The organism is Paenibacillus sp. 276b (assembly GCF_900107875.1).
GTDB classification, from domain to species: Bacteria; Bacillota; Bacilli; order Paenibacillales; family Paenibacillaceae; genus Paenibacillus; species Paenibacillus marchantiae.
This window is the reverse complement of record NZ_FNRR01000004.1, coordinates 519,044-576,714: the sequence shown is the minus strand read 5'-3', so window position 1 is coordinate 576,714 and position 57,671 is coordinate 519,044. Positions and strand designations below refer to the sequence as shown.

Below are 57,671 nucleotides of genomic sequence, written 5' to 3'. Positions count from 1 at the left end.
CTTAGAATTTCCAGCTGTCCAGATATTTTTCCTGCTCGGCGGACAAAGAGTCGATGGCAATATTCAAGCTTTCTAGTTTGTAACTGGCAACCTGTTGGTCAATGTCATAAGGTACATTAACAACGGTTTTACCCAGTTCCGCATAGTTCTCGCTCACATAACGCAGACCCAGCGCTTGCAATGCAAACGTTGTATCCATAATCTCAGCAGGGTGTCCATCGGCTGCACCCAGGTTTACGAGGCGTCCTTCAGCCAGCAAATACATCTTACGGCCATCTTTGAAGCGATATTCTTCAATGTTGCGGCGTACGGTACGAATCGAATCGGAACGTTTAGCAAGTTCAGGTTTGTTTACTTCCACGTCAAAGTGACCCGCATTGCTAAGAATTGCTCCATCCTTCATCACATCGTAATGCTCTCCAGTAATCACATCTTTATTGCCGGTAACAGCGATGAAGAAATCACCCAATTTTGCAGCTTCTACCATCGTCATGACACGGAATCCGTCCATATGTGCTTCTACGGCTTTAATAGGATCAATTTCAGTTACGATGACATTTGCTCCGAGCCCTTTGGCACGCATCGCTACACCTTTACCACACCATCCATAACCCACTACAACTACGTTCTTTCCTGCAACGACCAGATTAGTTGTACGGATGATACCATCGAATGCAGACTGACCTGTACCGTAACGGTTATCAAACAAGTATTTGCAATAAGCGTCATTGACTGCAACCATTGGGAAACGCAATTGTCCTTCTTTCGCCAAAGCTTTCAAACGAATGATGCCCGTTGTCGTTTCCTCTGCTCCACCACGAATGGTGGCAGCTAGGTCAGGACGTTCAGATGCAATGATAGTGGCAAAGTCTCCACCGTCATCAATGATCAGATCAGGTTTCACTTCAAGTGCACGAAGTTGCAGTTCTTTGAACTCAACAGGGTCCGGATTATGTTTGGCATACACAGTAACGCCGTCTTCCACCAGAGCAGCACAAACATCGTCCTGTGTTGACAATGGGTTGCTGTGTGTAATCGTCACTTCTGCACCACCAGCTTGAATGACTTTCGCCAGGTAAGCTGTTTTGGCCTCAAGGTGAAGGCAAATGGCTACTTTCAAACCTTTAAACGGAAGATCCTGTTCAAATTGGCGACGAATGCGGTTTAACACCGGCATATGTGCTTCTACCCAATCAATTTTCAGATGACCTTCCGAAGCGAGTCCCATATCCTTAACGATACTGTTTTGCAATGCAGGGGTAGTCATTCCTCATCCTCCTCGATTATCTATTCCTTCTATTATAAAACGGCACTACAATGTGATCACTTGGTGTTGTCCACGGAATTCGTTCTGACTTTCAATCAGTTGTCCGATCCACTCGGTTCCATAACGGTTCAGGTAAAAGAGTACGTTATGTACTCGTTCCTGTGGTTTGTTCATGGGAAAGAGTGAGTTTTGCATCCCGTTCCAGTGTCTTAGACTCACATTGTGTTTATCTTTGATGGCTTTGTGGGTCTGCTGTTGCAGATATTGCATCTGTTCGCTGATCTTACCTACATTGGTATCTCCAATTCGGTCCAGACCAGGATGGATCTCTGTGATCTGATCAAGTAATGGACGATATAGATCGGCAAATGCTTGCTGAACGCGCTCGAATTGTTCATCGACCTGGAAGGTCTCCTGCTGTGCCAGCCATTGTTCCTTCTTATCTTCCATATGATATTGAACGTCCTGGAAAGAAAGACCGTACTGCTTCATATGTTTGTGATGAACATCTTCCAAAATGGTAAAGGACAGACGTGGAAGCAAGATAGGCATCTGCAGCCCAAACCGGCCAAACGCTTCACGTGTCAATCCCCAGTACGCGATCTCACCTTGACCTAAGATAACAGCCGCTACAGGTAAAATGGAATCTTGCATCAATGGCCGGGTCAATACATTGTTGCTAAACCGCTCGGGATGTTCAGCCAGTTCCTGAAGCAGTCGCTCTTCTGTAAATGAAACCAGACCTTTACGGTCGCTGTACAAGCCGTCTTTCAACATCAGAAGCAACCGTGCCCCTTCATGTATGTAAAACAGATTGGCCCCATCTTCCGCGACTTCAGCTGGCATGGCATATCCGGCTTGTTCCAATGCGGAGGCACCTTGTGCATATGCTTGGCGTAATGTCCCATTTTCACGAATCAAACGCTCAAATACAGGCTGCTCAAGCCTGCGCAAGTCTGGATCTGCAGCATCCATCAGAATAAGTCCACTGCTGCCAAACAATGCTGAGATTAACCGAGCAAACGCATCACTCAGATTCGAACTCGACTGATGAATTTCCGTAACCAGCTTCATCAAACCAGGTTTGTGCACCGTATCCGGTAACAGATGCTCCACCTGCTTCAGCACGGTCATCCATTGTTCTGTTTCCACATGGACATAACTCACAGAATCCCTGCCTGCAAACCGCCCTTGTAACTTGATCTTCGTCATGTCACCGTTGGCGTCAGGCAAGTATGTGTGGTTCACTTCATCCCAGTCATGGTCTTCGCCTGCAATCCAAAAAACGGGAACGACCGGCCGTTGTAGCCTGTTCTCCGCTTCCCGCGCAGCTGCAACTACACTTGCTGCTTTATAAATTACAAACAACGGACCTGTAAGCAGGCCGCTTTGCTGTCCCCCCGTAACAACCAACGCTTCTTGTTCCGCGAGACGTGTGATGGATTCATGGACTGCACCATGATCGTTCACACGTTTATTATATATACGTAGATACTCTGCCAGATGTTGACGAGGAATACGTGTGTTCTCCGATTGGTCTAGCCACTCGGCACGCGTATGAAGCCCCGATTCCCAGCGAATGTCATATTGGTAAAGGCCACGCGCAGCATCCCTTGAACAGACATAGTCTTCTGCAAGTCGCGTTCCGCTGCGGAGTGCCTCGGTAATACCTTTCATGAGGTCTGCCTCCTATTCTGCTTCAAAGAGCCTTTCTTGATTGTACCGAATGAGAGCCCTCTTCGTCAAAAGAAAGTGCATCAAAAAATAAAAAACCGCCGAACAAAGTCGGCGGTTTGATATTCATGGATAAGTCCAAATGAAAATTGTACTTTTTATACGTAAGGTTCTGCAACCCAGTGACCTTTGGATATCTCAATCAATTGAGCGTTCTGCAGGTTGTATGGATCATTTGCAGGACCACCAGATCCATTCTTAAGTGCTTGTTCTTCCGGCAGCAAAATGCGACGTTTGCTCGCTTCTACTTCCGGATCAGGTACAGGAATCGCGGACAGCAATGTTTTGGTATAAGGGTGAATTGGATTAGCATAAAGTTCTTCACTTTCTGCCAACTCCACCACTTTACCCATGTACATTACAGCTACACGGTCACTGATATGTTTAACCATGGACAAGTCATGTGCAATAAACAGGTATGTCAAGCCGAGGCGTTGCTGAAGTTCTTCAAGCAAATTAACGACCTGAGCCTGAATGGACACGTCCAATGCAGACAATGGCTCATCACAGATGATGAATTTAGGGTCTACAGCCAATGCACGGGCAATCCCGATCCGTTGTCTTTGACCACCTGAGAATTCATGTGGATAACGGAGTGCATGGCTAGGATTCAGACCTACAAGATCAAGCAATTCTTCAACGCGTCTCTTCCGCTCTGCCCGACTTGACGCCAGACCATGAATATCAAGAGATTCACCGATGATATCCATAACGTTGAAACGTGGGTTCAAAGATGCATAAGGATCCTGGAAAATCATCTGCATATCTTTACGCATTTCTTTCATCTTGCGCGGAGACAGCTTGTAGATGTCCGTTCCATTAAAGTTAACATTTCCGCCTGTTGGCTCATAAAGGCGCAGAATTGTACGGCCAGTTGTGGACTTACCACAGCCCGACTCCCCTACAACTCCAAGTGTTTCGCCTTCAAAAATATCAAAGCTAACATCATTAACCGCTTTTAGAATGTTGCCTTTGCCCAAGTTGAAGTATTGTTTCAGGTTCTTCACTTGAACCAGCGGCTTGTTGGCACCTTTGATAATACCAACTGGAGTAGGCTTTTCTTTTTTAGGCTCGTCCAGACGAGGGAGAGCATTCAGCAATTTAATCGTGTATGGATGTTGAGGATTACTGAAGATTTCAGCAGTTGTTCCTGTTTCAACAACTTCGCCTTCCTTCATAACGACAACACGATCACACATTCCTGCCACTACTCCAAGGTCATGCGTGATAAGCATGATCGAAGTTCCAAGCTTTTGCTGCATGTCTTTCATAACATCCAAGATTTGTGCTTGAATCGTTACGTCGAGTGCAGTTGTTGGCTCATCCGCAATCAGAAGGGATGGACGACATGCCAAGGCAATCGCAATCATAGCACGCTGGCGCATACCACCGGAAAATTGGTGTGGATAATGGTTCATACGCGATTCCGCATTTTTGATGCCTACAAGTTCGAGCATTTCCAATGCGCTTTTTTCAGCTTCTTTTTTGGACATATTCTGATGCTTGCGCAGTACCTCGGTAATTTGCTTACCAATTTTGATGGTAGGATTCAAAGAAGTCATTGGATCCTGGAAGATCATGCCGATATCTTTACCACGGATGGCTTCCATCTGTTTATCTGTCTTATTCAGCAGGTCCTGCCCGTGAAAAGTAATTTCTCCGCTTTTGACCTTCGAAGGCGGGGAGGGAATCAATTTCATGATGGTTTGGGCAGTAACACTCTTACCACTACCGGATTCACCTACGATCCCCAGCGTCTCTCCTTTGCCAAGTTCAAAACTCACATTTTTAACGGCATCAAACTCACCAGAACGCGTCGTGAATGACACACTCAGGTCTTTGACTGTTAAAATCGGCTCCATAATCCCACCTCCTATTTCTATTTACGTAATTTTGGATCAAGCGCGTCGCGCAAGCCGTCACCAAGCAAGTTAAATGCGAGCATTGTCATAACCATCAAACCTGCAGGGAACCACATCCGCCAAGGATACAGCGTCCAGCCTGTAAGTGCATCATTGATCATAGATCCAAGAGAGGATTTAGGTGCAGATACACCCAATCCGAGGAAGCTCAAAAATGCTTCTGCGAAGATGGCATTTGGGATGGACAATGTCAATGTAACGAGAATTGGTCCGACAGCATTTGGCAACAAATGACGGAAGAGTTGACGTCCAGTGCTTGCGCCCATGGAACGAGCAGCAAGGATAAAGTCTCTGTTTTTGAGCTGCATAATCTCACCACGCACAATCCAGGACATACTGATCCATCCTGTAATGGTAAGTGCAATGATAATCGTTGTCAGACTTGGCTCCAATACAACCAGCAACAGGATAACAACGAGCATGTATGGCAGGGAGTACAAGATCTCGGAGAACTTGTTCATGATGCCGTCAACACGTCCACCGTAGAAGCCCATAATGGCTCCATAAATTACCCCGATGACAAGGTCAATCAAAGCAGCAGCCAAACCTACAGTAAGAGACACACGTGCACCTACCCAGGTTCTTACCCATACATCACGACCCAGTTCATCTGTTCCGAACCAGTGTTCAGCACTCGGTGCAGCATTGGCATTCAACAAATCATTGGAATAATAATTATAGCTTGAGAACAACGAAGTTGGACCAATCATAGAGAAAATGACAACAAGGACTAGAACAGCCAAACTAATCATAGCGGCCTTGTTGGTTGCAAGTCTGTACATAGCGTCTTTGAATAGCGATACACTCTCTTGCGATTTCAACGCTGCCTGACTATCCAGGCCTGTGTTCGCCGTTTCATTATTGTTGTTATTCTTGCCAGACAACGTTATGCCCCCTTCCGGCTTTCTAGCTTAATTCTAGGATCAATCAACACGTAAGCGATATCTGTCAGGAAACGTGCAAGCATCAAGAGAATACCATAGAAGATTGTAATCCCCATGATCATCGTGTAATCACGATTCGTAATACTCTCTACAAATACTTTACCAATTCCACCAATATTAAAGATTTGCTCAATAACAACGGAGCCTGTGATAATATTTGCTGTCATCGGACCAACGTAAGTAACGACTGGCAGAATACCGTTCCGTAAAACGTGTTTAAACATGATAGCAGGCCATTTCAAACCTTTGGCTTTGGCTGTCTTGATGTAGTCTGCATGCAACACTTCCAACATGCTTGAACGCGTCAAACGTGCGATAAAGGCAATTGGAGATGCTGACAATGCGGCAACCGGAAGCACATAGTCGAGTGGGCCATCGAAGCCCATAACATTAAACCAGCCGAGTTTGAATGCAAAAACATATTGCACCAGGGATGCGAGCAAGAAACTCGGTACAGCAATCCCGATAACAGCCAGAATCATCGTAATATCATCAATCAACTTGCGATGGTACACTGCGGCAATAAGCCCCAACAAGACACCCACAACAATTGAGATAATAATCGCAAAGATTCCTAGCTTCAGCGATGCTGTAAACGTTTGAGTGATCATACCCGTTACATCTTGATTCAGGTATTTCATAGAAACCCCGAAATCACCTTTGATGATTCCACCCATATACTTCAGGTATTGTTCATACATCGGTTTGTCCAAACCATACTTCACTTCCAAAAGTGCCCGGATTTCAGGAGATACTTTTTTCTCGGATGTAAAAGGGTCACCCGGAATGGCCTTCATCAGGAAGAAGGTTGCTGATGCGAGTATGAAAAGCGATAGCAGCATAAATAGCAGTTTTTTCAGCACGTACTTAACCAACCCTTGCACACCTCCACAAACAATATTTTGTATACAAATCGATTGTAGAATTAGACATGAATAATGTCCAATCCATTTATCGGAAATTTCAAGAATTATAAGGAAAATCGGTGCACATACAAAAAAATCGGGATATATATGGAATTCCACATATATATCCCGAAGTAATCATATAGACTTCAGAACAACTTATTTCTCTTCCAGATATGCACGAGTGAAGTCAATAGCTCCACTGAAATCAAGTTGTATGCCTTTCAGGTAAGGCTTAGTCAAAGATACGTTAGTGTAGTAATAGATCGGCAATACGCCCATTTCATCTTGAATCAGGATTTTCTCAGCGTCAGCAAAAGCAGCCATACGAGTAGCTGGATCTGCAGATTTTACAGTCTCTTTAACATCTTTATCATACTGTTCGTTGCTGAATTTGGAATCATTGTTTGTGTTTCCAGTAGTCCACATTTCCAAGAAGTTGTACGGATCGTTGTAGTCAGCAGACCAGCCCGCACGAGCGATTTGGAAGTTTTGGTTTTGACGGTTCTCAAGGAATACGCCCCACTCTTGGTTTTCCGTTTTCACGTCAACACCAAGGTTTTTCTTCCACATATCAGCAACAGCAAGCGCGATTTTCGCGTGACCATCACTAGTATTGTAGATCAAAGTTACTGCTGGCAATGTTGTGTAGCCTTCTTCTTTCATACCTTCAGCAAGCAATTTCTTAGCTTCTTCTACGTTCTCAGTGAAGTAGTCATCTTTGTGCTCATCACGGAATTCGCCGTTTTCACCGCGGATACCTGGAGGTACAAAGCCGAAAGCTGGAATTTGTCCACCTTGTGTTACTTTGTCAACGATCAATTGACGCTCGATTGACATTGCAAAAGCCTTACGGATTTTAACGTTGTTAAATGGAGCTTCATTAACGTTGAACTGGTAGTAGTAAGTACTTGCAATACCAGTAGCTTTAAACTCGTCCGGCAATTCCGCTTTTACAGAAGGAATTTGGTCGGAAGGAATTTCACCGTTAGGTGCGCCTGTGTAGTCCAATTGTCCAGACTTATAAGCTTGCAGTTCGGAAGCACTGCTGTTTGTCAGGGACATGTTAATTTCAGACAATTTGATATCAGAAGCTGCATGGTAGCTTTCGTTTTTCTTCACGACGATTTTTTGACCTTTAGCGTATTGATCCATTGTGAATGGTCCGTTAACGATCATGTTTTTGTAGTCTGTGAAGAATTTGTCATTCGTGTCAGCAGACTTGTGTACTGGGTAGTACGTGTAGAATGCTGTCAGACCCAAGAAGTAAGGTGTTGGGTTTTCCAACGTTACTTCCAATGTGTGCTCATCAGTAGCTTTAACACCTACTTGAGAGAAGTCTGTGATTTTAGTACCTTTATATGTTTCGTCTTTGCTCAGGTTGTAACCCTCAGCACCTTTGATGTAATACAATTGGTAAGCATATGGAGAAGCTGTTTCCGGTTTCAAAGCACGTTCCCAAGAACGTACAAAGTCTTCGGCAGTGATTGCATCACCGTTGCTCCATTTAGCATCCGGGTTCAGGTTGAAAACATATTTCAGACCATCTTCGGAAATTGTCCAGTCTTTAGCAACACCTGGAGCTTCTTTGCCATCAGGGTCGATACGCACAAGACCTTCATACAAGAATTTCAGTACAGTGTTGGTTTGGCTGTCTTTTGCTTGAGCCGGGTCTAACGTAGGAGGTTCAGCTGACAGGTTAATTTTCAGGACTTGATCTTTAGCAAGACCATTTCCTTCGGTTGCAGAACCAGTATCGGTGTTACCTGTGCCTTCGTTTTTCGATCCGCACGCTGCAAGTACGGTACCGAACGCCAAAATCAGCGTCAAAAGGACTAATAGACTTTTCCTTTTCATCTAACACTTTCCCCCTAAATTGATGTGGTATATGTTTATAGATTATACAACCACCGGTCAAAAAAATCTACATTACTTTTTCAGAAAGTAATGTTTTTTTCAGTTTTCGACAAAATCGACACATTTTTTAGCCCTTTTGCGTTATGTATCCTCACATCTGTTTCATGAAGTATCTAAATAATCCAAATATAGTAAACAAAACATACCCAAAACTCATTATGACAAAAGCCATGCGCCAAACGGCCCGGAACATTCTACCCCTATCGACCTTACCTTTGAGCCGATTTTGTGCACCTCCGATGAATCCAAGCGCTATTAGTATGAGTATTAGTGTTAAATAAAATCCAAAATTCGAATCAAATGTTAAGTTGAATAACGCCGATACAGAGAATATAAGGAATAAGGTTGTTACATCCATTGCCGAGCGCAGCGCCACACGCTTATCTTTTTTCCATCCATACATGATCCAATACACAAGAAAAAATGGAAAGAACGGCAGTATGCTCAGCACAATAAAAAATCCCATTAACTCACTCCTTCCGGTTGCATACCTTCAATAAGATGAAGCAGTACTTCATGCATCGGAGCGGACAGGCCACACCGACATGCCATGCTTACGATTTGCCCGTTAATGGATTGCACCTCCGTTTGTTGTCCATGCAGAACATCCGACAGCATGGAAGATGTATTTGAGGCTGTGGAACGACAGACGGAGAGGATTTGTTCCCACACATCCACATCAAGAAGTATTCCGCTTGCTCTGTATACCGCCAATGCCTCATCGTACAGCTGACGCATAAACACGATTCGCTCTTCCTTTGTAATTAACTCACCGTTAGGAATACGCCATATCGCGGTAAGAGGGTTAATGACAGCATTGATTAACAACTTCCTATAAATCAGCTTATCGATTTCATTCGACACTGTACAGCCAAATCCTGCCTGCTGCAAAAGTCCCTGTAAACGAATGGGGTCATTTTGATTCATTGGCGTTAGAGGTGAGATACGTACATCTGCACTTTTGCCCAACCAGGTCTCTCCTATACCTGCACGGATGACTCCATCTTGCTGACGTTTCGCCCCTTCTGTAGTTATGACGCTGTATATATTGGAATGTGGCATATTGGATTGCACATGATCCAGATGCCCAACCCCATTTTGGAAACATGCGATGTTGAGCACTTGCGTCTTCAATGAACCAATTTCACGTATAACATCATGTATCGCTGTCTGTTTCACCATTAATAGTAGCCAATCTCCAGGTGAGTGTTGCCACACTCGGGTTAACTCCGTAATCGGTTTGACCTGGATATGATCAGGTGTAATCTGGATGGTTTTCTCCCGTTCGATGACCTTAAATCCTTCTATACTCAGTTTATTTGCCTGTTCAGCCGTTCTGGTCCAAAACCGAACCTCGTTGCCTGCGTCCTGAAGCTTACCTCCATACAAAAGACCCAGTGACCCTGATCCTACAACGTCAATGATCATGCTGCATCCCTACCTCTGCTCCAATAGTTGCTTTTATCTATAATAGAACAAAAACAGCAAACAAAAAACCCATCATACCCGCCGTTATGTAACGGAGGTGTGACGGGTCCTAATCTAATGCTGATCATCAGATACAATTTGCTTTTATTCAATTCGTTCCAGATTCCCGTTGGCATCCATTTTGAATCTCGTTTTGAGTTCCTCTTCTTCTTCTGTCAGAAATGCGAGTCTGCGAGCACGATCCATAATCTGAATCAGTGCTTTATAATCGTCGTTTACAACACGATAATCAGTCTGTACTTCATTCACTTCCTTAGACAGACGATCATTCTCGCAACGCAGTTCATGAAGTTCATCCTCTTTTTCACGAAGCTCTTTCTCAAGCATCTTGAGCTGACGACCGTTTTCCTGCACAGTTCCCTTCCATTGCCGCAAGAATCGTATAACTGCATCAATGGATAGAGAATCTTCCGAAATACCATCCGCCTTGTACAGATTTTCTTCTGTATCCAGGGTGGACAAAGCTGCTACTTGTGGTCCAAGCAAAGCCGGTTGTTTGCGGAGATAACTCCGTTTTTGTCGTTGAGCCTTAGCATTGCTAATAGCAGACTCATACTTCTTACGTACACAGCTGTTCCAGCGAAAACCGCAAGCGGCAGAAGTTCTGCCTATTTTTTCGCCAACCTCTTCAAAAGCAGCTAGTTGTGTACTTCCTTCCCGAATATGACGCAAAGTAACTTCAGCCAAAATCAAATCGTCCTCTGTACTCCAAGCATCCTGTCTCACTGCAGTCATGCTATAATACCCTCCTAACAACATCCTAAAATAACCGTCCCCATAACCGATTTCCCGGTATGTGAATTAGGTATAAAAGCTGCTTCATTCATTCTTATGCCTCTCATAGAGTTCATAGAATTGATTTCATACTAAAATGTATTTCCACATTTATGAGTACTCATACGTTACATATGCAAAACAAACCATACTTTAACTCTTTTAGGCCAAAAAAAGAATTCGCTTTCATATCCAATTTTGTTTACACCTTTTTCCTTTCCCGGTATAATGTTGTGTAGACAATCTATGATCGTACATAGGAGAGGAGGACTTACCGTGGCGCGCATGTTTCGGGTACTCGGGTTCTTCACGCTAGCGATTGGCCTGATGGCTTTTGCGGGAGACCTGGTCGAAATGGCTTTGCTTTTTTTCCTGCAGACTGCGTTTTTTGTCATTTTGGGATATTTGAAATTTACCGAACGTACGTACATATTGCTCTTCTGGGGTTATATGATCGTGACATTCACAGGGTTCAGCTACTGGACCGTATTCCAAATGGATTTGCCGCTCTAATCCGCCAGCAGCATCAAAGCGATCCGGCTAATGTCGGATTGCTTTTTTGTCGTTTTCAGATTAAATGACTATTCTTTGTGTTATGTAACCACTACGGATATTTCACGTATCTATTTCATATATTGTCTGGAAGAGATAAGCCTGTTCGCATCATATGTAGATATGGAAAGGAGAATGATAGGTGAAACGTCGATACGGCATTCCTGGCTTCATCGTATGTATTATATTTTTGATCCAGATACCTTGGACTTATGCCTATGGAGAACCTTCCTCTGAGGAAACACGCGAAATACTGCAACAAAGCCTATCCATCGTCGAAATCGATCATGAAATCGAACGTATTGCAGCCAAACAAAAACAGCTAGACGAACAGCGTCAGACGTTATCCATTCAACTTCAGGAACAGGAAGACCAGATACATACTCAGCAAGACCGAGCGGGTGCAGTTGTAAGATCCTACTATACCGGGGAGCGTGATAGTCTCTTGATGACGGTACTGGGGGCAAGATCCTTTAAGGACCTGTTCATTCTATACGATTACTATCAGATTATTATTGGCAGGGATCAGGCTGTACTGGACAAGTATCAGGATCGATATCGCACCATGCAGCAAACGTCTGCCCAGATTAATCAGACCTCTGCAGAACTGTCTGAACTCAAAAACAATCTTCAAAATCAACGTGAACGAGTACTAGCTTTGCAGAAAGAAGTGGACGGAAAAGTAGCTGCCAGCGGGGATGCTGCAGCCATGCAGAAGTTGATGGATGAGTTGACTATCTATTGGGAGAACATCGGCATATACGAGGTCAAGCGATATTTTAAAGCATTGGCATCAGCTATGCAGAACCTGCCACAGTTTATCCAGGAACAAAACGGAGGAATCTCCACTACCGGAACATCGTACACCATTCGAATTGGACAAGATGAGTTAAATACGTTTCTACGATCACAGAATCCGATCTTTGAAGACTTTGCCTTTCAGTTCGACAAAGATCGAATCACTGCTTCTGGGCAGCGTGATCAGTTGCAATTAAGCATTAAAGGCCATTATACGGTTGAGAATGAACCTCAGAATTCAATTCGATTTCATGTAGATAAACTTGTGTTTAATCAGTTAGAACTGCCCGATACCACACGTCGTATGCTGGAACGAGAATTCGATCTCGGATTTTACCCACAGAAAATTCTGTCGTTTGTCAAAGCCACAGAGGTATCCACAAGCGAAGGCATACTTGAAGTCAAGCTCGCCATTTCATTTTGACGAGCTTTGCAAGGCAATAATGCTTTTGACGTACTGATTAGCCGTGATCTCTCCCGCGAGAAGTTGTTGGATCTTCTTTTGAAAGGCAGAAGTTAGTATAGGACTTTCCGTCATAACAGCCTGCGAAGAGTCAGCTGGAAACCAGGATTTTACATCAGTCGTATTATACTTCGTTATTAGTTTCTGTGACTCAAGATCTAGTTCCTGTTGCTTTGCTGGTAAATAGTTAGCCTGTTGGTACCACTCCGATTGCACGGCAGAGGATGTCATCCCTTCAATCCAGCGGCTGGCCTCTTCCGCCTCAAGTGATCCAGCTGCGATAACAAGACTTCTTGATCTCAGCGGTTCTAACGCACTGAGAGCTATCTTCTCCGATGATTCCTGTTCGCCTGCCACGCCTTGATCTCCACTCAACAAACGAGACAGCAACGTTACTACCATAGGAACTCCCGTCTGCTCACCCGAAGAAGAGATCGTCGGATTCATTGATTCGACGTTAATATGCGACTGGATCTGATCTATCAACTGTATGATCTGTTGGTACGCCTCCGTTTGCGAAGAAGTTTGCGCTTTCTTAATTTGGTCGGGAGCCATGCCTGGATCAAACTGATTCAACCACGCACTTACCGCGTGAGGGTCATTTAAATTTATGCTTATTAAATCCGTTTCATCCTGCGTTGCTTGTTGTACAAGTTTGTTCCACTGTTCCTTATTTTTGGGTAAACCTGCCAAACCGGCTTCGTCCAGGAATGGAGAGCTAGCTGCGAGTACATAAGCGTCAAAATCAAACGGCATCCCCCATTGGTAACCATTCCACTCTGTCATTTCCCGTAAGCCTACCACAGTTTCTCCCAAAGACTTGGACAGTGTTGTACCATTCAACGGATACAGATGTCCTTTTTTGGCATGATATTGAACTTCCGCGCTATCCAGAAGAATGATATCTCCGCTCTCTCCTACCGAAAATTTATTATCAAGCACTCGCTTATATGTATCCGGCTCCAAATTCCGAAGACTGATTTCCACATGTTGAGAAGTTGCTACTTCATTAGCCATCTTTTTAAATGATTTAAAGTCGGTCTCAGACATCGAGACTACAATCTCTAGTGGGGCATGTTGGTCTTCGCTACGAGATGACGTGTTGGGAAATGCATCTTTTTCCTGATCTCGTTCCTGATTAAGCTGTGAACCTCTAAAATCAAAGCTGGGAGACAGAATCGTTAACGAAAGCAGCAGCACTGCGAACAAAACAACCTGGTGTCCACGCTTCATTAACTTTCCCTCCTTGCTCCCTAATTTTTTCCTGCAACACTCATTGTAACAAATAAGTAGTGCTCTTGTCCTATCCTGCCAAAAAACAGTTTTCCGATATTTTGCATACTTCGAGCATATCGAGTTCTGTGCAATAACTGATTTTTATTTTTTCAGCAAAAAAACCGGCTCGAAGAGCCGGTTTAATAGAAACATTTTCCGGGAAATAACTTTCCGTTACCTTACAATAAATCTGCTGCAAGCTGAGCCAACTTGGAACGTTCTCCTTTTTCCAGCATAATATGTCCGCTGATTCCCTCTTGCTTGAATCGCTCCACAATATACGTCAGACCATTACTTGCTGAATCCAGATAAGGATGGTCTATTTGCTCAGGGTCACCCATCAAAATAATTTTACTGCCTTCGCCCACCCTCGATACAATGGTCTTCACTTCATGTCGAGACAGGTTCTGCGCTTCATCGATAATGATAAACTGTCCTGGTATAGACCTACCACGAATATAAGTGAGTGCCTCAACCTGAATACTGCCAAGACCCATCAAAATTTTATCAATGTCGCCTGCTTTTTTGGTATCAAACAAAAATTCCAAGTTATCATAAATTGGCTGCATCCATGGTCTTAGTTTTTCTTCTTTCTCACCAGGGAGATAACCGATATCTTTCCCCATTGGCACAACCGGACGAGCGATCAATAATTTTTTGTACTTATGGTCATCCTCCACTTTAAGCAAACCCGCAGCAAGCGCCAACAAGGTTTTCCCCGTACCTGCCTTTCCTGTAATCGTGACAAGTGGAATATCATCATTCAGGAGCAGTTCTAGGGCCATACGCTGTTGCGCGTTACGTGCACTGATGCCCCATACATTATCATTACTCAGGAACAGTGGTTCCAACTTCGTTCCCTCTGTGTTTACTTTGAGCAAAGCCGATTTATTGGTTCCCATCTCATCCTTGAGAATTACAAATTCATTCGGGTAAAGCGAATAAGACAACTGTAACGGTTTGATAGGTAGAAAGCGATATGTGTAAAACTCATCAATGACCGAAGGATGAACCTTGAGGGCAGTGTAGCCTGGATATAATTCACTGAGACCTGCCGTGCGATCTGATAAGTAATCCTGTGTGAAAAGACCGAGTACATCCGCTTTGATACGAACAAGCACATCCTTGCTGACCAGAACCACCTGTCGTTCAACGACCTCTTTCTCATTTTCCTCAATCTGATAATTCAGGGCGACGGCCAAAATCCGATTATCGTTGGACACTTCTCCAAACATTTCCTGTACTTTCACAAAACTACGATGATTCAGTTCCACTTTCAGATTGCCTCCATTAGCTAAAGGGACGCCACTGTGCAAATGTCCCAATTCACGCAACCCATCAAGAAGTCTCGATACATTACGGGCATTACGCCCAATTTCATCGGCATTTCTTTTTTTGGAGTCGATCTCCTCCAGTACAACCGCGGGAATGATTACCTCATGTTCCTCAAAGGCAAATATGGCATTGGGGTCATGCAGAAGCACGTTCGTATCCAATACAAAAATCTTTTTCATTCAATCCCCTCCAAAGCGGCGTCGTTAAAGGCATGGATAAGTTTGATCTTTCAGCAGCGACATGGACAATCATGCTCCCATACATAAATGTATTCGACTAGGACAAAATAATTGTCAACCATTCTGAAAAACTCCAGGAAAGGATGAACATTTATGAAATATTGGGTTTGCACGCTGCTTCTGATCTTTATACTTACAGGCTGCAACAGTTCTACACGTAATGCCTCGCAGCAACAAGGTCAGCATGCCAAAGGTTACGGAGGAAATGTTACAACTCAGCAAGACCAAAGGAAAGGATCTCACATGCTCAATACTCAGGAAGATCGGTTGCACCCTTCAGCTGTGGACCATCTGACCGAAAATACAGGTGAGGTTCATGAAAAAAACGTCATGGACAACACCAAGGCCGATCGGATGCCAAATGAAAAAAGGGTCACCCACCTCAAAACACTTGCCAAGCAAGTGGAAGGTGTCAAAGATGCCAACTGTGTCATTCTTGGAAATACAGCCGTAGTTGGCATTGATGTTGACGGTGAACTGGAACGTGCACGAGTAGGTACAATTAAATACTCAGTAGCCGAAGCCCTCCGCAAAGATCCGGAAGGTGTGGATTCAATTGTTACCGCAGATGCTGATGTCACCGAGCGTATTAAGGAAATCGGTGAACATATTCGTCAAGGTCATCCAATATCCGGTTTCGCTTCAGAACTCGCAGACATGGTGGGCAGGATCATTCCCCAACTACCCAAAGATGTCAAAGTCCGTCAAAATCCGGATGAACATGTTGAACGTGAACAACAAATGCAGCAGCTGCATTCTTCTGACAAAAGACAACAAAAAGCCCAGTGATCTCTCACTAGGCTTTTTTCATTGCAGTAAAAACCTGCTCATCTAATTTCTCAGCAGCACGCTGATCATATATTTTGACAAATTGAGGCACAGAAGATAGCTGGGCTCCATAAAAAAGGGCATTCCTTACCGCTTCAATGGAAATGTCGAAACAGCACATATTAAACGGAACATCCAGTAACGGATTTTGTCGTACGGAAGCACGTCCGTTCACCGCATACACCATCTCTTCTCCAAAAATGGTGACGGTAATAGCCGGATTCTCGATCATATTGTTCACGAGACGTGAACGATGATCAATCGCCACACGAAGGGTAGAAGCATTCTCCGCATAAATCCAGGAGATTGCTGTTGATGTCGGACCTCCAGATTCAATGTCCACGGTGCTCAAGAGCACAAAGGTTTCGTTCTTGAATTGCTGTAAAAGAGATTCAGTCAATTGTGTGACGGCTTCGGACATCCAACCAGCCCCCTAATCTTCTTTATGCAATTCTTGATTCGTTGTTGATGTTATTATAGCATACCATCAAACTTGCTTCCAATCCCAAAAGAATCAATGTTACTCAGCTGTCGGAGATGCTGTTACTTTGCCTGAAAGTGTATCCTGCAACGCCTGTTTAGCATTAGCCAATTCAGTTTCGTTGATATATACATATGGACTTCTCCACTCTCCGGTTACAGGTGTGTAGTGCACATCCGATTTGGAAATATTCCAATAGGTTGAAATGAAGTTCTTCATCTGCTCCGATTCCACGTCTGTTGTCATGTTGTCGTCAACAGCGCCTATCACTTTACCAATCTTCGTTACGCCTCCCAGTGATTTCAACTGATCCAACATAGAATTCAACACTTGATTCTGACGTTTATTTCGGTCAAAGTCGTTGGATTCATCTGTCTTCGGCTTACAATTCGATTTACGGTAACGAACAAAATCAAGTGCTTCTTTTCCATCCAAATGCTGTGCACCAGCTACCAGGTTAATATCCGTGCCATCGGCCGTATCTTTGTAACACATGTTTTTATCCACTGTCACATCCACGCCACCTACAGCATTAACCGCATCACGGAACGCTTGAAAATTCAATACCGTTGTATAATTGATATCCACATTTAGATATTTGCCCATCATTTCTTTCATTTGTTCCTCTGCATTTTTGCCAGAGGTTTTTTCTTGGGCTTTAAATTTAGGATAATAGGAATTTAATTTATTCGCCTTATATCCATCCAACTGAATACGGGTATCCCGAGGTAAAGATACAATGGTTGCCGTCTTGGTCTCCGGATTCAGAGAAGCTACCATAACCACATCCGATAGATACGTACCTGTTTCGGGACGGTTATCCGTACCTAGCAGCAACATCGTAATGGGTTTGGTTTTCGCTGACATTCCAGCCGGTACTGGCTTGTCAATGCCCGTATCAGCTACCTGATTGTATACCCAATAGAGATATCCGCAGCCTACCACAATTGCAATAACCAATAAACTTAAAATCAGTCTGCCAAAGGTTCGCATCTTTTTCTTCTTCTTTGGTTGCTTACCTTTGCCGTTCTTCGATCCAGAAGCGCCGGATTGAGTCGGTGCCTGTCTCCGTGGAGGCAGTCCGTTCGAATTCGAGTTCATATCTTCAACACCTTTATCACATCTGTTTTGGCCTATATATAAGACAACCGCTTTCCCTAAGGAAAACGGATGGTCTATACTATACAGAATTTATGAGTTTCGAGCGGCAGCTTCCGCTTTTTTCTTTTGACGACCTTCAATAAAATACCGAACTCTCACTAACAGCATCAAACCAACAGCCACCAGCAAACATTGAATAATTGGCAACTTGTCGATTTGAAACACAAGAAGCATGAATGTGCCCATCGCCATCAATATATAGAGAACGATTTCCTTACCAAGTGGCAATTTCTGACGTACCCGAAACACCTTGTTATATACGTAAGTAATCAATACAAAGATGACGATGTAGGCTACGATCGGGTTTGATGCGAACCATGCTTGCATGCACAGCCAGCTCCTTTCGTGTTCATGCTAGATATAAGTTAACTGGTTGATGGAACCCTTCCAACAACATAAATTACAAAACTCTGCATGTGACCGTTTCGGATTCGGATCGTTCTTTCGGTCGCTGTTATCCCCATATTTTTTTGATCCATTTCTCAATGGTAAAATCCGGGGATAAAGGCGAACGCTTCGCTCCTACAGAATCGATTCCGAATCCTCCACTACTTCAGCGGGTTGTAATCGACGTCGATGGTGTATATGTGTTCCATCAAACGTTAACTTATATCATTTATTTTAGTTGTAGTTAGGTGTTATTTTGTAGCCATTTTGCGTTGTTTTTCTGCACGCTCACGCTCGGATTTGTTCAGGATCTTCTTACGGAGACGAATAGATTTTGGTGTAATCTCACAATATTCATCTTCATTCAGATATTCAAGCGCCTGTTCCAACGAGAAGATAATCGGAGTTTTAATTTTAACCGTATCATCTTTACCAGAAGAACGAACGTTAGTCAGTTGTTTTTCTTTGCAGATGTTAACAACGATATCATTGTCACGTGTATGTTCACCAACAATCATACCTTCGTAGATTTCAGTACCCGGCTCCAAGAAGAGCGTACCGCGATCCTCAACGCCCATCATGCCATAGAACGTAGATGTACCAGTTTCAGTTGAGATCAGCACGCCTTGGTGACGTCCACCTACTTGACCGGATACTACTGGAGCGTAGCTGTCAAATGCATGGTTCATTACACCGTAACCACGAGTCAATGTCAGGAAGTTGGTGCTATATCCGATCAAACCACGTGCTGGAATCAGGAACTCCAGACGAACTTGACCACTACCTGTGTTGACCATGTTAACCATCTCTGCTTTACGTGCGCCCAGGCTCTCCATTACGGAACCCATGCTTTCTTCAGGGATATCAATCAACAAGCGCTCTAGAGGTTCCATTTTCTTACCGTCAACTTCTTTAACGATAACTTCTGGTTTGGATACTTGAAGCTCATATCCTTCACGACGCATATTTTCAATCAGGATACCTAAGTGAAGCTCACCACGTCCAGAAACGACAAATGCATCCGGGCTATCCGTTTCGTCAACACGAAGGGATACGTCAGTTTCCAATTCTTTGAACAAACGCTCACGAAGTTTACGGGAAGTTACCCATTTACCTTCACGACCTGCGAATGGACTATTGTTCACGAGGAACGTCATTTGCAGTGTAGGCTCATCAATTTTCAAAACTGGAAGTGCTTCTGGGTTGTTCGGATCAGCGATGGTTTCACCAATGTTGATGTCCTTGATTCCTGCAATCGCAACGATGTCACCTGCTCCTGCTTCTTCCGTCTCAATACGTTTGAGACCCTGGAAACCGAACAGTTTCTCGATACGTGCAGTTTTGCTCTTACCATCACGCATAATAACCGTTACCGATTGTCCTTGACGGATCACACCGCGGTTAACACGACCAATGGCAATACGGCCAAGGTATTCATTGTAGTCCATCAAAGTAACGAGGAATTGAAGTGGTTCTTCAACATTTTCGGTAGGGTGTGGGATATGACTAACGATGGTATTGTAAATCGCCATCATGTTGTCATCCTGTTTTGCAGGATCATTATCCATGCTGGATGTTCCGTTCAATGCGGAAGCATATACAACAGGGAATTCAAGTTGTTGATCGTTGGCACCCAGTTCAATGAACAGGTCCAGTACTTCATCAATAACCTCAGTCGGACGAGCCGCTGGACGGTCAATTTTGTTTACAACAACGATTGGTGTCAGGTTGTGCTCCAAAGCTTTACGAAGTACGAATTTCGTTTGCGGCATACATCCTTCGTAAGCATCAACAACGAGCAAAACGCCGTCAACCATTTTCATGATACGTTCCACTTCACCACCAAAGTCGGCGTGTCCTGGTGTATCCACAATATTGATCAGGTAATCTTTATAGGTAATAGCTGTGTTTTTGGCCAGAATCGTAATACCGCGTTCACGCTCCAAATCGTTGGAGTCCATTGCGCGCTCCTGTACCGTTTCGTGATCACGGAAAGTACCGGATTGCTGGAGCAACTTGTCGACGAGCGTTGTTTTCCCGTGGTCGACGTGGGCAATAATCGCAATATTGCGAATGTGTTCTCTTGAATGCATGGTTTGTATCCATATCCTTTCCAATTTCAATTCTTATCTACTAAACTTCCCGCAAATTCGCAGGTTACTCACCCAAAATAAGCGTCGGTGATATCCCGACGCATGCCTATATCCCTTATATTATAGTTGATCATAGGTAAAAATCAAGATATTTCGCTTGAAAGACCACTGGGAATGTTACCAGCCTCTCCCTTGGCGTCCTCGGCCAAACAGCAACCACATCCCGCCCACAATCAAAATTACCGCCAGCACATAGATAATACCGGTGTGAAGCAGTGTAAATCCGAATAAAATAATTGAAAGGATGCCAACGCCCAATGCCACCGGAAGTACCATTGCGGGTCTTCGATGATCAGCCAGTGCATATTCAAGCAAACCAACGGCAATTCCAAGCAAAAAAGCAGGCCACAGGTTGCTCATCAATCCGCTACCCCATGTATTCGTGATTCCGAACAACAGACCATAGACGGTTAATGTTCCTGCTGGAACGAGTGACCATGATGGCGTGAGCCTTGCATAATATAATGCATGAAGAGCAATACCAGGCAACAAGATGAGCAAAGGCCAGAAGTGCCGTCCAATAAAGCCAAACACACCTAGTTTACCGAGTAAAATTATTAAACCTGCAACAAAAATAAATATTCCGATTGCTTTTTCATTTCTCATCCTCATCTACAATCACCTCTTATAACATTTGGCTATGTACCCCGTAAGATAAACTATAAGCACACCATGATGACTGACTGTTCCCAGCCTTCTTCTAGTGTAGCCGATGTGTATGCAAAAAACTACACTTTATGTCGTACTTCGCCTCTCTCCATTATCCTGTATTACCCTAAAATGATCGCTCTATGACTTATTCAAGTTCACCCATTTCTTCTGAACAAATAAATACAGCAAAAAACTGCCCTTTACGGGCAGTTCGCCAGAAAATTCACATTTCCATTTACTCAAATCAACTTACACGTTTCGACGAACAAACTTGTGCGCTCCTCCAATCGCAATTACAAGACAAGCCATAGCTACAGGCAGCAGTGTATGTGCCTCAGCTGCCAAGCCACCGAGCCACTGTCCCAGCTTCGGATCATTCATCACCATCTCACCTGCTGTGAAGGCCAGAATACCTGAACCGGCAAATACCAGAATCGGAAACCGCTTTAACAAACCAACAATTAATCCGCTGCCCCACACCACAATCGGAATACTTATGGCAATTCCGATGACCGTGAGCGCCAAGTCCCCATCCGCCAGCGCAGCAATCGCGAGAACGTTATCCAGACTCATGACAAAGTCAGCAATCAAAATCGTTTGGATCGCTTTCCAGGTCGTGGACGCCTTACGAATATGTACTTCATCTTCATTCTGAAGCAGCAGCTTGACAGCAATCCAGAGCAACAGCAGACCACCAGCCGCCTGAATAAAAGGAATACCCAACAGCAGCACAGCTGCAAAGGTTAACAAGCAGCGCAAAACAACCGCACCGAAAGCCCCCCACCATACCGCCTGCTTGCGCTGTCTCGCGGGTAAATCCTTGCTTGCAAGGGCAATAACAACCGCATTATCTCCACTTAGAACCAGATTGATCATTAATATTTCGGTTAGCAGCCATAGCGTATCCATGCTTCTCATCCCCCCACTCTAACTTGTATGTCAAAGTTGTCCATGCTATTCTTAAACGTTGAACAAGCTTTCTCAGGTTTGGATATATAGAAGGAGTGACATCGTATGGAGCTGTTTAGCCCCGCTTTTTGGCTAGCGTTGTTGAACGTTGTATTTATTGATCTAATTTTGGCTGGCGATAATGCCATCGTGATTGGTCTCGCAGCTCGAAATTTGCACCCTTCTGTGCAAAAAAGGGCGATTCTTTACGGAACAGGCGGCGCACTTTTGATTCGCATTGTAGCCACCGTGATTGTGCTCTGGTTGCTTAAAGTGCCATGGCTACTCCTTGTTGGGGGATTACTCCTGATCTGGATTGCGTACAAGCTATTGGCAGATCAAGGGGAAGAGCATTCGGATATCAAGGCTGGCAGTTCTCTCTGGGTAGCCGTGCGAACGATTGTCATCGCAGACGCTGCCATGGGACTGGATAACGTCATCGCCGTTGCTGGTGCAGCACAGCAGCACTTGGTGCTTGTTATACTCGGACTGCTGATCAGTGTACCTATTATCGTGTGGGGCAGTACGTTGTTTATCAAATTAATTAACCATTTCCCTTGGATCATTTATCTTGGAGCTATCGTGCTTGGGTATACGGCTTCAAACATGATCACAGAGGAGCAGCGTCTTGTACCTTTCTTCACTGAGCATCCGGCACTGAGAATCTTATTTATCGTTCTCGTTACTGCTGGTGTTGTATTTGCAGGATATCGCAAACGTGCAAGCAGCAATAAACCAGGTGGGGAACGGCAGCACTCCTATTCCTAAGCTTTATTAAATGGTATTCCCATCAAACACAACCATAAAAAAAGGACTGACCGATAATACATCGGCAGTCCTTTTTCTTCAAGAAGATAACATAGTCCTTATTATGTTATTCAATCCAGAATACGGTTCCTCAGAACCACTCTTCTTTCATGTCATTAACTTCATTCTGCTGATTGGTTACCATAAAATTCTCGCCTGCATGAAGCGTAATTGTTTCTGTCTGCTCCACCGCCTGCTCCACCCATTCCGGCAGTTGACTCATGGTTGCTTCAATCTTGTCCACAATGCGAAGATTCGGATTGGTGGATGGGGATTTCGGTACAAAAAGAGTACAACAGTCTTCATATGGCAGAATCGATATATCATACGTCCCGATCTGTTTGGATAAAGTTATAATTTCCTGTTTGTCCATCATGACAAGTGGTCGCAGCAACGGCAGATCCGTCGCACGTCCAATGACATTCATGCTTGGCAGGGTCTGGCTCGCTACCTGACCCAGACTATCTCCGGTAATCAGTGCAAGCGCACGCTCACGTTCAGCCAGCTTGGTTGCAATACGTAACATGGAGCGGCGCATCAGTGTGATGATCAAGTTATCCTGTCCCAGTTGGGTAAATGCAGTTTGAATTTCCGTAAAAGGAACCAGATGCAGCTTAATTGTGCCTGCATGATCAGCAAGTGCACGCGCCAAATCAATGACCTTTTCTTTGGCACGCTGGCTTGTGAACGGATAACTGTAAAAGTGTACACATTCCACTTCCAGGCCTCTACGCATCGAAGACCATGCCGCTACAGGGCTGTCTATGCCACCCGATAATAACAGCATCGCTTTTCCATTTGTGCCAAGGGGGAACCCGCCTACGGCCGGAATCACCTCACTGAAGATATACGTGCCCTGATCCCGAATTTCCACGCGCAGTTCAATGTCAGGTTGACGCACGTCGACGCTTAACTGCTGGAATTTCCGAAGAATCGGAGAACCTACCAGATGGTTCATTTCATGCGAAGAATTGGGGAACTCTTTCCAAACACGCCGTGCATTAACTTTAAACGTGGTACCGTCTTTGAATTCAGACTCTCTTTCATCCATAAAAGCAACGGCTGTCTCCACGATTTGGTCAGTCTCCGATGGGGTCACTTTAACCGGACTGATCGACATAACGCCGAATACTCGTTTCAGCACAGCGATCAGCTCTGTATGAGATTCGCCACCCAGATCAACATACAACCGTCCAAACTCCTTACGCAGACTTGCACCTGGATAAGGTTTGAGCAGGGAACGTACCTGGGTGATGATTGTTTTTTCGAACCGGGCACGGTTTTTTCCTTTTAACATAAACTCTCCGAAACGGAGAAGCAGCATATCATATTTCATCTAAAATCACATCCGCCTTTCCAACGGGCGCAGCTGCGCCACCATCTGATGTAAAGCCTGCTCCAGCAGTGCCACATCTTCTTCTGTATGTTCATCTCCAAGACTAATACGCAATCCACCAGCAGCACAAGCATTATCCCTGCCCATGGCAAGCAATACCCTGCTGGGTTCAGCCGATCGCGAAGAGCAGGCAGATTGTGTAGAAACAGTTACTCCAAGTTGTTCAAGGGTATGCAGCGCCACTTCTGCCTTCATTCCAGGATAGGAAAAATGAACAATGTGCGGCGCACCCTCCTTACGACTATTTAACACAAGTCCGGGAATAGTATCTATGACCTCCATGATACGATCTCGCAAAATCGTTGTACGCTGTGCAAAGTCAGCCTGACGTTCCGCAGCGAGACGCATCGCCTTCGCCATACCCACAAGCAAAGGTACATTTTCAGTACCCGCTCTTAGTCCCTGCTCTTGGGAACCCCCTGACAGTAAAGGCGTTAGCTCGACTCCACTTCGTACGTAGAGAAGACCAGCTCCTTTGGGACCACGAATCTTGTGAGCAGACAAGCTGTAAAGATCCGCGCCCCATGCCGCAGGTTTAGCTTCCATCTTGCCAAAACCCTGCACACCATCTACATGAAAAAGCACCTTTGGTGCTTCCTTTTTCAGTCGTACACCGATTTCAGCAATTGGATGTATCGCTCCTGTTTCATTGTTCACATGCATCAGACTCACAAGCACCGTATCCGATCTTATGGCATCCACTACCTGCTGGGCGCTAACCAGACCATCGGAATCCACGGGAAGCCAAGTGACCTCCCATCCCCACTGTTGCAGCTGCACAAAACTCTCGTAAACTGAAGCATGTTCCGTTGCAGTTGTAATGATGTGTTTGCCCCGAGACTGATACTGTAATGCCGCCCCTTTAATGGCAAGATTGTTGCTCTCAGTTGCGCCTGAGGTAAATACGATTTCTTCCGGTTTCACATCAATTGCGGCGGCACAACCAGATCGCGCTCGGCGCAACAATTGATGGGCTCGCTCACCATATCCATGTATCGATGACGGATTCCCATATTGCGCCTCCATAATCTCGGCCATTGTACGAACGACATCCGGATGAGGAGGCGTCGTTGCTGCATAATCAAAATATTTCAAATGAGGTTCCCCTCCTTGTCTCTTCGTTGTGGAATCTACAGTGAGCATTGTAACACGATCCCCGCTCAACACAAAAAGACCAAACAGGAACTAAGCACATTTAAGACTGCTGTTCCCGCGTTTGATCTCTTCCTGGGCGTACTGTTGTGTTGCCATTTCTTTGGTCTATACCATTTATACCGAATATTTCGACTGTGCTTTCTCCACTTTGGAGATATAAGCCTGTGTTTCCGAAGGGAGGCGGTTAAGTACACTCATCAGTTCAGCGTCACTCGATACACCCAGACTCGAAACCCGTCCCGGTCCGGCATTATAAGCAGCAAGTGCCATCTTCACCTCGCCACCAAAACGCTGGAGCTGGAGAGAAAGGTATTTGGTTCCACCATCTATATTTTGAGCGGGATCGTAAGCGTTGCTTACTCCCAACCCTGCTGCCGTCCCATCCATCAACTGCATTAGTCCCTTGGCACCTGCGGAAGACACTACATTTGGATTGAAACCGGATTCTGTATCAATAACCGCCTTGATCAAAGATTCAGGCACCCCATATTTGGCGCTCGCTGAGGCAATCAAAGATTCAAAATCTGTAGGTACAGATGCACCCGAATCGACTGCTCCAGTATTTAACAGGGAAGATAAAGAAACCACATTACTGTTCGAGGAAGAAACAGAACTTGCATCCGGGTTATACATGCTGCCCAGTTGCAGCCACAACAGACCGTCACTGGATCGTTTGGAGATCGCAGCAGAATTCACTTCTTCGCCTACGGTACTAGTATTGTTCAAAGTATTTGAATTCGTCCCGAGCAGCCCGTCCATCATACTGGCAAAATCCACTGTTGAAGCGGAGTTTCCATCCGATGCATTTGTTTCGTTGAGACTATTGGACAATTGCAGTTCCAGCAACTGCCGCGACGCGCGCGGATCAATCTGCATGAGTTATATTCACTCCCGTATAATGTAAACGTAGATTATGACTTTATTCTACATTATTTTACAGGCAGGTTCCATTGTTTTCAAAAAAATAGACCGATTTTACAACTTCATTGCGTATATGCGAAAAAACCTTCTGCAATCACCCCTTAAGTAAGGTGGAAGCAGAAGGCTGCAAATAACCAACTCATATCCAGTTCGGTTATCATTTTTTGTACTGATAATCAGATCATGTTTTTGCTTTATTAACGGGCGAATGGAATCATGAAGAAATAGCTAAGTGTTGCCACTGCGCCAAGTCCAATGGACCACGCACCCGCCGTTTTCCGGCCATTGACGTAAGCATAGTAACCAAGTACCGCTGCAGCTGGACCAAGGACAATGGACCACATAAATAAGGATGCGATACCAAAGGCCAGACCCATATATCCGGAGATTCGGCCAGTAGATTTCATGACACCGTCGTCATCTTCACGCTTCACAGGGGTATGATCGGTTCTTTCCGTAGGTTCTGTTCGAATAGAACCTGTTGGGGGCGCTACCTCTGCACCATACTCTTCCCTGTGGCTACGTCTTGGATAATCTACACGCTGACGCTGCTTTTCATCTAACGGAGTCGTTTTTGGACGTTGCAACGGGTGATCATCTCTACGGTCATTATTCAATGCAAAGCACCTCCATATAAATGGGAATGACTGCTCATTTCGGTTTGAATGTGTGACAGCAAGTTGCAGATGAAGTACGGGCATGATCATGATGATCAGAATCAAAGGTCTCTCCGGCAAATTCCTCATGTAAGCGACGGGTGGCATGTTGGTCAATGTCAATCATGATGGCATCAGCCTGGCAGAAATTGTTTTCTCCCCAAAAGTGGCAGTTAGCAACACTGCATTTGACGATCGGCTTCTCTTGGCTCATTTTTATCACCTCGACATCTATTGTCTCCGCACCGTAAATCGGCTATTCTCCAACGAAATGCCAGATGATGACATGCTCCTTTATCCGCGATGCCAGTTGAAAGAACACGCAAAAAAACCGCCACAAGGGCGGTTTTCTCCAATTCGCATATAAGTTAAAAAATGTATTTACGCGTGATTGCGTTGATTTTGCATCCGACGCTGCGTGAGGTAGTCACTTTCATAAAAGGCCAGATCATCACGCAACTCTTCGTACGTTTTTGATATTTCAAGAATAACATCCCGTACTGCACGAATTGGCTTATCACGGAATCGGATCGCATCCTGACCAGTGTAAGCATATCTTCCATCTTCGGAGTAACATTCATTTTTAGGATAAAAAAAGCTGTTTATGCTTTGATGGTATGTGTTATAGAGAGCCTTTTCGGCAAAATCGACATCAAAATTGGCACGACGCAGCACAACGCCAAGTTTTTCGTAAGAAACTTCAGAAAAAACGAGCAAATGACGGAGATCCGAAAGAAATCCTTTGTAGAAGGCTGATGACTCCTCCGTCTGATTCTGATCCAGTTCAGGCAAGGCATTTTCATTCAAAAATTTTTCGATCCGATCGATAGCCGGTTTTAACTTTTCCCTAGTTGACTCACATGTTTTCTGTACATTGGCTGCTGACATAAAGGTAGCTCCCCCTTAAATAAGTCCTTACATATAGATCGGCCAACGGGAGATTCTCCCCTGACCTTGAATTCTCAGGTACTATCCTACCATAAAAAGATGACGAGCGGTATCCCTTAATCAGGCTTTCCCTTTCTGCCCCTGAACATGCCCATTACACACAGCTCACCTGATGTTCACCTGCATAAAAATAACCGCTTTTCCTAACGATAGATATATCCAGTGACAACGATGAAATCAGAGCACTGTAAGATGATTGTCAAAATAAACGAGGAGGTTCCATCCCCTATGTCCAGACCGAAATGGGTTAACTGGGCCATTGCCGCGGGTGCGGGCGCACTTGCCTTGACGCTTTTGCTTCCGACGTCCAATCGCCCTGTTCCTGCTCCAAGTGCCATGCCCGATTCTCCACACGAGGAGCATGCGAGCAAACAACGTCTTAAAGTTCAGGATGTAAAATCAACCGATCTGCTGACCCGTGCGGATGCCAAACAACACCTTAACATCATGCTTGATAAGACCTCCAAAATGAACGATGTGCAAATAAGTCAATACGTTAAAGAGCTACAACAAACACATGATCATATAAGGTCTATTGATGTAATGAATACCAAGGGATCTCGCAGCCGGCACTTTGACAAAACAGCAGCAAAAGGAAGCAAGATGGAACAGCAAAAGCTGGAACATTCTCTCGCCCTAGCCAAAAAAGCTGTGAGCAAACGTCAAAGCTTCGAATCTTCTTCCTTTCCTCTCGGCAAGGAAAAGTTTTTTGTTATGGCGCAACCTTCCAAGGATGGAGAACGTGCCGTCATCGCTCTGTTTAGCCAAAATGTACTGAATGCCGTGGAACAGCATCAGCGCAAAAATTTGCGCATGATCCCTTATCCGCGTGAAGGTAAATTCAAAATCGAGTCTGTGCACCCCGACACCCTTAAAGAAATCACTGTAAAAACAGGACATGATAATGCCAATGCCAGCCATTTTTACGAAAATGAAATCGTCATCCGTTTCCGTCAGGATCCAGGTGAACGGGATATGCGCATCATTAAATCTGACCTGCGGACGCAATCGGCACGCAAGCTGGGATACACGTATGTTTTTCGGTCGGAAAATATGAATTATCAACAATTACATGCTTATTTCGAACGTAAATGGAATCCGCTGTATATGGAACCCCACTACATGTATTTAACCAATGAAACTGTACCTGAACAAAAAGATGTAACCGTGCCCAATGATATTTTGTTCTCCGACTACCAATGGAACCTGCCAGCCATTGAGACTAACCGTGGCTGGAATATTACGAAGGGCAACAAGGATGTTATCGTTGCCGTGGTAGACACCGGCGTCGATCTGACTCATCCTGATTTGAAGGGCAAGCTGCTGAAAGGTTATAACGTTGTCGATCCAGCGAGCAAACCACTTGATGACGTAGGACATGGTACACATGTAGCAGGCATCATCGGCGCTGTTGTGAATAACAACGAAGGTGTAGCAGGCATGAGCTGGTATAACAAGGTACTACCTGTTAAAGTGCTCGACAATTCGGGGTCAGGCACAACCTATGCTGTAGCAGAAGGCATCATTTGGGCCGCTGATCATGGAGCCAAGGTCATTAACATGAGTCTGGGTAACTACGCAGATGCCCAATTTCTTCATGATGCTATCAAATACGCTTTTGATCGCGACATCGTATTAATTGCAGCGACCGGTAACGATAATACGGAGCGTCCGGGATACCCTGCCGCTTATCCAGAAGTATTTGCGGTATCCGCTACGGATGCCGACATGAACAAAGCTTCCTATTCCAACTACGGGGATTACGTCGATGTGACGGCTCCAGGCTCCAGCATTGCAAGTACGTATCCGAACAACCAATATGCAGCCTTGTCCGGAACGTCGATGGCAAGCCCCCATGTAGCGGCACTTGCAGGCTTGATTCGCTCACTCAATCCTGATCTGACCAACACAGAAGTCATGGATCTCATGCGTCAAAGCGTCATAGATCTCGGAGACCCAGGTCATGACAAGTATTTCGGTTATGGTCAAATCGATGTGTTTAAAGCATTGGAGGCGGCCTCTGGCAACAGTGCCCCACTTCAATTCTGGCCACAACATGTGAGACAGCAAATGGATAATACAATGAAAAAGTACATCAAACAATAACCGTACACTGGATATAAAAAAACAAAAGCAGCTGCGCCCCGGGGCGTATGCTGCTCTTTGGTATGTTTACCTATTTCCCCGGGGCACCCGCTGCGACTAGCGCTTGCGAGAAGTTGTGCGGGATTTGCTTGATTTTTTCACGGATTTTTTCTTACCGTTGTGGCTTGAAACATAACAAGGATCTTCTTCTTTGACCACGACAGGATACATGTGATGATGGATCGGCACACAGTGATGTTTTTTGATGACTTCGATCGGGTGAATTACGGGTACGATTTGTGGGATGTAATAATCTTCAACAACCTGGATTGGGTCACAAACAATCGGACAAAGCGGTGGACAGAAATGGTTCATTTCAAACCAACTCCCTTTCAAGTGATACTATAACGTATTGCACTGGGTCCAATGTGGATTGGATGTATGTCCGTGTTCCAAAAATTAAATAAGCGGGAGCCTGTCCGCTTTAGCCCCACCCTGTTGAGGGGTAATGTTCTTAATAACCCTGCATAATACCCGTAGACCTTCACATAACAGCTCCTGATTCGTAACCGTGAAGCAGATCCTCAGAGTCGCCGTATCCGTTTCCCCTACATAACAGGCAGAGCCAGGTAAAAAGGAAACACCTGCGGCAAGCGACTGGCGGTGCAGTTCACGCATATCCAAACCATCAGGCAATTGCAGCCACAAGTTTAGTCCACCATCAGGCAAAGTCCAGTACATCCCGGGAGAACCATGTTCCTCCAGTACCGTTGATGCGGCAAGAAGCCGGGAATATAACTCATCCCTCAATCGCGCTGTATACGCACTGTATTGATGCTGTATGAATGATTGCAAGGCCTTTTGTGTAAGCAGCGGACTCCCGAGATCCGCAGTGGATTTGGCTGCAACAAGTCGGGTGAGCACACTTCCTTCTGCAACCGCACACGCCACACGGCAGCCTGGAGACAGTACTTTGCTGAAGCTTTTGATATATATCACATGCCCTGTCCCATCCATGGATTTAATGGAAGCAGGGGGAGGATCACGGAAATACAGATCGGCGAACGGATCATCCTCCAGGATGAGACAATGATAACTTTGAGCAAGATTAAGCAGTTGCGCACGCCGTTTGGCACTCATCGTAATGCCTGTAGGATTGTGAAACGTAGGAATGGTATATATCAACTTGGGCGGGTATGTATCACATAATCGGGTTAACAGATCTATACGCATACCTTCGTCATCCATCGGCACCGTAATAATCTTTGCTCCTCTGCTTGTAAACACATCTATTGCTCCGGTATAGCTTGGTGCTTCCATGTATACGACGTCACCAGGACCAACAAACGTACGCGCGACAAGATCGATTCCCTGCTGGGTACCGCTCGTAATCAGCATCCGTTCGGGCATTACCCGCAAACCTCTTTCCGCAAAATGCCCGGAAAACGTCTGACGCAGTTCGCGATCTCCCTGAAAAGACCCATAGGCAGCCATGCGCTCTGGATGATCCGAGGAAAGCCGGTACGCACTATCGATAATCTCTCGGGTTGGCAACAATTCAGGCTGAATTGCCGACATATGCAGCTCATATCTAACTTGTGGAGATGCATCAAAATGTCTCCAGAGCTGAGCTCGGGGCAAATAATCCACAAGGGCCATCTGCCAGTTCCAAGGTGTGCTGGATTCATTTTTTGCATGAGTGCGGTGAGTCCTCTCCATATCCTCCGTTATCTCCAGCTCATGCGCCCCCCGTACATAACAACCCTTCCCCTGGGAACACGTAATTAGCTGTATGGCTTCAAGCTCGGCATAGGCTTTGGACACAGTGACCAGGCTGACGCCCAGATCTGTGGTCATTTTACGAACAGACGGCAGACGGGTTCCAGGCTCGATTAGTCCAGACCTTATTCGGTCAGCAAGTGTAAGGGCAATCTGAACATACAATTTGGTGCTGCTTCCCCGTTTCAATTCAATATGCACACATGCACCCTCCCAACTGTTATGATCAGCATTTTACTGTTATACTGCAGTCCGTCTATTATAGTTTATAATATCAGTATAACAGTGAATAACAGGAGATGAGAATAATATGAATATCCCTTGGTCCAAAATGGCACAAAATACCCCGTCCTCTGTCGTTCGCGACATGTTACAGGCTGCACAGGCGCCTGGAATGATTTCTCTAGCCGGCGGTTTACCTGCCCAGTCATCATTCCCGCTTGAAGCCATCCGTGACGCATACGAAAAGGTATTCATGGGTGGTTCAGCGGCTCTTCAATATGCAGAGACGGAAGGTTTCCGACCACTACGTGCCAAAATTGCAGAACGTCTTGAATCCAAGGGCATTCCCGCTTCACCTAATCATATGCTTCTGACTACAGGTTCCCAGCAATCCATTGACCTGGTGTGCCGAATCTTGCTCGATCCAGGCGACAGCGTGCTAGTTGAATCACCAACCTATCTGGCTGCCCTTCAAGTCATTCATTCCTATCAGGCTGAGGCGCAGGGTGTTGCCTGTGATGATGACGGAATGTTGCCTGAATCACTGGAGGAACAGCTGCAATTGCATCGTCCAAAGCTCGTTTACATTAACCCTACGTTCTCCAACCCGTCAGGTAAAGTATGGAGTCGCGCCAGACGTCAGCAAGCCGTAGACCTGTGCCGGAAATATGGGGTACTGATCCTGGAAGACGATCCTTATGGTGAAATCCGCTTTAAACCGGAACAACTAGATGCCCCTGCACTGGCGAAACTGGATGCGGAATCCTATGAGGGTCCATCCAATGTCATCTACACCAGCACATTCTCCAAAACAGTTGCTCCTGGCCTCCGCACTGGCTGGATACTGGCTGCTCCGGATGTTATCCAAATAGCTGCCCGCGCCAAACAGGGGGCAGATTTGCATTCCAGCAGCATCGACCAAAGAGCACTTCATGCACTACTGGAATCTTTCGATCTGGACGGCCATATTCGCAATATTTCACAGGATTATGAACAACGGATGAAAAAAATGACCACTCTCATGGCTGCAAAATCGTGGGAAGGTATCTCTTGGAACTCACCGCAAGGCGGAATGTTCCTGTGGCTGCAATTGCCTGAGGGCATGCTGGCCAGCAATCTGTTTACCTATGGAATTCAGGAAAAAGTATGTATTGTACCAGGGGATTCATTCTATGCGGGTACACCGGAGCTGAACCGTATGCGGATCAACTTTACTCATACGGATCCAGATCTGCTTCCCGAGGCTGTAGAGCGTATGGATCGTGCCATTCAACGCTGGCATGCATCATTACAGTCAGACAGTGTAGTTACACTGTAACGAACTGTCATCCACTGTATCATTAGGAACAATTTCTCATTCCAACGAATAACACAAAAATAAGGCGTCAGACCCGAGAAAGCTCGAAGTCTGACGCCTTATTTATATGACCTGCAAGTGCAGGAATTCTTTTGAAGTTTAATCGCATCCTTCTGATCAGTCAGGCACATCAGGTACAATCGTTCTGTTTGCCCGTGACTGATAGTGGACTGCACTTGTTACAGTTTGTGTTGTAGTTAGGAAAGCTTACCGTAAGCCGGGTTCTGTGCTCTTCGTGGTTCAGACGGGAACTACCCTCCCACCACAAGCGACAATCATCTATCTAGGCCATACATTGCTGCACAGCTCAAGCGACCAACCTAGACACACCTCGGGCTAAGGCTGCCTTCTCCGAAGAGTCGACTGTGTCCCATTAGGTCTTGCTCCAGATGGGGTTTACCAGGAACGAAGTCACCAGCGTTCCTCGGGGTCTCTTACACCTCGGTTCCATCCTTGCCTGTGCCGGAAAATCCGGCCATCGGCGGTCCATTTCTGTGGCACTATCCTTCAACTCGCGCTGACTGGACGTTATCCAGCATCCTGCCCTGTGGAGCCCGGACTTTCCTCTCGTGGCAACGAAGGCCACCAGCGATTGTCTGTCAAGCTTTCCGAACAACATTACATAGTATACAGGCATTTTAGTTTACAAACAAGCTTAATCTTACAGGAAGCATTGAACCCGAGTGCTTTTAGATAAATTGGAATACTTCCGTATTTACCTCCGATGCAGTCACTTGCGTGTCATAACGTTTGTCTTCCAAACGTGAGCGCAGCCAATCCGCAGTTTTCGGTTTCATGATTTTCTCGGCATTATGCCCGGCGTCGATGATACACATACCCGCCATCAGCGCATCGTGAGCCGTATGATAATCAATGTCTCCAGTTACGATGACATCGGCACCTTTGAATCGTGCAGGAAGAGTATAACGGCTACCTGAACCGCCAAGCACTGCTGCTTTTTTGATCTGCCGATTGAGATCACCTACTACCCTAACGTATGGCACATCCAGTTGGGCCTTAACGACCTCCACCAGCTCACCGAGTGTCTTTGGTTGTTTGAGTGGTCCCAAGCGCCCCAGACCCAGCGTACGGCCTTTTAAATCCATTGCATACAGGTCATAGGCCACTTCCTCATACGGATGCGCCTTAAGCATTGCTTGTACAACCTTGCTGCGCAGACTCTGCGGTACAATGGTCTCAATCCGCATTTCCTCTACACGCTCCATCTGCCCCTCTGTACCGATGAAAGGTTGTGTCCCCTCTCCCGGTACAAAAGTACCTGTGCCCTCGGTATTGAAGCTGCACTTGTTGTACTGCCCAATACTGCCAGCACCCGCTTCGAGAACCGCCTGGAGTACCTGCTCATGATGGGTGCGAGGTACAAATACAGCCAGTTTGAACAAATGATCTGTATGTACATCCTCAAGTGATTCCTTGCTCTCAATACCAATGGCCTCGGCCATCCAGTCATTCATGCCGCCTTCAGCCACATCCAGATTGGTATGACTAATGTACACCGCAATATCATGCTTGATTAGCTTCTCATACAGTTTCCCCATGGGTGTATCGGTATTCAATGACTTGACCGGACGGAAAATGATGGCATGGTGCGCAATAATCAGATTGGCTCCAATCCGAATGGCCTCGTCTACAACTTCGTTCGTAACATCAAGTGCGATAAGAACGTGCGTAATTTCCTTTTGCAAACTGCCAAGCTGAAGACCAATCCGATCGTCCGGCACAGCCAGATGTTTGGGAGCAAGCTGCTCCATCAATTGAATTACAGTTTGACCTTTGGCAAACATGAGAGTACCTCCTTCAAGTTCACAATAAGACGCTCCACCTCAGCCGCCTTGTCCCGAGAAGACTCCTGATCAGATTTGGAGATGGACTGCGCGACACTTTGCAGCTTGACGATTTCGCTCTCCCATTTGGCAAAAAACACATCCGTTGGACGGTCAGTTAAATAAGGCCCCATGCGCAGCAGCAAATCTGATGTCAATTCCACTCCGCCTTCAAGCGGACGTGAGCGATACACTTCCTCATTGGCGATCGGACTGAGTTCTTGCGGCATTGCTGTAATAATCTCGTACACTTTGCCATCTTCCTCAAGCAGCTGTTCTGCAACGACCACCCAGTGATGCTCCAACAACCAACGTCTGAGAATATCCTCACCAACATTAGGCTGCAAAATAAGAAGCTTGACCTCATCCAGTTTGGAGAGGCCACGGTCCAGAATGGAGGCAATGAGTGCTCCTCCCATACCGGCAATGGTGATAACGTCCACTTCTCCTGCAGAGATGACATCCAAGCCATCTCCACGACGTACTGTAATTCGTTCCTTCAGGCCTGCATCGCTGACTTGCTTGCGTGCAGCTTCATAAGGGCCTGGGTTGACTTCTCCGGCTACTGCACCTGCTGCTTTCCCGCTGCGTACTGCCGCAACTGGAAGCAAAGCGTGGTCTGAGCCAATGTCAGCCAAGCGGCTGCCTTCGGGAATTTGATCATGTATCCGCTGTAATCGATTCGAAAGTTTCATGAAGCACCTACACCATTCATTTAATTTATTGATTTGCATTGAACAACGAAAAGCGATAAAATGAAATCCAATAAAACATTTCAAGGATGAATTACCAAAACCAAGAAATTCAGATGTTCAATTTAAAAATAAAGGAGACCCCGCCGCCGCTAAAGCGTCTTGCGGAAAGTCTCCCATAGTGATGTTATTCGAGGAAATCTTTAAGCCGTTTACTGCGGCTAGGGTGACGCAATTTGCGAAGAGCTTTGGCTTCAATTTGACGAATACGCTCACGCGTAACACCAAATACCTTGCCCACTTCTTCCAGCGTTCTTGTACGTCCATCGTCCAGACCAAAACGCAGACGAAGCACGTTCTCTTCACGCTCAGTCAATGTATCCAGGACATCTTCGAGCTGTTCTTTCAGCAACTCATAAGCAGCAGCATCCGCCGGAGCCAATGCTTCCTGATCCTCGATGAAATCACCCAGATGGGAATCATCTTCCTCACCAATCGGTGTTTCCAGGGAAACCGGTTCCTGAGCAATCTTCGTAATCTCACGAACTTTCTCCACACTCAGGTCCATCTCGGCAGCGATTTCTTCCGGTGTCGGTTCACGCCCTAGTTCCTGCAACAGCTGACGGGATACCCGGATCAGCTTATTAATCGTCTCCACCATGTGAACAGGGATACGAATCGTACGCGCCTGGTCAGCAATCGCACGGGTGATCGCTTGGCGAATCCACCATGTCGCATACGTACTGAATTTATAACCCTTTTTGTGGTCGAATTTCTCAACCGCTTTGATCAGACCCATGTTACCTTCCTGAATCAGATCCAGGAACAACATTCCACGTCCAACATAACGCTTGGCGATGCTGACCACGAGACGAAGGTTAGCTTCAGCCAAACGACGTTTCGCTTCTTCATCCCCGTTTTCAATCCGTTTGGCCAGTTGCACTTCGTCATCCGCAGACAACAAAGGTACACGACCGATTTCTTTGAGATACATCCGAACAGGGTCGTTGATTTTGATTCCTGGTGGAAGGCTCAGATCATCATCAAAGTGGAATTCATCGTCTCCCTCTCTGGTGTTGTTCTCGGAATCTTCACTAGGGCGAAGGGTTACCTCTTCATCATTTTCGTTCACGACATCAATACCCAGGTCACTCAGTTGTTCATAGAACTCATCCATCTGCTCTGCGTCTTGCTCAAACGGGGAGAGTTTTTCTATAATTTCCTTGTAGTTCAACGAAGCTCTTTTCTTACCTGATTCAATCAATTGATCTTTAACCTGATCCAGCGTCAATTCTGTTTCTAGTTCAGTATGCTGATCATTCGCCATAACTCGACTCCCTCCTCCCTAGAAACATCCAACATTCTGATGTTCACTGTCTCTCTAGGGCAATCATTTCAAGTACAATTTGTGCCGCGCGTACAGAATCACCTGCCCGCTCTGCAGCAATCATTTCTTCTTTTTTCAGATCGTACTCTTTCTTACGCGGATACTTCAGCACTTCCCTGATGCAATCGTCAAGTGCTTGAATACTCCATTCACCTGGACCATCCATCATTGAGATTGAACTGACCGTCTTTTCCAGTCGGTCGTCATGAAGTGAAGACATAAAACGGCTTGTATCCGACGGTTTGCCTTGCGCATAATAGGCATATAGATAAGCAGCAATAGCTGCATGATCATCCAAGTTAAAAGCTTCACCAAGATGCTCATTCACGTACTGGGCAGCCTCATCATCCTGAAGCATCCAGGCGAGAAGTTTGCGTTCAGCAGCGTGATAAGCTGGCAACAGATTGGGTGTAGGCACCTGCCTATTTTGTTGCCTACCATTATTCCACCTTTTCGGGTTATTATCCCCATACTGGAGGTTATTTTTCATGGCCTCCCGTTCTTCATTACACTCCTGCTTCAGTGTTTCATATGATACGTCCACTTCCGCAGCCAGTTCCCGAAGATATACTTCCCGTTCTGTAGGAGAAGACAATGGAGCAATAAGTTTCACCGCTTCCTTGGAATAAGCGATTTGTCCGCCGCCTTCTAGCAGTATATGGTTTTTTTTAAGGTTTATAAGCTTAAATTTTGTAGTCGTTACAGCGCCATCCACAATTTGGTTTCGGAACCGTTCGCCACCATGCTTTCGGATAAAATCATCCGGGTCGAGTCCATCCGGAATCAGAGCAATTTTGACCTGTAACCCAGCTTCCTCGAGTATAGGGAAGTTTTTGAGCGCCGCAGCCTGTCCAGCTCGATCACCGTCATAACATACAATGACTTCATCACACATGCCTTTAAGCATCAATGCCTGATTCTCAGTGAGCGCGGTACCCATTGCCGCTACACCATTCTGGATATCCTGATCCCAGGCGGAGATAACATCCCCATACCCTTCGAACAATATGGCCTGCCTTTGTTTGCGAATTGCATTTTTGGCATGATGCAGATTGTAGAGAACACGGCTTTTGTTAAATAACCGGGTTTCCGGTGAATTTAGGTACTTCGGTTGCCCGTCTCCCAAAATGCGACCTGCAAATGCAATCGGCTTTCCGCTCCTGCCGTTAATCGGAAACATCACCCTGTCTCGGAAACGGTCCACATAACCCTGACCTTCGTTTCGCTGTGACAGTAAACCACCCTTTTCCATCTCTTCAAGCGGAAATTCGCGCTTTTCCAGAAATTGTACCAAGGTATCCCAGCGATTAGGCGCATAGCCAATCTGGAATTGGTCAATGAGTTTGTCGCTAAACCCACGTGAGCGTAAATATTCCATAGCCACTTTACCGTGCTCTGTATTTTTCAATAAGAAATGATACAGCTTCGCGGTAAGCTCATATGCTTCCAATAAACGTTCGGTTTCTGGATTAACATGAGCCGATTCACGCCCCTGCCAGTCCCCCATTGAAATGTGGCTTTCTTCTGCCATCGTCTTGACGGCCTCGGGAAAGGATAACCCTTCGATTTCCATCCTAAATTTGATGGCATTTCCACCCGTGCCGCAACCGTAGCAATAGAAAATTTGTTTCTCAGGCGTAACTGTAAACGAAGGCGTCTTCTCAGAATGAAAAGGACAGAGGCCTTTCATATATTTCCCCTGTTTGGTCAGATGTACAAATCGGCTCACCGTATCGACGATATCATGCTGCTGTAACACCGATTCAATAATGCTTTCGGGTATACCGCCTTGTCCGGTACTCATCTTGGTCCACCTTCATCTCTTTAACACGTAAATATTATTCGATAAACTTACACATTCTCCTGCAAATCTTTCAAAAGTTTTGTCAGTTTATGTTGAAAAATTTCCCGATCCTGCTCTGTGAAAGGCTTTGGGCCTTTTCCATAATGTCCTCTTTTTCGTGCTTTGGCGGCAGTATGACGGGAATCCAGCATGAAATCAATGTCACGATCATTAAATTCACGACCACGAAATGATAAAACATAACAACGTTTGCCAAGTGCGAGCGCCGCCAGTCCATAATCCTGTGTAATGACCACATCGTATGGCTTGATGTGATTGGCAATGTAAAGGTCTGCACTCTGATCACTTCGATCTACCTGAACGGTGCGCACTCCTTCTCCGCCCTGAAGAAAATGATCAAATGAAGAAACCATCAACACAGGAACTTTGAATTGGAGAGCTGTTTCTGCGATCTCAGCCTTGACCGGGCAAGCATCACCATCCACAACAATGTGGCGTACATTCAACTCACTCAAAGCCAGACCACCCGGTTTCATAAAATAGCTGCATATTGTAATATACGACCCCAGCCAGTCAAAATCCTTCTGACCGGTCAATGGAAATCAAAGGCTAAAATACGGAACGGCTGTAAATATAAATTTTTCACAATCCGTTCCGTATATTTATACCCTCATATATCCTTCTTTAATACTGAATTTATGCTTTGCCGCAGATCTGTCCACTCGGAGCAGAAAAGGACCCGACTACCAGACCAATTTGGAGAAATCAGCAAAAGCTTTCAGATCACGGTCAATGGCTGCAAGCAATGCCAGACGATTCGCACGCACAGCCTCATCTTCAGCCATAACCATAACCGAATCGAAGAATACGGTGATAGCTTCCTTCCAAGCTGATGCAATCGCGAGCGCTTCAGCAGCAGCATGCTGAGACAATACCTGACGATATTCCTCATTGGTGTTGCTCCATGCTTCGTGCAGCTGGCGCTCTCCTTCTTCTGTGAAGAGTTCTGCATGTACCGAAGCATTGGATGCTTTGGCAGCCAGATTACCGACACGGTTGAAGGATTCGACGGTTGTTTTGAAGGCATCTCCCGTTTGGACAGCTGCCATGAGTGCCTCACCTTTTGGAACTACCGCGCTGATATCATCAAATCCGGAAGAAATCACTGCGTCAACAACATCATAACGGACCGTTTCCGACAACAGTTTTTTCACACGAAGACCGAAGAAGTCCTGCAAATCTTTACGAACCTCTTCATCCGCACGTTTCAACAGGTTCATCTGAGCATGCACTTGAAGTGCAACGCCGAATACATCGGACAATGTCAGCGGAAGATTGTGATCCAGCAAAATTTGTACGATCCCTGCTGCCTGACGGCGCAGCGCGTAAGGATCTTGAGATCCTGTAGGAATGATATTGATCGAGAAACATCCTACAATTGTATCCATTTTATCCGCAGCACTCACAATAGCACCAACGAGCGAAGCAGGAGATTGATCTCCAGCGAATCGTGGCTGATAGTGCTCAAATACCGCTTTGGCCACTTCTTCTTTTTCACCAGCTTTACGGGCATAATCCTCACCCATCACACCTTGCAGTTCAGGGAATTCTCCCACCATAAGTGTAACAAGGTCGAATTTGCAGATATCCGCAGAACGATTCACCGCTTCGGCTACATCGGCTGGTACTTGCAGCTTGCTAGCCAGACCATCCGCAATTTTGCGAATACGGCGAACTTTATCTCCAACCGTTCCCAGCTCTTCCTGGAAGACGATACTTTCCAGTTTCGACAATGCATCCTTAATCTCCAGCTTCTGGTCTTCCTCGTAGAAGAACTTGGCATCAGACAGACGTGCACGAAGTACCTTTTCGTTTCCTTTTGCAATGACATCCAGTGAATCGCTACCGCCGTTACGAACCGTAACGAAGTATGGCAGCAATTGTCCATCATTATCAAGCACCGGGAAATAACGTTGATGCTCACGCATCGAAGTAATCAGTACCTCTTGTGGAATATTCAAAAATGAAGATTCGAATGTTCCGAACAGCACTGTTGGTGTCTCAACCAGGAACAGGACCTCTTCCAGCAAATCTTCCTTGATCGCAATATCCCATTTCTTCTCGGCAGCCAGTGCCTGGATCTGGGATACAATCATGTGCTCACGTTCTTTGATATCCGCAATGACATGCTCGGAACGAAGCACTTCCACATACGAAGCGGGATCCGAAATGATCGCCTCTTTTCCGAGGAAACGATGTCCACGTGTTACATTGCCAGACTTCACACCTGCAACTTCCAATTCAATAACATCGCTGCCCAGCAGAGCAACAATCCAGCGAATCGGACGCACAAATTTGAAATCATACGAAGCCCAACGCATGAATTTCGGGAACGTCATGGCATGCAGTATAGCCAGCAAACCCTGACCGATCACAGATGAGGTTTCAACGCCTTTACTGCTCTTGGTCGCGTAGATATATTCCACGCCGCTCAGTTCCTTGAATGTAAACTGATCCGGTTCAACTCCCTGACTACGGGCAAATCCGAGTGCAGCTTTACTCCAGTTACCACTGTCGTCGAGTGCTATTTTACGGGAAGGTCCTTTAACTTCTTCCTCCACGTCTTCCTGTTTCTCGGCAACATCTTTGATCAAAACAGCCAATCGGCGCGGTGTGGCATAGGCATTCACTTCACCGTAAGAAATGCGGGATGCATCCAGCCATTTCACGACACGATCCTGCAGCTGTTCAATTGCTGCTCGCATGAAGCGTGCAGGCACTTCTTCCAGACCAATTTCAAATAACAGATCCTTAGACATGCTCAGCTCCCCCTTTCTTGATCAGCGGGAAGCCGAGCTTCTCACGCTCTTCCACATATGTTGCAGCCACTTGACGAGCCAGATTACGGACACGGGTAATGTACCCAGTACGCTCCGTTACACTGATTGCTCCGCGCGCATCCAACAGGTTGAACGTATGCGAACATTTCAACACATAGTCATATGCCGGGAAAACTAGATTTTGTGCCATAGCCTTGTTCGCTTCCTCTTCATGCATGTTGAAGAGCGTAAACAACATTTTGACATCAGATACTTCAAACGTATATTTGGAGTGTTCGAATTCAGGCTGACGGAACACATCACCATATGTAATTCCGTCTACCCATTCCAACTCAAACACATTTTCTTTTTCCTGAATGTACGAAGCAAGACGCTCCATACCATACGTAATTTCAACTGCTACCGGATTCGTCTCGATTCCACCGACTTGTTGGAAATACGTAAATTGGGTGATTTCCATACCGTCCAGCCAGACTTCCCAGCCAAGACCAGCACAGCCGAGGGAAGGGTTCTCCCAGTTGTCTTCAACAAACCGAATATCATGTTTGAGCGGATCAATACCCAACTGTTTCAGACTTTCCAGGTAAATCTCCTGAATATTGTCTGGCGAAGGCTTGATAATAACCTGGAATTGATGATGCTGATAGAGACGGTTTGGATTTTCTCCATAACGACCATCCGAAGGACGGCGGGACGGCTCTACATAAGCTACTTTCCAAGGCTCAGGTCCAAGCGAACGCAAAAAGGTCATCGGGTTCATCGTACCTGCCCCTTTTTCCGTATCATATGGTTGAACAATAATACAGTTGTGCGCGGCCCAGAATTGTTGCAGCGTGAGAATCATCTGCTGAAAATTCATAATCATGCTCCTTTTCGATGGTTTGTGATGAACAAGCCTAGAACGGTACAGACAATAAAAAGCCCTCGTCCTACGCCTGTTATACAGACATAGGGACGAGAGCTATTCCCGCGGTTCCACCCTACTTGGCTTAGATATAAACAGAGAGCCTGTTCATTCAAGCCCACTTTTCCGTGTCATTCATGCTCCCGAGTGCCGTTTCACAGACCGATTCAACCCGGCTCCCACCATCCCCGGCTCGCTCACACAAGATTAGTAAGGTCAACCGACCTCTTCTGCTCCTGAATGTATAAATCAAGTCTCCTACTTTCTCGTTCAATGCATGTCTCCAAAAGAGAAATTATAGTTCATAATATATAAAAATAAGTACGAAGTCAAGATATATTACTTATTTCACATCAAGACGACTCAAATCCCGTACTTTTCCATTTGATCAAGAAAAGAACGGGATTTTAGATTCAAGCCAAGTTGATGATCCATAAAGGCCCGCATGATCTTTTTGATCTCATCCCGGGTGCCTTCGCTAACCGATATATTACCAAGCCTTTGCAGATCCAGCTGTGCAAACAGACGCAAGAGTTTCAACGCCTTCGGACTCACGGACATCGCCGGAGGATCAAAGTGTTTGCAAGCACGGCACAGAACGCCTCCAAGCCTTGGACTAACAAATAATTGCTCATCCGGACGCTCGTGACCACAAGAAATGCAATCATCAAGCTGAGGTCCGTACCCGGCTGCCTGTAATATTTTCATTTCATACAGGCTTGTGATGACGACCGGATCTTTCTCTTCCTTCAACGCCTGAAGACAGGCTTTCAACTGTTTGAACCAGAACGTACCTGTCTCTTCATCCTGCAACACACGATCCAACAGTTCACAAGCATAAGATGCATAGGAGGCCTTAATCAGATCTTCACGCAGCTCATGATAAGATTCGATGATCTCACCTGCGTTTAGTGTTCCCAGACCGGTGTTACGAAAATATACATATTGACCGTACGTAAATGGCTGCACCAGTGCAGCATGTCGGCTTTTGGGCTTTTTGGCACCGCGGACGAGTACCCCTACTTTCCCGCCGCTTTCGGTGCAAAGCGTAATGATTTTGTTTCCCTCGCCGTAGTCCATGCTGCGGATGACAATCCCTTCCACCCTGTATAGCATGCCTCGTCACCTAACCATTCCCGAATTAGCCAATTAACCTTCGGCTTCTTCATCTTCAATCACTTCCCTTGCAGGTTCCGACTCCTGTCCCACTGAGCTACATGCCTCAGCATACAACAGATAGGATTCCACATCCCCCGTCATCGCAAAAACCTTCCACGAAAAATCTCGCATCGGAATTTCATCCTCTCTTCGGAAATGACGTCTGCTTCTACCAGATAGGATGGAGTCTTGCAAGGTAAACTATGTGTTGCAATTACTGGATACAATTCCGACGATTAGTCGCGGCCAAAGCCAAGGTCACGCAGAACTCGATCCTGATTTCTCCAGTCTTTTTTCACTTTAACCCACAGATCCATGAAGATTTTGGAACCTAACAGGTTTTGAATATCATGGCGGGCACGTTTCCCCACTTCTTTAAGCAAGGCACCCTGTTTACCGATAATGATCCCTTTTTGCGAATCACGCTCCACAAAAATGACGGCAGAAATATAAACGACGCCGTTGTCCTGTACTTTCATATCCTCAATCGTGACCGCAATGGAGTGAGGCACTTCTTCACGCGTCATTTGCAAAATTTTCTCCCGAATCAACTCAGCACAAACGAACTGCTCCGGATGGTCTGTAACCTGGTCATCTGGATAGTACTGCGGACCTTCCGGCAGATACTTGCCGAGCTGCTCAAGCAAGGTACTTACGTTGCTGCCGAGCATGGCAGAAACAGGTACGATTTCAGCGAAATCATGCAGCTTGCGATATTCCTCAATCAGCGGAAGCAATGCTTCCGGCTCAATTTTATCAATTTTGTTCATGACAAGAATGACAGGCGTCCGCACATTTTTCAATTGTTCTGCAATATAACGGTCACCACCGCCCATGCCTTCCGAGGCATCGATCAGGAACAGAGCAGCTTCGACTTCTCCGAGCGTATTCAAAGCGGTCTGGTTCATGTAATCGCCCAGCTTGGATTGACGTTTGTGAATCCCTGGCGTATCCAGGAAAACGATTTGTTGGTGTTCCGATGTATAAACACCATGAATCTTATTACGAGTCGTTTGTGGCTTGTCCGACATAATCGCAATTTTCTGTCCAATGACTTGGTTCATCAGTGTGGATTTACCTACATTGGGACGTCCAATAATGGCTACAAAGCCGGATTTGAATGCTTGTTTTTTCATATGTTCCTCCTCAGGCGCCTAGGCCTGGAATATATTGGTTTTTACTTTTTAGCAGAGTTCAGATCAGATGGTCCAAAAGCCCATGGCAATAGCTCGGCAACTGTAGTCTCCTGCAGATCACCTTTCATGTTACCCAGAATAACTTTCATATTCGGTTCACACAGTTCATACATCACTTGACGACATACGCCGCATGGAGCAATCGGGCCGTCTGTATCTCCTACAATGGCAATGGCTTTGAAACTGCGTGGTTGCTTACCTCCTGCTATCGCACTGAACATGGCTGTACGCTCAGCACAGTTGCCTGGCGTATAAGCAGCATTCTCAATATTACAACCATGATGCACATGTCCCTCACTGTCAAGCAAAGCTGCACCTACACCAAAATGAGAATAAGGCGTATACGCTTTCGTACGTGCCATAATTGCTTCTTGCATCAACAAATCATTATCCATAATTAATCTCTCCCTTAGGGTGTACTATAAAGTTGCACTCAATGAGTTAAGTTCAACTTAAAAATATTTGCACTGGCCTCTCCGCTGTCAGAACAACCTTACGATCGCTGTTATCCCCGGATTTTATTGATTCCCTTTTCCAAAGTGAAAATCCGGTGATAAAGGCGAACGCTTCGCTTCTACAGGTTATTTCTGACCTCTCCGTTATTGTGCAAACCAGAAGTTCAACTTAAAAATGAGTCCAACTTTATAATTTGTGTGTAATATTAAAATCAAAACAAAAACAAAATCACAGCAAACCCAGCCAGCTCATCACCGGTTTAATGAAAACGATACTCCCGATGATGACGGCGAACACCGCAGCCAGCAAAACTGCACCGGCCGCGGTGTCCTTCGCCGCTTTTGCCAGCGGATGTATATGCGGATGCGCCAGATCTACAGCAGCTTCCACAGCTGTATTCATCAGCTCCGTCACAAGAACCAGAAAAACGGCTGTCAGTACAAACATCCAGTCCGTTCTGGAAATCCCGAAAAAAAAGCCGGCTGCACACATCAAAATGGCGACTCCTGTATGAACTCTTACATTCCGCTGAGTCCGCAACCCGTATACGATTCCTTCCGCAGCATTGCGGAATACCATCCCCCAGGAGCGCCTTTTCATTATCGTGTCAACCCGGCTTGGGCGAGTACCGCTTCCTGTTTGCCCATCATTTCGGCTTCGCTGGCTTCATCTTGATGATCATATCCAAGCAAGTGCAAGAAGCCATGAACAAACAGGAACCCGAGCTCACGTTCAAATGAATGCCCATATTCTTCACTCTGCAGGATGGTCCGTGGAACAGAAATAATAATATCCCCCAGAACATCCGGCATTTCTTCCATTTCTTCATCTTCGTCCAGTTCGTAGATGATATCCAGTTCCTCATCCACAGTCTCATTCATTGCAAAAGACAATACATCTGTTGGACGATCAATGCCGCGATAGTCACGGTTCAGCTCATGAATCTGCTCATCATCTACGAAAGTCAGGGCCACTTCCCCGTCCGCAACACCCTCTGCTTCCCCTGCAAGGTTCAGCAGCTGCTCCAACATTGCGATCATCGGTTCGGTGATTTCTTTATCCTGTTGTTCATTATTCCATGCTAGGTTAAGACTCATTCTTTCATACTCCTGTCTTCTTATATTAGCGAATCAACCCGCTTCAGGCGAGGTAGGCTTCGGTTTCTTCATTTCTTCCGGATACTCAATCCTGGAGTGGAATATGCCCATGACGGTTTCCTTAAGGGTCTTGGCGACGATATCCAGCTCCCGCATTGTCAGATCACAGTCGTTAAACTGATGATCGTCCAGTCGACCTTTAATAATCTTTTCGATCATGGACTCCACTTGTTCCACAGTAGGCTTCCGCAAGGAACGGACCGCAGCTTCCACACTGTCAGCAATGCCAACAATCGCCGACTCTTTGGACTGAGCCTTGGGACCCGGATAACGGAAATCATCTTCCGTGAAATCAGGTTCTACTCCTGCTTCCTCAGCCTGACGCAGTGCTTTGTGATAGAAGTAATGCAGGAAGGTTGTTCCATGATGCTGCTCAGCAATGTCCCGAATAGGCCTCGGCAGCTTGTAGTCCTTCTGCATTTCCACACCATCGCGTGCGTGAGCCACGATAATGGACTTGCTCAGCTTTGGATCAATCGAATCATGCGGATTTTCCATATTGTTTTGATTTTCAATGAAATAAATCGGTCGCTTGGTCTTGCCAATATCATGGTAATACGAGCCGACCCGACATAACAACCCATTGGCACCGATCGCCTCTGCGGCGGCTTCTGACAGGTTTCCTACCATCACACTGTGGTGATAGGTTCCCGGTGTCTCTGTTAGCAGTTTACGTAGTAGCGGGTGATTGGGATTAGACAGTTCCACCAGCTTCAGCGCAGACAAGATGCCAAATGAGGTTTCGAAAAATGGCATTAGCCCAATAACCAATATGGCGGTCAGTACGCCTCCGGCAAACGCAAATCCAATGCCATAGAGCGTTGTCGTCCGATTCCAGTCACTTGAGTCAATCAGAGCCAGTGTGAAGACTGCGATCGATCCGAACAGACAGACCATAATGGCGCCTTTCAGGATCGTAGACCGCTGACTTGCCCGATGGGTGGCGAAGATCGCAACAAACGATACCAACACCGCGAAGAATCCAAGTTCAAAGTCAAAAATCTGACCCTGATGTGTATTCAAAATAATACTCGACAGCATGCCGATAATAATCGAGCAGACAAAGGCAAGCGATGTATCCAGCAGCAATGCAATTAACATTGCTCCTACGGCAACAGGGGCAAGAAAGCCTACGTATGAATTCTCACTGGTCTGGAGTATCGCCGTAACATGCATAACTACAATCGTAATAATAAATATGAGAACAAGCATCAGCAGTTGAGCATTATTATATTTGAAATGCGTTCCGCTGAATTGCTGAATATACATGAGAATCGCTGCCGACAACAGACAAGACAGCATAAGCAGTCCAAGCTGAGGCCAATAGTTCACTTCGTTTTTCAGCAAATCGTTCTCGCCCAGAAGGGTGTACATCTCCGGGGTAATCATCTCACCCTTGGCAACAAGCGTATCTCCTTGCTTGATAAAGACCGTTTGAGTGTTCTCACGAGCCTGTACTTTAGCTTCTTTTGTACCCTCTTCATCGTAGAAGCGGTTAGACGTTACCACAAGACGAGCAAGCTCCTGTACAACTTCACGCTGCGTACGCTTGCTTAGGGAGCTCACACTCACCATCTCGGCCACTTTGGCACGAGCTGTTGTAGCCTCACTAATCTGGTCGGTCATTAATCTGGAGACGATATCCCGAGCAACGGCCTTCATCTCCTGAATATCATCCGAAGTCAGACGTGAAATTTTGATATATGTCTCTTCCGGGATGCGGTAGCTTTGCTCCTGTACCACATTTCTGATCTCTTCCAACAGAGTTTCGGAGTATGTACCCGCTTTCCGGTTGTTGTTGATGAAATTGGAAACAAAATCTTTCTGACGCTGCGGTATTTCATCACGATAGATGTCAATCTTGTCCTGACTGGAAATCTGATCATCCTGATTCAGTCGATCAATACGATCAAGCAGAGTCGTCATCAGATTTTCGTTCCGCATCTGCACGATCTGAAACATTGGCTGTACACGTTCAGCGGCTTCTTCTTGTGCTTTCAGTGTAGCCTTGGTATTCGGGATCTGCATGGGCGCAGCAATATTCACTTCACTTCGTGTGCCTTCCTGAATATCATACCGCTCTGGGAGTAGCTTGGAAGCAAGACTCACGTAGAAGAGGATCACCAGAAACAAAAACAGAAGATAGCGTGCCCACACGCTATACTTCCATCCTGTAGCTCTATTTTGAAAAGATTTGCCTTTTGACAGTTCCTTCGAGGTCATCGAGACAATCCCTTTCTATTCTTGATTTTCTGCGGCGTGGTTATAGGCGACGATGATTTTCTGGACGAGGGAGTGCCGTACAACATCTTGCTCGGCAAAATAGACAAATCCAATCTCTTCCACTTGGCCCAGTATTGCATTGGCTTCCACAAGCCCTGACTTTTTGCCGCGCGGTAAATCAATTTGTGTCACGTCACCGGTAATAACCATTTTGGAACCAAAACCGAGACGAGTCAGAAACATTTTCATCTGCTCCGGTGTCGTATTCTGAGCTTCATCCAGGATAATAAACGAATCATCCAGTGTACGTCCCCGCATATAGGCAAGAGGTGCAATTTCGATCAAACCGCGCTCCAGTGCCTTCGCAGTCTGCTCTTGTCCCATAACATCGTACAAAGCATCGTACAGCGGCCGCAAATAAGGATCAACTTTTTCCTGAAGATCACCAGGCAAGAAACCAAGACTCTCTCCCGCTTCAACAGCAGGTCTTGTGAGCACGATCCGCTTGACGCTTCCTTCCTTAATTGCTGCCACAGCCAGGACAACAGCAAGATACGTTTTACCTGTACCGGCTGGACCGATACCAAATACAACATCACGTTTTTTAATTGTAGTTACATAGTGTTTCTGTCCAATCGTTTTAACACGGATCGGCTTCCCACGGTACGTCGTTGTAATCTCGCCTTTGAACAGATCCAGAAGCTGGTCTGCACGCAGTTCCTTTGCAAGCTCAATGGCATACTTAACGTCCCTTTCGGTTAACACATATCCGTTACGTACCAATTGCAACAACACATCAAATAATTGTTCAAGCGATTCCACATTCTGGATGTTGCCATGGATCACGATCTCCGCTTCACGGGATGCGATTTGGGCGGGAATCTCAGATTCAATCAGTTTCAGAAAAATATCTTGGGGTCCAAAAAGAGATTGACCCTCTCCCGCACTTTGTAGGGAGATTCGTATGCTGCGTGTTTGCTCTGACAAATAGCCTCATTCTCCTTGACTATGGACTAACGGAAGTTCTTCCGCAATGCTTTCTTCCACTTCAAATAATACTTTCATATAAACTTTACCATTCTCTTTCTTCTCATGCAAAATTTTTTCGCTTAAAATTTTCGTTCCTTTGCCGTTTTTGGCGATAATATCGTTTCTTGCTCCTTCCAATCCTTTCGTTCTAGCCCATTCAATCGTATGCTGCTCCTCTTGTTCCCGAGTTTCCAAATCTTTCTCAGTCAGCCATCCCATGGGAAGTGTGAAGGATCTCCAGGTCAGCGGTTTATGATCACTTTCGGTATCAAATGTGGTAAAAGGCGTATTCCCGTATCCCCAGAGTTGTATCGCCCATTTCCCCAGCACAATGTAAAAACGTTCCTTGCTATCTCCAGTCATCGTATTATGTTTCTGCACAAGAGGGACTTCGACTTGATATTCACGCCATACCAGCCCGCGCACTTCCCCTTTGGCTACAATGGTCTTTGTATTCTCTTCATCTCCCAAAATACCGGATATCAGTACCTGTCCTTTCTTGACACGCATGTCCTTCTGCACAACAGGGCGCCCCTGCTCCGCGTAAATTTGAGTGATTACAGCGTCTGTTTTACTGACCAGATGTCTCGGGTTCAGCAGCGGTTCACGCTTGGGCTGTGCTGACTCCACAACCTGGATGGTGATGGTTGTCCCTTCTTTGCTCACCCCAATCCAGGTTACATCTGGCAGAGCCAGCGCGAGCTGTCTGGAGAGCTTGTCCTGGCTTTGCAGCCGAAATCCCCACTGGAAGGGGTAGATGCCTTCTTTCTTTGCTGCCGCGAGCACTTCATCCGTGGGAATCGTCACATTGCCTTTCACTTCTACATTCCAAACCATTGATGATAACGCAAACAGAGCTGCTACAAAAAATAGCATGCCGCCCAGAAAGAACTTCCTTCTTAACAAACGGGCTGCAAAAAAAGGAAATCCACTCCGGTGTGTCACCTTTACCCGGCAGCCTGTCCGTTTCAGCAAAGGACGCAGCCTGAAAAAATGCGGTAGCAGAATATTCATTTCTGCCTTGCGTCCATCATGGGCACGCAGGTCCCATACTTCCAGTCCCTGCTCTGCCACCGTATTGATTAATGCTTCAATATCCCCCCCAGTGACCGTGATTCGGACTGCTCCGCGCAGTTTGTACAGACTGGGCTGCTTCATCCGTTCCCCTCCGCTCCATTCATATGAATATCCAGAATTGTTCCTTCAACAGCCACTTCATCCGGCAAAATATTGCGAATCATCAGTTCAGTTCCTTTGATCTCCAGCTGACCCTGTGAGAGAGCCAGAACGATGCGATCCGGTGTAAAATGAATGACACCACGATGATTCTCTATATACAATTGCTTTGTGCCGATCAGGGTTAACCGTGGCATATCGTAAAGCACGTCCTGCGGCAGATCCAGAACTTCACTGGTCCATCTGCGCAGCTTGCGGCTGATCCGGGTCATTCGAAGGTCTTCCCCCTTCCTCTACAGTTCAACTTATGCGCAGATTTCTGAAATTATGAAAACTACGGAACGTGTTAGATGTGAAAATAAAAAGAGACCGAGACAGAAAAAAGCCGTCGTCTGGATTTATGCTCACCAGAGACGGCTTTTCACTTATTAATATAATATAAAGTTATAGTTTTCCTCGTGTTCCAAAGGGTTGTTTAGAGCGCGGAGAACCGAGAACCTCTGCCCACAACACACCAGTACGAATGTCTTCCCGGCGGAGCTGGGACGGTCCGGACTCGCTGGATGAAACTTCATCCCAACTGGAGTCAGACACAACCGGTGTATTTGCAGTAGAGATACGATCGAGTCGCTCTCGAATTTCACGTTGTCGTTGCTCCATCACTTTCATTTGTTCTTCGAGGGAGTTTTCCATTCCACCCAGAGAACTCTGCCCTCCAAAGTCGTCATTCACAGGACGGGCAGATGTCGTTGCTGGCTGCGAATAGGTTTGATCATATCGATCATCGTACTGATCGTCATCATACCGCTCGTCGTATCGTTCGTCATACTGCTCATCATAGCGGGGATCTGAAGGAGCCGATGACTGCTGCGGTGCGGTATTTCCCCGCGAGCGATCATTCCGGTCCGAATCACCACTCCCTCCAAACGTAGGCATCCCGTTATTTGCACGCTTTTTGTTCGGATCAGCCGATTTGGCTGCTTTTCCAAGGAAGGAAAAGAGTGCAAAAGCGATGACTGCTACAATATACAGATTGTTAAAAATCCATTCAAATAGGCCCATATGCACTCACCGCCTATCTTCCGTTTTTGGAATCACCGTGATCGTTGGAGTTTGTATTTTCACCAGGTTTTCCTAATGTGTTGCGCATTTGAGTATCTGCTTCAATGTTTTTCAGGTTCATGTAGTCCATTACACCAATTTTACCGCTACGGAGTGCTTCAGCCATAGCAAGAGGTACTTGGGATTCGGATTCAACTACACGCGCTCTCATTTCCACTACGCGCGCTTTCATCTCTTGTTCTTGGGCTACGGCCATTGCGCGGCGCTCTTCCGCTTTTGCCTGTGCAATACGTTTGTCAGCCTCTGCCTGCTCCGTTTGCAGGAAGGCACCAATGTTTTTACCTACATCCACGTCCGCGATATCAATAGACAGGATTTCAAAAGCGGTACCTGCATCCAGACCTTTGGACAATACGGTACGGGAGATCAGATCCGGATTTTCCAGGACGTCTTTATGGGAATTCGAGGAACCGTTTGTACTTACGATACCTTCACCGACACGGGCAATAATCGTCTCTTCACCCGCACCACCGACGAGGCGGTCAATATTGGCACGAACCGTAACCCGCGCTCTTACTTTAACTTCGATACCATCTTTGGCTACCGCAGAAACAATCGGCGTTTCAATAACACGTGGGTTTACACTCATCTGTACGGCTTGCAATACGTCACGACCCGCAAGGTCGATCGCAGCAGCACGTTCAAATTCGAGTGGAATGTTCGCACGTTGTGCAGCAATCAGGGCGTTGACCACTCGGTCTACGTTACCACCGGCTAGGAAGTGACTCTCCAGTTGATTCATTGTCAATTGAAGTCCAGCTTTGGTTGCTTTAATCAGTGGATTTACGATCCTGCTAGGTGTTACACGTCTTAGTCTCATCGCTACCAGCGTGATAATCCCCACGCGTACGCCCGATGCAAGGGCTGAGATCCAGAGCATAACCGGGAAAAAGCTGAAGAATACGCTCAATACGATAATCGCAACTACCGCAATAAGCAAAACCGTAATCAAGGTTGGTTCCATAGTCAAAATTCCTCCATTTGCAATTTAATTTTTGTAAGAAACATGATAAAAACAGTGTGGAACTTTGCTGCTGTGCATTGATTTACACCACTCGACTAGCAGCCTCCGTAGAATGGTTATGTACATTGCCGAAGCTTTAATCAACTCCGGCAACAGAGCGGGTTACACCGGTAATGCTTGTTGAACCACAATCCGGGTACCTTCCGCTTTGATCACAATAATTGGTGTATCAATCGGAATGAAATCTCCATCCGACACCACATCGACACGCTCTCCGTTAAGTATCGCTGTTCCCGAGGGACGAAGTGGAGTCAAACTGATGCCCTGCAAACCGATCAACTCTTTGCGTTCTGTCGCCGAAGAGTATCCTTGATCAGCAGACAGCCTGTCACTTAATATGAATCGATTCCATATGCCTCGATCCTTAAACAGAATAACAACAATTGCAATGACTACCAGCGCGGCTCCAAAAGCAATACCTAACGATATAAATGCATCACTTGTATCATAGGCGGCTCGCACGACACCAGCGACAAGCGCAATCGATCCCAAAATCCCCAGAATACCGAAGCTCGGGATAAACATCTCGAGGATCATCATGATGAGTCCGACAGTGAATAACACCCATGTCTCCGCTCCGGCAAAACCGGCAATGTAGTTCCCTGAGAAATAAAGCACAAAGCACACGATACCAACAATACCAGGCACTCCGAACCCAGGTACAATCAACTCAATGATCACACCGGCTATTCCGAGGAATAGCAATACCGTCATGACGACAGGATTGGTGAGAAATGTGGATATGTTCTCTGCAGCTGTTCTCTGAACAGTGAACACATCATCCTGACTGTAACCAAGCCAAGCTGCAGCTTCTTCCGGTGTGTTGCTGATATGGTCCGCATAGCCCACTTTCAGCGCTTCTTCGGCCGAGAGAGCAATAATTTCACCTTTTTGCTTAGTTTTATTAATCTCAGGCATCTCCACGACCATGTTAACATCCGTCATTCCGGCTGCAATTTTGCCGTCACGGCCACTTTTCTCAGCCGCTCCCTGCATCTTGCTCTTCCAGAATGCAACCAGCTTCGGATCATCAACATGTTTACCCGTGCTGTCTACCATCGCTGCCGCACCAATCATACTCCCTGGCGACATTACGATCTTATCTGCATTCAAAGCCAGAAAACTTCCGGCCGAGGCAGCATCTCCACGGACAAATGCAACGGTTTCAACTGGGCTTTCCTTAATTAATGTACCCAGTTCTTCTGCCGTGTCGACACGCCCTCCCGGCGTATTGATATCCAGAACGATCAGGCCAGCATTCATCTCTTCTGCTTCTTTGAACCCGCGTTCCATAAACTTGCCAAGTCCCTGCTCGATTGGTTTATCCACCGGAATGATATATACGGCGCCACTTTTCTCAGCTGCATGCGCTGACGGTGATCCAATCCAGACAGGAAGCAGCAGCGTCAGTAGCATCATGAGCATCAATGGCCCCGTAAGCTTCTTCCGGCGCTTTCCCTTCACAAATAGTCCCCCCTTTTCCATTAATGTTATACTGTCCAGCTTATGGTATTTATTACGTACAATGCAACATTTCGTTTCAAAATCTTAAAATTATATTTGAAACCGGAAGCAATTGCAACATTTTAAATCCATAATCATATATATTATCCATTTAAAAGCAATATTTGTGAATTTCCATGAACAAATGAACGATTACTAATTACGTTTCAAATTTCTTCTGGGAAATGAGTACCGTATCAATGATGTAAAATGGAAAAAACACCCCCTGACAAGTCAGGAGGTGTTTATTGATTTGCTTTATTGCAGAAATTGTTGAACTGCTTGATTTACCAGTTTGCCATCCGCTTTGCCTTTGACTTTCGGCATAAGGGCAGACATGACTTTCCCCATCTCGGCTTTCGAAGAAGCACCGGTTTCCTGGATGGTCTGCTGTACAATAACTTTAATTTCTTCTTCGGTAAGCTGTGCGGGAAGGTACTGACTGAGTAATTCAATTTCCGCTTTTGCATTTGCCGCGAGGTCTTCACGGCCCGCTTTGTCAAATTCTTGGAGGGCATCTTTGCGCTGTTTGATTTCACGACTCAGAATATCAAGCACTTCGTTATCATCCAAATCTCTTTTCAAATCTATTTCAAGATTCTTGATCGTCGAACGAATCAACCGAATGTTGGAGAGCTTGAACTTGTCCTTGCTCTTCATCGCTTGCTTCATATCTTCGTTCAATCGTTCGCTAAGATTCATGTAGTTAAAATCCTCCTAAAACTTTCTCTTACGAGCAGCCTCGGACTTTTTCTTGCGCTTTACGCTTGGCTTCTCATAATGCTTACGTTTCTTCACCTCAGCCAATACGCCATCTTTTGCGATGGAACGTTTAAAGCGACGAAGTGCAGCATCAATAGTCTCGTTTTTGCGAACTTTAGTTTCAGACACCAGTTTTCCCTCCCTCCGACCAGACCGTCCAAGAGCAATAACACGGTTCATCACCTTTCATTATAGGCGAAAGGTAATAAAGGTGTCAACCTTAACGTAATGATCATTTATTTTATGTGAACTTCAGCTCCATATTCATGCCTTTTATGCATATATGAATCAGTCCTGATTTAAAGTAACTTGGCTCGTTTATTTGTGTGAGTCTGACAAACTTGTCAACACGCCAAGTCGGGTCCCACCAAGCAAATGATAGTGCAGATGATGAACGGTTTGTTCTCCATCCTTGCCGCAGTTATTAATCAGTCGGTAACCTGTTTCTTCCACGCCGAGACGCTTGGCCGCTTCCTGCGCAGCCAAATGAATCTCACCGATCAACGGCAAGTCTTCCGCCGTTACTTCATTCATGGAAGCAATATGTTTCTTGGGAATAACGAGTACATGGGTCGGTGCAGCGGGCTGGATGTCATGAAAGACGATGACATGGTCATTCTCCAGTACCTTATTGGAGGGAATGCTGCCCTCTACAATTTTGCAAAATAAGCAATCCATTGTTCATACCCTCCTTCGAATTAAAAATTATGTATACCCTACTATCATACCGGAACTGAAAACTCACGTCCAATTTAACCTGTTTCAATTCAATAATAACAGCAACAAAAGAACCTCTCACATCTCAGTGAAGTGCAAAGAATACACCGAAGATGTGAAAGGTTCAGTTTTCATTGGTAAAAGATAATGCTTTCAAGGCCCTATTAATAATAAGGTAACAAAGATAATGCAGTCAGGCCGACCAACGGAAGGACCAGCCTGTTAAACCGTCTGCGACCGTAACCATAATAAGGGTATGGGTAGCCATAGCCCGGGAAGAATCCCCGTGCATGAGCGGGATAAGTAACTGGCATCATATTGGGTCCCCAGTTTGCGTTTGCATGATTAACCACAGCTTCATGCCCCACGGGAACAGCCAAATAAATCATGTCATCATCCACATTTTCCACAATGCCATCATAATGGGCACCGTCATGCATCTGTATACATACATAGCGATGCATGTGTTCCTTACACAGTTTCTTCGCTTCTACCTTTTCCACGTTCGATCGCCTCCCGAATCTGTTCTGCTCTTCATCACCCTTTCATCGTATTCAGATCTGGGCGAAATGACACTGTGAATGACAAGAGTTTCAAGATAAGGGCCTATTAAAAAAAGAAGCACCCCGTTGCAGTTTCCATGCGGAAGTCTGCTGTCGCGGACGTCTAACCAGGATTATTCCTGATCAGACGTCCGCCGGGGTGCTTAACATAAGTTTGTCGGCTTAACTGTAGTATAACAACAGGATGAACCTGTATCTGTGAGCTATCTCACTCAACTGTTACAACGAGTATATAAATGAGATTCAAACCAACAAAACTCAATCAATCAGGAGATTTCCCCCTCAGGAACAACCTTGTACGGCCGGTTCCTGAGGGCATCCCAATTGGGGTCATTCATTCGTATGTGTTCTGTGTTCAAGTTCCTATAATGTTTCCAATACTACGCGAGAGCCAGCTCCGGCCTCGCCCGCTGGAATAACTACAAGTTTGCGTGGCAAGCGTGCTCGCAGCTCCGGAACGTGGCTGATAATACCGACGGCAAGACGGTCATCATGCAATTTTTCTAACGATGTAATGACGGTATCCAGCAGTTCAGGGTCCAATGTGCCAAACCCTTCATCCAGGA

56 protein-coding genes and 1 other RNA gene (1 of these 57 cut by a window edge) are annotated in these 57,671 nt (G+C 45.8%); 6 read left to right on the top strand and 51 right to left on the bottom strand.

Going from position 1 to position 57,671, the window contains the following annotated elements:
• Window position 1: 1 nt before the first annotated feature.
• The 9 genes from BLV50_RS21795 to BLV50_RS21755 all read right to left on the bottom strand — a co-directional run bounded on the left by BLV50_RS21795 (window position 2) and on the right by BLV50_RS21755 (window position 10,912).
• A complete protein-coding gene (locus BLV50_RS21795) occupies window positions 2-1,267 on the bottom strand; it encodes an adenosylhomocysteinase (RefSeq protein WP_063566994.1) in 1,266 nt (421 codons plus the stop codon).
• 45 nt (window positions 1,268-1,312) lie between these two features.
• The gene (bshC, locus tag BLV50_RS21790) at window positions 1,313-2,944 is read right to left on the bottom strand and encodes a bacillithiol biosynthesis cysteine-adding enzyme BshC (RefSeq protein WP_064636428.1); all 1,632 of its coding nucleotides are present in this window, start codon (window positions 2,942-2,944) and stop codon (window positions 1,313-1,315) included.
• Window positions 2,945-3,099: 155 nt separating this feature from the next.
• Complete coding sequence (locus BLV50_RS21785; RefSeq protein ID WP_063566996.1) at window positions 3,100-4,863, bottom strand: ABC transporter ATP-binding protein; 1,764 nt, start codon at window positions 4,861-4,863, stop codon at window positions 3,100-3,102.
• Between the two features lie 17 nt (window positions 4,864-4,880).
• Complete coding sequence (locus BLV50_RS21780) at window positions 4,881-5,762, bottom strand: ABC transporter permease (protein WP_371121656.1); 882 nt, start codon at window positions 5,760-5,762, stop codon at window positions 4,881-4,883.
• A gap of 47 nt (window positions 5,763-5,809) precedes the next feature.
• Entirely contained in the window at window positions 5,810-6,742 is a 933-nt protein-coding gene (locus tag BLV50_RS21775; protein ID WP_063566998.1) for an ABC transporter permease, read from the bottom strand.
• Window positions 6,743-6,931: 189 nt separating this feature from the next.
• Complete coding sequence (locus tag BLV50_RS21770) at window positions 6,932-8,629, bottom strand: peptide ABC transporter substrate-binding protein (RefSeq protein ID WP_063566999.1); 1,698 nt, start codon at window positions 8,627-8,629, stop codon at window positions 6,932-6,934.
• Between the two features lie 151 nt (window positions 8,630-8,780).
• A complete protein-coding gene (locus BLV50_RS21765; protein ID WP_063567000.1) occupies window positions 8,781-9,155 on the bottom strand; it encodes a DUF3397 domain-containing protein in 375 nt (124 codons plus the stop codon).
• Window positions 9,155-10,117, bottom strand: coding sequence for a ketopantoate reductase family protein (locus tag BLV50_RS21760; protein ID WP_072734491.1), 963 nt, complete (start codon window positions 10,115-10,117; stop codon window positions 9,155-9,157). Before BLV50_RS21760 ends, BLV50_RS21765 begins: the two co-directional genes overlap by 1 nt.
• 144 nt (window positions 10,118-10,261) lie before the next feature.
• Window positions 10,262-10,912: an RsfA family transcriptional regulator gene (locus BLV50_RS21755; protein WP_063567002.1), complete on the bottom strand. Its 651-nt coding sequence runs from the start codon at window positions 10,910-10,912 to the stop codon at window positions 10,262-10,264.
• A gap of 315 nt (window positions 10,913-11,227) precedes the next feature.
• Here BLV50_RS21755 and BLV50_RS21750 point away from each other — a divergent pair, with 315 nt between their 5' ends.
• Both BLV50_RS21750 and BLV50_RS21745 read left to right on the top strand, forming a co-directional pair.
• A complete protein-coding gene (locus BLV50_RS21750) occupies window positions 11,228-11,464 on the top strand; it encodes a DUF2626 domain-containing protein (protein WP_053781237.1) in 237 nt (78 codons plus the stop codon).
• Window positions 11,465-11,645: 181 nt separating this feature from the next.
• On the top strand, window positions 11,646-12,725 hold the full coding sequence (locus BLV50_RS21745) for a coiled-coil domain-containing protein (RefSeq protein WP_090809940.1): 1,080 nt from the start codon (window positions 11,646-11,648) through the stop codon (window positions 12,723-12,725).
• On the opposite strand, the gene BLV50_RS21740 is transcribed toward BLV50_RS21745, so the two are convergent.
• Window positions 12,717-13,997, bottom strand: a complete 1,281-nt coding sequence (locus tag BLV50_RS21740; protein WP_064636422.1) for an extracellular solute-binding protein — start codon at window positions 13,995-13,997, stop codon at window positions 12,717-12,719. The genes BLV50_RS21745 and BLV50_RS21740 overlap by 9 nt on opposite strands.
• 221 nt (window positions 13,998-14,218) lie before the next feature.
• The gene (locus BLV50_RS21735) at window positions 14,219-15,553 is read right to left on the bottom strand and encodes a PhoH family protein (RefSeq protein ID WP_024628438.1); all 1,335 of its coding nucleotides are present in this window, start codon (window positions 15,551-15,553) and stop codon (window positions 14,219-14,221) included.
• 153 nt (window positions 15,554-15,706) lie between these two features.
• Here BLV50_RS21735 and BLV50_RS21730 point away from each other — a divergent pair, with 153 nt between their 5' ends.
• On the top strand, window positions 15,707-16,402 hold the full coding sequence (locus BLV50_RS21730; protein ID WP_064636421.1) for a YhcN/YlaJ family sporulation lipoprotein: 696 nt from the start codon (window positions 15,707-15,709) through the stop codon (window positions 16,400-16,402).
• A 7-nt stretch (window positions 16,403-16,409) separates the two neighbouring features.
• Here the strand turns inward: BLV50_RS21730 and BLV50_RS21725 are convergent, their stop codons facing one another.
• The 6 genes from BLV50_RS21725 to BLV50_RS21700 form a co-directional block, all read right to left on the bottom strand.
• Window positions 16,410-16,862: a pyridoxamine 5'-phosphate oxidase family protein gene (locus tag BLV50_RS21725; RefSeq protein WP_079696198.1), complete on the bottom strand. Its 453-nt coding sequence runs from the start codon at window positions 16,860-16,862 to the stop codon at window positions 16,410-16,412.
• 99 nt (window positions 16,863-16,961) lie between these two features.
• On the bottom strand, window positions 16,962-18,023 hold the full coding sequence (locus BLV50_RS21720) for an LCP family protein (protein WP_063567006.1): 1,062 nt from the start codon (window positions 18,021-18,023) through the stop codon (window positions 16,962-16,964).
• A 90-nt stretch (window positions 18,024-18,113) separates the two neighbouring features.
• Window positions 18,114-18,410: a YlaH-like family protein gene (locus BLV50_RS21715; RefSeq protein WP_053781242.1), complete on the bottom strand. Its 297-nt coding sequence runs from the start codon at window positions 18,408-18,410 to the stop codon at window positions 18,114-18,116.
• A gap of 311 nt (window positions 18,411-18,721) precedes the next feature.
• On the bottom strand, window positions 18,722-20,563 hold the full coding sequence (typA, locus tag BLV50_RS21710; RefSeq protein ID WP_063567007.1) for a translational GTPase TypA: 1,842 nt from the start codon (window positions 20,561-20,563) through the stop codon (window positions 18,722-18,724).
• 177 nt (window positions 20,564-20,740) lie between these two features.
• Entirely contained in the window at window positions 20,741-21,235 is a 495-nt protein-coding gene (locus BLV50_RS21705) for a hypothetical protein (RefSeq protein WP_063567008.1), read from the bottom strand.
• A 288-nt stretch (window positions 21,236-21,523) separates the two neighbouring features.
• Window positions 21,524-22,183, bottom strand: a complete 660-nt coding sequence (locus BLV50_RS21700) for a TerC family protein (protein ID WP_063567009.1) — start codon at window positions 22,181-22,183, stop codon at window positions 21,524-21,526.
• 105 nt (window positions 22,184-22,288) lie between these two features.
• Between BLV50_RS21700 and BLV50_RS21695 the strand changes: the two genes are divergently transcribed.
• Window positions 22,289-22,990: a TerC family protein gene (locus BLV50_RS21695; RefSeq protein ID WP_063567010.1), complete on the top strand. Its 702-nt coding sequence runs from the start codon at window positions 22,289-22,291 to the stop codon at window positions 22,988-22,990.
• A gap of 130 nt (window positions 22,991-23,120) precedes the next feature.
• Here the strand turns inward: BLV50_RS21695 and thiI are convergent, their stop codons facing one another.
• The 6 genes from thiI to BLV50_RS21665 form a co-directional block, all read right to left on the bottom strand.
• Entirely contained in the window at window positions 23,121-24,365 is a 1,245-nt protein-coding gene (thiI, locus tag BLV50_RS21690) for a tRNA uracil 4-sulfurtransferase ThiI (protein ID WP_090809938.1), read from the bottom strand.
• A gap of 6 nt (window positions 24,366-24,371) precedes the next feature.
• Complete coding sequence (locus BLV50_RS21685; RefSeq protein WP_063567012.1) at window positions 24,372-25,520, bottom strand: cysteine desulfurase family protein; 1,149 nt, start codon at window positions 25,518-25,520, stop codon at window positions 24,372-24,374.
• 174 nt (window positions 25,521-25,694) lie between these two features.
• Window positions 25,695-26,456 (bottom strand): lytic transglycosylase domain-containing protein, encoded by a 762-nt coding sequence (locus tag BLV50_RS21680; RefSeq protein ID WP_090809936.1) that lies wholly within the window; start codon window positions 26,454-26,456, stop codon window positions 25,695-25,697.
• 242 nt (window positions 26,457-26,698) lie between these two features.
• A complete protein-coding gene (locus tag BLV50_RS21675) occupies window positions 26,699-27,118 on the bottom strand; it encodes a hypothetical protein (protein ID WP_371121652.1) in 420 nt (139 codons plus the stop codon).
• A 34-nt stretch (window positions 27,119-27,152) separates the two neighbouring features.
• Window positions 27,153-27,371 carry a DUF1540 domain-containing protein gene (locus tag BLV50_RS21670; RefSeq protein WP_064636410.1) on the bottom strand — a complete coding sequence of 73 codons (219 nt, stop codon included), beginning with the start codon at window positions 27,369-27,371 and terminating at the stop codon, window positions 27,153-27,155.
• A 167-nt stretch (window positions 27,372-27,538) separates the two neighbouring features.
• A complete protein-coding gene (locus BLV50_RS21665) occupies window positions 27,539-28,045 on the bottom strand; it encodes a YpuI family protein (protein ID WP_063567014.1) in 507 nt (168 codons plus the stop codon).
• Between the two features lie 288 nt (window positions 28,046-28,333).
• Between BLV50_RS21665 and BLV50_RS21660 the strand changes: the two genes are divergently transcribed.
• Window positions 28,334-30,211 carry a S8 family peptidase gene (locus tag BLV50_RS21660; protein ID WP_063567015.1) on the top strand — a complete coding sequence of 626 codons (1,878 nt, stop codon included), beginning with the start codon at window positions 28,334-28,336 and terminating at the stop codon, window positions 30,209-30,211.
• Window positions 30,212-30,307: 96 nt separating this feature from the next.
• Here the strand turns inward: BLV50_RS21660 and BLV50_RS21655 are convergent, their stop codons facing one another.
• The gene (locus tag BLV50_RS21655) at window positions 30,308-30,565 is read right to left on the bottom strand and encodes a hypothetical protein (RefSeq protein ID WP_064636406.1); all 258 of its coding nucleotides are present in this window, start codon (window positions 30,563-30,565) and stop codon (window positions 30,308-30,310) included.
• 84 nt (window positions 30,566-30,649) lie between these two features.
• Complete coding sequence (locus BLV50_RS21650) at window positions 30,650-32,170, bottom strand: MocR-like pyridoxine biosynthesis transcription factor PdxR (RefSeq protein WP_090809934.1); 1,521 nt, start codon at window positions 32,168-32,170, stop codon at window positions 30,650-30,652.
• A gap of 109 nt (window positions 32,171-32,279) precedes the next feature.
• Between BLV50_RS21650 and BLV50_RS21645 the strand changes: the two genes are divergently transcribed.
• Window positions 32,280-33,509 (top strand): aminotransferase-like domain-containing protein, encoded by a 1,230-nt coding sequence (locus tag BLV50_RS21645; RefSeq protein ID WP_090809932.1) that lies wholly within the window; start codon window positions 32,280-32,282, stop codon window positions 33,507-33,509.
• A gap of 237 nt (window positions 33,510-33,746) precedes the next feature.
• Here BLV50_RS21645 and rnpB read toward each other — a convergent pair.
• The 26 genes from rnpB to BLV50_RS21515 all read right to left on the bottom strand — a co-directional run.
• Window positions 33,747-34,156, bottom strand: an RNA gene (gene rnpB / locus BLV50_RS21640) — RNase P RNA component class A.
• 81 nt (window positions 34,157-34,237) lie between these two features.
• Window positions 34,238-35,353 (bottom strand): Nif3-like dinuclear metal center hexameric protein, encoded by a 1,116-nt coding sequence (locus tag BLV50_RS21635; RefSeq protein ID WP_072734500.1) that lies wholly within the window; start codon window positions 35,351-35,353, stop codon window positions 34,238-34,240.
• The gene (locus BLV50_RS21630; RefSeq protein ID WP_063567019.1) at window positions 35,329-36,087 is read right to left on the bottom strand and encodes a tRNA (adenine(22)-N(1))-methyltransferase; all 759 of its coding nucleotides are present in this window, start codon (window positions 36,085-36,087) and stop codon (window positions 35,329-35,331) included. Before BLV50_RS21630 ends, BLV50_RS21635 begins: the two co-directional genes overlap by 25 nt.
• Before the next feature lie 184 nt (window positions 36,088-36,271).
• Entirely contained in the window at window positions 36,272-37,411 is a 1,140-nt protein-coding gene (gene rpoD / locus BLV50_RS21625; RefSeq protein ID WP_053781258.1) for an RNA polymerase sigma factor RpoD, read from the bottom strand.
• A gap of 43 nt (window positions 37,412-37,454) precedes the next feature.
• Window positions 37,455-39,275 carry a DNA primase gene (gene dnaG, locus BLV50_RS21620; RefSeq protein WP_063567020.1) on the bottom strand — a complete coding sequence of 607 codons (1,821 nt, stop codon included), beginning with the start codon at window positions 39,273-39,275 and terminating at the stop codon, window positions 37,455-37,457.
• 47 nt (window positions 39,276-39,322) lie between these two features.
• Window positions 39,323-39,811 (bottom strand): YaiI/YqxD family protein, encoded by a 489-nt coding sequence (locus tag BLV50_RS21615; RefSeq protein ID WP_063567021.1) that lies wholly within the window; start codon window positions 39,809-39,811, stop codon window positions 39,323-39,325.
• Window positions 39,812-40,018: 207 nt separating this feature from the next.
• Window positions 40,019-42,094 carry a glycine--tRNA ligase subunit beta gene (glyS, locus tag BLV50_RS21610; protein WP_090809930.1) on the bottom strand — a complete coding sequence of 692 codons (2,076 nt, stop codon included), beginning with the start codon at window positions 42,092-42,094 and terminating at the stop codon, window positions 40,019-40,021.
• Complete coding sequence (gene glyQ / locus BLV50_RS21605) at window positions 42,087-42,974, bottom strand: glycine--tRNA ligase subunit alpha (RefSeq protein WP_063567023.1); 888 nt, start codon at window positions 42,972-42,974, stop codon at window positions 42,087-42,089. The genes glyS and glyQ overlap by 8 nt, the downstream gene beginning before the upstream one ends.
• Window positions 42,975-43,382: 408 nt before the next feature.
• The gene (gene recO / locus BLV50_RS21600; RefSeq protein WP_063567024.1) at window positions 43,383-44,135 is read right to left on the bottom strand and encodes a DNA repair protein RecO; all 753 of its coding nucleotides are present in this window, start codon (window positions 44,133-44,135) and stop codon (window positions 43,383-43,385) included.
• Between the two features lie 33 nt (window positions 44,136-44,168).
• Entirely contained in the window at window positions 44,169-44,309 is a 141-nt protein-coding gene (locus tag BLV50_RS21595) for a YqzL family protein (RefSeq protein WP_079696207.1), read from the bottom strand.
• A gap of 104 nt (window positions 44,310-44,413) precedes the next feature.
• Complete coding sequence (gene era, locus BLV50_RS21590; RefSeq protein WP_063567025.1) at window positions 44,414-45,313, bottom strand: GTPase Era; 900 nt, start codon at window positions 45,311-45,313, stop codon at window positions 44,414-44,416.
• A 41-nt stretch (window positions 45,314-45,354) separates the two neighbouring features.
• Window positions 45,355-45,768: a cytidine deaminase gene (locus BLV50_RS21585; RefSeq protein ID WP_090809928.1), complete on the bottom strand. Its 414-nt coding sequence runs from the start codon at window positions 45,766-45,768 to the stop codon at window positions 45,355-45,357.
• A gap of 289 nt (window positions 45,769-46,057) precedes the next feature.
• Window positions 46,058-46,429, bottom strand: a complete 372-nt coding sequence (locus BLV50_RS21580) for a diacylglycerol kinase family protein (RefSeq protein ID WP_063567027.1) — start codon at window positions 46,427-46,429, stop codon at window positions 46,058-46,060.
• Window positions 46,429-46,926 carry an rRNA maturation RNase YbeY gene (gene ybeY / locus BLV50_RS21575; RefSeq protein ID WP_063567028.1) on the bottom strand — a complete coding sequence of 166 codons (498 nt, stop codon included), beginning with the start codon at window positions 46,924-46,926 and terminating at the stop codon, window positions 46,429-46,431. Before ybeY ends, BLV50_RS21580 begins: the two co-directional genes overlap by 1 nt.
• Window positions 46,927-46,959: 33 nt before the next feature.
• On the bottom strand, window positions 46,960-49,209 hold the full coding sequence (locus BLV50_RS21570; protein WP_063567029.1) for an HD family phosphohydrolase: 2,250 nt from the start codon (window positions 49,207-49,209) through the stop codon (window positions 46,960-46,962).
• A 15-nt stretch (window positions 49,210-49,224) separates the two neighbouring features.
• Window positions 49,225-50,196, bottom strand: coding sequence for a PhoH family protein (locus BLV50_RS21565; RefSeq protein ID WP_063567030.1), 972 nt, complete (start codon window positions 50,194-50,196; stop codon window positions 49,225-49,227).
• Window positions 50,197-50,202: 6 nt separating this feature from the next.
• Window positions 50,203-51,396 (bottom strand): sporulation protein YqfD, encoded by a 1,194-nt coding sequence (gene yqfD / locus BLV50_RS21560; RefSeq protein ID WP_064636389.1) that lies wholly within the window; start codon window positions 51,394-51,396, stop codon window positions 50,203-50,205.
• Window positions 51,393-51,686: a sporulation protein YqfC gene (gene yqfC / locus BLV50_RS21555; RefSeq protein WP_024628472.1), complete on the bottom strand. Its 294-nt coding sequence runs from the start codon at window positions 51,684-51,686 to the stop codon at window positions 51,393-51,395. The genes yqfD and yqfC overlap by 4 nt, the downstream gene beginning before the upstream one ends.
• A 172-nt stretch (window positions 51,687-51,858) precedes the next feature.
• Window positions 51,859-52,476 (bottom strand): hypothetical protein, encoded by a 618-nt coding sequence (locus BLV50_RS21550; protein WP_064636387.1) that lies wholly within the window; start codon window positions 52,474-52,476, stop codon window positions 51,859-51,861.
• 13 nt (window positions 52,477-52,489) lie between these two features.
• A complete protein-coding gene (gene floA / locus BLV50_RS21545) occupies window positions 52,490-53,500 on the bottom strand; it encodes a flotillin-like protein FloA (protein WP_162493573.1) in 1,011 nt (336 codons plus the stop codon).
• A gap of 162 nt (window positions 53,501-53,662) precedes the next feature.
• A complete protein-coding gene (locus BLV50_RS21540) occupies window positions 53,663-54,985 on the bottom strand; it encodes an NfeD family protein (protein WP_090810045.1) in 1,323 nt (440 codons plus the stop codon).
• 336 nt (window positions 54,986-55,321) lie between these two features.
• A complete protein-coding gene (locus tag BLV50_RS21535) occupies window positions 55,322-55,765 on the bottom strand; it encodes a GatB/YqeY domain-containing protein (protein WP_053781272.1) in 444 nt (147 codons plus the stop codon).
• Window positions 55,766-55,780: 15 nt separating this feature from the next.
• Window positions 55,781-55,954, bottom strand: coding sequence for a 30S ribosomal protein S21 (gene rpsU / locus BLV50_RS21530; RefSeq protein ID WP_005547957.1), 174 nt, complete (start codon window positions 55,952-55,954; stop codon window positions 55,781-55,783).
• 189 nt (window positions 55,955-56,143) lie between these two features.
• Window positions 56,144-56,503, bottom strand: coding sequence for a histidine triad nucleotide-binding protein (locus tag BLV50_RS21525; RefSeq protein ID WP_024628477.1), 360 nt, complete (start codon window positions 56,501-56,503; stop codon window positions 56,144-56,146).
• A gap of 203 nt (window positions 56,504-56,706) precedes the next feature.
• The gene (locus BLV50_RS21520; protein WP_063567035.1) at window positions 56,707-57,045 is read right to left on the bottom strand and encodes a hypothetical protein; all 339 of its coding nucleotides are present in this window, start codon (window positions 57,043-57,045) and stop codon (window positions 56,707-56,709) included.
• A 423-nt stretch (window positions 57,046-57,468) separates the two neighbouring features.
• Window positions 57,469-57,671, bottom strand: partial view of an AAA family ATPase gene (locus tag BLV50_RS21515; RefSeq protein WP_090809926.1) — the 3' end only. Its footprint extends 3,217 nt past the window's final position; the window shows 203 of its 3,420 coding nt (coding positions 3,218-3,420); its start codon lies beyond the right edge, outside the window — the gene reads right to left on this strand; its stop codon occupies window positions 57,469-57,471.

Coding starts and splice junctions, on each gene's coding strand:
- BLV50_RS21720 (WP_063567006.1), bottom strand. CDS start 18,023: ATGAACTCGAATTCGAACGGACTGCCTCCACGGAGACAGGCACCGACT.
- BLV50_RS21705 (WP_063567008.1), bottom strand. CDS start 21,235: ATGAGGATGAGAAATGAAAAAGCAATCGGAATATTTATTTTTGTTGCA.
- yqfC (WP_024628472.1), bottom strand. CDS start 51,686: ATGACCCGGATCAGCCGCAAGCTGCGCAGATGGACCAGTGAAGTTCTG.
- BLV50_RS21550 (WP_064636387.1), bottom strand. CDS start 52,476: ATGGGCCTATTTGAATGGATTTTTAACAATCTGTATATTGTAGCAGTC.
- BLV50_RS21580 (WP_063567027.1), bottom strand. CDS start 46,429: ATGAAAAGGCGCTCCTGGGGGATGGTATTCCGCAATGCTGCGGAAGGA.
- BLV50_RS21755 (WP_063567002.1), bottom strand. CDS start 10,912: ATGACTGCAGTGAGACAGGATGCTTGGAGTACAGAGGACGATTTGATT.
- BLV50_RS21795 (WP_063566994.1), bottom strand. CDS start 1,267: ATGACTACCCCTGCATTGCAAAACAGTATCGTTAAGGATATGGGACTC.
- rpoD (WP_053781258.1), bottom strand. CDS start 37,411: ATGGCGAATGATCAGCATACTGAACTAGAAACAGAATTGACGCTGGAT.
- BLV50_RS21740 (WP_064636422.1), bottom strand. CDS start 13,997: ATGAAGCGTGGACACCAGGTTGTTTTGTTCGCAGTGCTGCTGCTTTCG.
- BLV50_RS21585 (WP_090809928.1), bottom strand. CDS start 45,768: ATGGATAATGATTTGTTGATGCAAGAAGCAATTATGGCACGTACGAAA.
- BLV50_RS21635 (WP_072734500.1), bottom strand. CDS start 35,353: ATGTTTGCCAAAGGTCAAACTGTAATTCAATTGATGGAGCAGCTTGCT.
- ybeY (WP_063567028.1), bottom strand. CDS start 46,926: ATGAGTCTTAACCTAGCATGGAATAATGAACAACAGGATAAAGAAATC.
- BLV50_RS21770 (WP_063566999.1), bottom strand. CDS start 8,629: ATGAAAAGGAAAAGTCTATTAGTCCTTTTGACGCTGATTTTGGCGTTC.
- BLV50_RS21735 (WP_024628438.1), bottom strand. CDS start 15,553: ATGAAAAAGATTTTTGTATTGGATACGAACGTGCTTCTGCATGACCCC.
- BLV50_RS21695 (WP_063567010.1), top strand. CDS start 22,289: ATGGAGCTGTTTAGCCCCGCTTTTTGGCTAGCGTTGTTGAACGTTGTA.
- bshC (WP_064636428.1), bottom strand. CDS start 2,944: ATGAAAGGTATTACCGAGGCACTCCGCAGCGGAACGCGACTTGCAGAA.
- BLV50_RS21725 (WP_079696198.1), bottom strand. CDS start 16,862: ATGTCCGAAGCCGTCACACAATTGACTGAATCTCTTTTACAGCAATTC.
- BLV50_RS21540 (WP_090810045.1), bottom strand. CDS start 54,985: ATGCTCATGATGCTACTGACGCTGCTGCTTCCTGTCTGGATTGGATCA.
- BLV50_RS21645 (WP_090809932.1), top strand. CDS start 32,280: ATGAATATCCCTTGGTCCAAAATGGCACAAAATACCCCGTCCTCTGTC.
- BLV50_RS21615 (WP_063567021.1), bottom strand. CDS start 39,811: ATGAAACCGGGTGGTCTGGCTTTGAGTGAGTTGAATGTACGCCACATT.
- BLV50_RS21665 (WP_063567014.1), bottom strand. CDS start 28,045: ATGTCAGCAGCCAATGTACAGAAAACATGTGAGTCAACTAGGGAAAAG.
- BLV50_RS21700 (WP_063567009.1), bottom strand. CDS start 22,183: ATGGATACGCTATGGCTGCTAACCGAAATATTAATGATCAATCTGGTT.
- typA (WP_063567007.1), bottom strand. CDS start 20,563: ATGCATTCAAGAGAACACATTCGCAATATTGCGATTATTGCCCACGTC.
- BLV50_RS21525 (WP_024628477.1), bottom strand. CDS start 56,503: ATGGATTGCTTATTTTGCAAAATTGTAGAGGGCAGCATTCCCTCCAAT.
- recO (WP_063567024.1), bottom strand. CDS start 44,135: ATGCTATACAGGGTGGAAGGGATTGTCATCCGCAGCATGGACTACGGC.
- BLV50_RS21670 (WP_064636410.1), bottom strand. CDS start 27,371: ATGAGCCAAGAGAAGCCGATCGTCAAATGCAGTGTTGCTAACTGCCAC.
- BLV50_RS21680 (WP_090809936.1), bottom strand. CDS start 26,456: ATGCAGATTGATCCGCGCGCGTCGCGGCAGTTGCTGGAACTGCAATTG.
- glyS (WP_090809930.1), bottom strand. CDS start 42,094: ATGTCTAAGGATCTGTTATTTGAAATTGGTCTGGAAGAAGTGCCTGCA.
- era (WP_063567025.1), bottom strand. CDS start 45,313: ATGAAAAAACAAGCATTCAAATCCGGCTTTGTAGCCATTATTGGACGT.
- BLV50_RS21760 (WP_072734491.1), bottom strand. CDS start 10,117: ATGATCATTGACGTTGTAGGATCAGGGTCACTGGGTCTTTTGTATGGA.
- BLV50_RS21660 (WP_063567015.1), top strand. CDS start 28,334: ATGTCCAGACCGAAATGGGTTAACTGGGCCATTGCCGCGGGTGCGGGC.
- dnaG (WP_063567020.1), bottom strand. CDS start 39,275: ATGAGTACCGGACAAGGCGGTATACCCGAAAGCATTATTGAATCGGTG.
- BLV50_RS21655 (WP_064636406.1), bottom strand. CDS start 30,565: ATGAACCATTTCTGTCCACCGCTTTGTCCGATTGTTTGTGACCCAATC.
- thiI (WP_090809938.1), bottom strand. CDS start 24,365: ATGAAATATGATATGCTGCTTCTCCGTTTCGGAGAGTTTATGTTAAAA.
- glyQ (WP_063567023.1), bottom strand. CDS start 42,974: ATGAATTTTCAGCAGATGATTCTCACGCTGCAACAATTCTGGGCCGCG.
- BLV50_RS21630 (WP_063567019.1), bottom strand. CDS start 36,087: ATGAAACTTTCGAATCGATTACAGCGGATACATGATCAAATTCCCGAA.
- BLV50_RS21765 (WP_063567000.1), bottom strand. CDS start 9,155: ATGGGATTTTTTATTGTGCTGAGCATACTGCCGTTCTTTCCATTTTTT.
- BLV50_RS21785 (WP_063566996.1), bottom strand. CDS start 4,863: ATGGAGCCGATTTTAACAGTCAAAGACCTGAGTGTGTCATTCACGACG.
- BLV50_RS21535 (WP_053781272.1), bottom strand. CDS start 55,765: ATGAATCTTAGCGAACGATTGAACGAAGATATGAAGCAAGCGATGAAG.
- BLV50_RS21730 (WP_064636421.1), top strand. CDS start 15,707: ATGAAATATTGGGTTTGCACGCTGCTTCTGATCTTTATACTTACAGGC.
- floA (WP_162493573.1), bottom strand. CDS start 53,500: ATGGAACCAACCTTGATTACGGTTTTGCTTATTGCGGTAGTTGCGATT.
- yqfD (WP_064636389.1), bottom strand. CDS start 51,396: ATGAAGCAGCCCAGTCTGTACAAACTGCGCGGAGCAGTCCGAATCACG.
- BLV50_RS21570 (WP_063567029.1), bottom strand. CDS start 49,209: ATGACCTCGAAGGAACTGTCAAAAGGCAAATCTTTTCAAAATAGAGCT.
- BLV50_RS21595 (WP_079696207.1), bottom strand. CDS start 44,309: ATGCGAGATTTTTCGTGGAAGGTTTTTGCGATGACGGGGGATGTGGAA.
- BLV50_RS21715 (WP_053781242.1), bottom strand. CDS start 18,410: ATGCAAGCATGGTTCGCATCAAACCCGATCGTAGCCTACATCGTCATC.